The organism is Amycolatopsis nivea, assembly GCF_004522235.1.
Classification (GTDB): Bacteria; Actinomycetota; Actinomycetes; order Mycobacteriales; family Pseudonocardiaceae; genus Amycolatopsis; species Amycolatopsis nivea.
This window is the reverse complement of record NZ_SDLT01000008.1, coordinates 227,945-273,933: the sequence shown is the minus strand read 5'-3', so window position 1 is coordinate 273,933 and position 45,989 is coordinate 227,945. Positions and strand designations below refer to the sequence as shown.

Here is a 45,989-nt window from a genome sequence, read left to right as displayed (position 1 = left end):
CACCACCAAAATCAGCAAAACCTCAACTCGGTGGATCCAGGCCAGATTCCCTCAAGGAGCCCTTCACGGACCTGAACCCGGATCAGACCTTCTTCTGCCATTCGTCCCAGCTGAAGCGCCAGTCGGTCCAGCCGTCGCCCGGTTTGAGGTCCACGCCGGTGTCGGTCACCACCACGACGTCCCCGCGATGGGAGTTCTCGTAGAACCACTTCGCGTTGTCGACGCTGACGTTGAGGCAGCCGTGCGAGGTGTTGGTGCGCCCCTGCTGCCGGACCGACCACGGCGCGGAATGCAGGAACTGTCCCGAGTTGGTGAGCCGCAGCGCGTACTTGACCGTGGTGCGGTAGCCGCCCGGCGAGTCGGTGGGCACGCCGTACGTGCTGGAGTCCATGGTGTACGGCGACTGCACGGTCATGATCAGCATCGTGCCGGAAACGCTGCGCGCGGACGGCTTGCCGAGGCTGACCGGGGACGTCAGGACGAGCTGGCCGTCCTTGTACGTCCGCATCTGCTTTTCCTTGTCCGACACCTTCGAGATGATCGCCGGGCCGGTCTTGAAGCTGATCTTGCGGTCGGCCTTGCCGAACACGCCGTTGCCGAGCGCGCGGCCGGCGATCTTGATGTCGAGGGTGACCGTGGAGTACGCGGGCCAGTATTCCTTGGTGCGGTAGTGCACCTCGTCGTCGCCGAACCAGCGCCACGCCCCGGTGGCGGGCTTGTCGGAGGTGACGGTGAGCATCTTCTCGGCGGCGGCCTTGTCCGCGACCGGCGCGGAGAACTTGATCGTGATCGGCATGCCGACGCCGGTGGTCTCGCCGTCGAGCGGGATCACCGACGGATACGCCTGCGCCTTGGCGGTCGCGGTGGTGAAGGTGCTCGTGCGGGTCACCGGGTTGCCGTCCGCGCCGACGGAGCGCGCGGTGAGCGTGTACTTCGTGCGGTAGTCCAGGGGCTTGCTGCTGGTCCAGCGCTGCTTCGCGGCGTCCATCTCGCCGGGCACCGGAGCGCCGTCCGCCGCCGCGAGGGTGACCTCGCTGAGCGTGGACCCGCCGGCCACCGCGGTGACGGGTTCGCCGGGCGCGACGTCGTTCGAGCCGTCCTTGGGACCGAGGTCGAGGGTCGCGGGCACCGCCGGCGCGGCGCTGGTCTTCTGGTCGTTGCCCGCGGCGGGACCGGGAGCCGGTGCGGACGTGCACGCCGCCGTCAGCGCCAGCCCGGCGAGGATCCCCGCGATGATCTGCGTTTTCCGCCCCAGCACCTGACCAGCCCCCATTCGCGATTACTACCGGACATAGTAGTCATACCGGTCAGGCGCGGAGCAGGGCGGGAGCCGCTGCCCGGCGGTGGTGTCCGGACAGGGAGACCCAGGTCACGAATGCTGCCGCAGCCCGCGCCGCAGCGCCTCCCGCTCGCGCTCGGACGCCGACCGCGCGAAATGCAGCAGCACGCCCTCGGGATCGCCCGCGTCGGCGAGCAGGTTCCGCATCGCGCGGGCGGCTGCTTCCTCTCGCGACGACACCGGCGTGTAGCAGTAGGCGCGGCTGCGTTTCTCGCGTTCCACCCAGCCCTTGCTGTGCAGATGGTCGAGCACGGTGAGCACCGTCGTGTAGGCGAGGTCCCGGTTCAGCTCCTCCAGCACTTCGCGGACCGTGCGCGCGTCTCCCGCCCGCCACAGGACGTCCATAGCCGCCGATTCCAGCTCGCCCAGTCCCTGCACGCCCCGCATCCTAGGGCGCGCCGGTCCGGTGTCAGTACGCGGTGAGCCCGCCGTCGACGACCAGTTCGGTTCCAGTGACGAACGAGGATTCGTCACTGGCCAGGAAGAGCATCGCGTGCGCGACCTCGGCCGGGCTGCCCGCGCGGCGCATCGGCGTGCGGACGATGTCGGGCTGCTGGTCGCCCTGTTCGTCGAGCAGGTCCTGGATCATCGGCGTCGCGATGACCCCCGGGTGCACCGAATTGACCCGGACGCCGCGCGTCGCGTACTCGACCGCGGCGGTCTTGGTCAGCAGCCGCACCGCCCCTTTGGACGCCTGGTACGCGGCGGCCGCGCCGCTGCCGACCAGGCCCAGCACCGAGGAGGTGTTGACCACCGATCCGTTGCCGGAGGCGCGCAGCAGCGGCATCGCGGTCTTCATCCCGAGCCAGGTCCCGGTCTGGTTGACCGCGATCACCCGGTCCCAGGCGTCCGGGGCCGTCTCCTCGATGCCCGGCCAGTCCACGATCCCCGCGACGTTGACCAGCACGTCGAGGCGGCCGAACCGCTGCCGGGTCCGTTCGACGGTTTCGCGCCAGTTTTCCGGCGAGGACACGTCCAGCCGGTCGGCCAGCACGTCGGTCTCCAGCCGTGCCGCGAGTTTCCGCACTGCTTCGTAGTCGACGTCGGTGACGACCAGGCTGGCTCCCTCCCGGGCGAACAGTTCCGCGGTGGCTTGGCCTATGCCGCCGGTCGCTCCGGTGAGCAGCACGACTTTTCCGTTGAGCCGCATAAGATATTTCCTTTCGTCGGAGGGATATCAGGCCGCGGTGTAGCCGCCGTCGGCGGCGACGACCGCGCCGGTGACGAACGCGGACCGCGGCGACGCCAAAAAGCCGATCACCTCAGCGATTTCTTCCGGCTGCGCGACCCGGCCGAGCGGATGGGCAGTGCCGAACGACCGCAGATACGCCCGGCTGTCGGCGCGGAAAGTGTCGAGCAGATCTGTTTCGATCACGCCGGGAGCGACCACGTTCGCGCGAATTCCGTGCGGAGCGCCTTCCAATGCGAGCACCTTTGTCAATTGCGCCAACGCTCCTTTCGACGCGCTGTACGCTGCCGCCTCGGCCAGCCCCACCGTGCTGGCGAACGAGCCGACCGTGACGATCGCTCCCCCGCCGTTGTCGCGCATTACTCGGAATGCCTCTCGCGCCTGCAAAAACGCTCCGCGCGCATTGACGGACATCACCTCGTCCCAGTCCGCCGCGGTCGTCTCGGTGACCGGCTTGTTCACCGAACGCCCCGCATTCGCGACCAGAATGTCGAGCCCGCCGAACTGTTCCACCGCTTTGAGCGCCGACCGCACCGCAACGTCCTCTTCGGACACATCGCCGACCAGCACCGCCACGCCGTCCTTATCGGCGAGCCGTTCCACTTCGGGCCGGATGTCCGTCGCCAGCACTCGTGCCCCGTGCGCACGCAGCCAAGCGACCGTCGCCGCGCCGACCCCGCGCGCGGCCCCCGTGACCAGGGCGATCTTGCCCGCCAGTTCGTTCGTCATGCCGCCCAGTCTCAGCGTCGGCGGACCTCGCTGACAGGACGTGCCACACCCACCCAGCCGCCGCCTACCCTGGTTCGCATGGGCAGTACGGAACTGGGCGAATTCCTGCGAGCACGCCGCGCGCAACGCTCCCCGGAGGACGCCGACGTGCGCTATTCCGGCCGACGCAAGGTCGCGGGCCTGCGCCGCGAGGAAGTCGCCGTGCTCGCCGGGGTGAACGTCGACTACTACGCGCGCTTGGAACAGGGCCGGGAAACCCGCCCGTCACCGCAGGTGCTCGACGCCCTCAGCCGCGCACTGGGCCTGGACCCTGACGCCCGCGACCACCTGTACCGCCTCGCCGGCGCCACCCCGTCCGACCTGCCTTCCCCGGCACCCCAAACCGTAAGCCCGGAACTGCGGCAGCTCATGGACGGCTATCCGCACGCACCCGCGTTCGTGCTCAACCGCGTCCTGGACATTCTCGCGGCGAACACCCTCGCCGACGCCCTGTTCTCCCCCTTCACCGCGGCCGACAACCTGGCCCGCATGACCTTCCTCGACCCAGCGGGTCCACAGTTCTTCGCCCGCTGGGAATGGACGGCCCAAGCGACCGTGGCAAACCTGCGTGCCGCGGCGGGAGACCCGGCCCTGCCGCACTTGGTCGCGGAACTCAGCGAGGGCAGTTCGCGGTTCCGGACGCTGTGGGAAACCCATCAGGTGCGGGGGAAGACCCGAGAGCCCAAGCAACTCGTCCATCCGGCGGTCGGGCCGCTGACGCTGACCTACCAGGCATTCGACGTGCGCGGGGCGGCTGGGCAGCAGTTGATTGTCTATCAGGCTGAGCCGGGCAGTCCCAGTGCTGAGGCGCTGTCGTTGCTGCGGAGCGTTCCATTGCGGGTGCGTCCGGGCGCGGGCATGCCGTGAACGAGATCTAGTAGCCGCGCGTGGAGTTGGCGGCGAACCGGCGGGCGGCCCGGAGGCGCGGGGGCGCCTCGGCTGGTTCGCCTGGGATTGGTCGATCGGCCCGCAGTCGATGGCGTCGGCGGGACCCGCCACGACGCGTTCGCTACTTCTTCCTCGCGTGCGAAGGCATGCAGCACCGGCCGATTCGTGCTCCCGCAGAACACGCGCGACACCCGTGCGCTCGGAAGCCTCACCCTTGAGGCAAGGCGTGCAGCACCGACCAGCCCGTCCTCGCACAGGACACGCGCGATGCCACGCGCTCGAAACCATGGCCGTCCAGCCAAAGCATGCAGCGCCAACCGGCCCGTGCTCCCGTAGAACACGCGCGGTACCCGAGCACACTCGGCGCGCTCGAAAACCTCGCCCTCGATGCAAGGCGTGCGGCGCGAACCGGCCTGTGTTCCCACGAAGCAGGCCCGTTCGCTCCGCACGCCGGCCGCCGGGGCGCGCGTCGGTGCCCGAGCGCACATTCGCGCGCGTGCACCGGCGGCCTCCGGCCGGGGTCGTGCCGCCCGGGGGAAAGCGGCGCGAGCCCGGCCAGGGCCTCGGCGGGTTACTTCGTGACGATCTTCTGGCCGACCAGGATCAGGTTGGCGTTAGGGATGTACTTCGCGTTCAGCTGCTGCAGGTGCTGCCAGCCGCCGTCGACGTTCAGGTTCTTCGCGATGCCGGACAGGGTGTCGCCCGCGGCCACGGTGTAGCTGCCGTCCGGGTTCGAGGACGGGGCGGCGTGCTTCGGCGCGGACTTGACCTTCGCCTCGGCCTTCACCTGGACCTTCGGCTTCGCGGCCACGGCCTCGACCTCGGCCGAGCCGCCGGAGGTGTCGCCGCCGAAGTCGGCGTAGCTCGCCGGGCCGGAGCCGCCGCGGCACTGCCACGGGGCCGAACCCTGCTTCGCGTAGATCCGGTCCGCGACGATCTGCTGCTGCGCGGGCGTCGCCTTGTCGGCGGTCGGGGCGAACTGGCCGCCGCCGTTCGCGAGCCAGGTCTTCGTGACGATCTGGAACAGGCCGGCGGGGCGGCCCGCGCGCTGGCCCGCGGCGGTGTTGTTGACCGCTGTCGGGTTGCCGCTGCTCTCGCACTTGACGATGCCGGCCTGCCCCGGGAAGGCGTTGGCCGTGCCCGCCCCGGCGAGGCCGATGCCGCCGAGGGTGGCGCCCGCGAGAGCCGCGGTCGCGCCGGTGCGCTGGAGGGTCGTTTTCGTCTTGCTGGGTTTGCTGTGCCGTCCCACGGTGGGTGGGCTCCTTCGCTGTCACACCGCATCGCCGTCCTCGCACCTGAGCCAGGCGCGAGCCGCGACGGCGCGCGGCGGCTTCGGGTCGCTGATCCTCGGGGTAGATCGCAGGTCACCGCAAAAGCGCGAGAAGATTACGAAACGGAAACGGCAGGTGTACAGAGTCAGTGGGATCGGCCACAGATCGCCTCGGCGCGTAGCAGTCAGGCGACAGTGCGTCATGCCCATGGCGACCTACTTGGTGAATCAATCACAGCTCAACAGCAAGGTTTTCTAAAGCAGACCTCAACACCAACAAGCAAATTCCTCTTCGCTAGCAACTTTCTAACTATCTATATGGTTAGTGATCTGCCTGCATCGCGAACGTTACGGTCTAGATAAACACAGGTCGCGGATCTCGTTCACCCCGCGCTACGGCACCCGGGCCCGGCCCAGCACGCCCCGCCGGACCAGGCCCGCTCCTCCGGACGCACCCGCGACCGGCACCCGCCGCCGCTGACGCGAGCCACTGGACCACCGGTCCAGACCACTGCCATGGTCTGGACCACTCTGCCCGCCGCCCGCCGAGCCCCGCTGCCGAAACCGCGGTCCGGCACCCTTCCCCGGCGGAAACAGCACCCGCAACCGGACCCGGACGGCGAAAAGACCGGAAACCTCGACATTTCCCGCATCCGACATATCCCGGAATCCCGCTTGCAACCGTCCGGAAAGGCTTCCCACCATGCGGTCGTCGGACTCCGATTCACAGCCCGGAAACGGGGCGTGAATATTCACGTTCCGTTTCGCGCCGTCGCGAACACCGTTGCGCATTCAGTCGTTCAGCCCAGTACGGCGAACTCCGCGAAATCGCCGCGTTCACTCTCCCGGCGCATTGCCTCGCCTCACTCCGGCCGTTTCTTTTCTTTCCGGAGCCGGACGCGGCTCGCCATCGTCCGGAGAGCCGGTGCACCGGAACCGGCTGCGCTACGCTGTGCCCCGCGGTATTCCAGTGAGGTCGACCGGGGAGGGCTGCGCCCAGCGCGGCCCTCCCCCGCCTCTGCTCGCGACAAACCGTTTTCCCCCGCCGCCGGCCGTTTTCCCGCGGTCCGCGAATCCCCGCGAAAAGGAGGAGGAGTGCATGACGGACGCGCGGCGCGGCGCCGGCGGAACACATCCCCGGGCCGGAACCGAAGCATTCCGCCCGGGGCGGCGCGACGCAATACCGCGAGAACGACCGCTCCGTTTACCGGCGAAGCGGGTCCGGCGGCTCTCCCCGAGCATCGAGCGGGAACAGTTCGCCCCGAACGCCCTTTTCGCAGGGAAGACCGCCGCGCACCGGGGCGGGCTCCCGGCGGCCGCCTCCGGCCGCGCCACCACCATTGCCAGGGGAGAACAGCCCAGATGACCATCCTCGACCATCCCGCGCCGCTCACCGGTCCCGCCGTCCACTGCGATCTGCCCGGCCCGCGTTCGGCCGAGTACCTCGAGCGGCAGGACCGCCGGGAACCGAACGCCCGCGGCGGGCCCCGGCGGCTGCCGATCGCGATCACCGAGGGCTCGGGAAGCTTCGTGCGCGACGCCGACGGCAACGTCTTCATCGACTTCCTCGCCGGGGCGGGCGTGCTCTCCCTCGGGCACAACCATCCCGAACTGGTCGCGGCCATGACCGCGCAGCTCAGCAAGCTGACCCACGCGCTCGACTTCGCGACCCCGGTCAAGGACGAGTTCTCCGAGGCCCAGCTCGCGATGCTGCCCGAGGCGCTGCGCCCGCGAATGAAATTGCACTTCTGCGGACCCGCCGGGACCAACGCGGTCGAAGCCGCGCTGAAACTGTGCAAAACCGCGACCGGACGCGGCGGCGTCGTGTCGTACCAGGGCCGGTTCCACGGCAGCGCGCACGCCGCGCTGGGCCTGATCGGGCAGCGGCCGGGCGCGCACCCCCTGTCCGGCACCCAGTACCCGCCGTACTCCTCCTGCCCCCGCTGCCCGGCCGGCCACGATCCGGACACGTGCGCGGCGACCTGCCCGGACCTGCTCGAACGCTCGCTGCACGACCCCGACGGCGGCCTCCCGCTGCCCGCGGCGGTGGTGCTGGAACTGGTGCAGGGCGAGGGCGGCGTGGTCCCGGCGCGGGCGGATTTCGTGCACCGGGTGCGCGAACTGACCCGGGAGCTGGGCATCCCGCTGATCGTCGACGAACTGCAGACCGGCTGCGGCCGCACCGGGACCTGGTTCGCCTTCGAGCGCTACGGCATCGAACCCGACGTGATCGTCGCGTCCAAGGCGCTCAGCGGAATCGGCTCGCCGGTCTCGCTGATCATCTACGACGAGCGCCTCGACCACTGGGCTCCCCGCGCGCACGCGTTCCGCGGCAATCAGCTCGCCTTCGCCGCGGGCGCGCGGGCGATCGAGGTCGTCAACCGCGACAGCGTGCTGGACAACGTCGTCGAGCGCGGCTGCCAGTTCGAGGAGCTGCTCTCCCCGCTGGCCAGCCATCAGTGGGTGACGGACGTGCGCGGCGCCGGGCTGATGTGGGGCATCGAACTGGCCGATCCGCGCACCGGAGCGCCTGCGTCGGAACTCGCGCTGGCCGTGCAGAACCACGCGTTGCGCCGCGGGCTCATCGTCGAATTGGGCGGACGCGGCGACAGCGTGGTCCGGCTGCTGCCGCCGCTCAACGTCACCGCGGACGTCGTGCGCACGGCCGCCGGAATCCTGCTGGCCGCGCTCGATTCGGCTACTCGCGAGGCGCGCTGACCGACGGCCGCGCCACCGCCCGGGGTCTGGCGGTGGCGCGGTTCGGCGTCAGAAGGCAAACCACTGCGACGACACCAGCACCAGCCCCAGCGAGCACACCGCGACCACCACCAGCCCGAGCGCGGCCACCACCAGCGGTCGCAGCCCGCTTCGGGCCATCTGGCGGAGGTCGAAGTTCAGGCCGACCCCGGCGAAGCACAGCAGGAACGCCCACTTCGAGAGGTTCCCGAGACTGGCGACCTCCGCCTTGGTGAACACGTGCGCGGTCGCCAGCGCGGAGACCGCGACGAACCCCAGCACGAACTTCGGGAAGGTGCGCCACACAAAACCCGCGCGGCCCTTGAGCCCGCCGCCGACTGCCTTGCCGCCGCGCGTGGACCAGTACGCCGCGTAGCCGAGGACGACCAGTCCGATCAACGCGTTCCGCGTGCTTTTCACCGCGACGGCGACGTCCTGCGCGTGCGGGGAGTACGCCGCGCCGGTCGCGGTCGTCTCGGCGGTGTTGTCCACCGCGAGTCCCGCCCAGAGGCCGAATTCGGTGTCGGTCAGGTTCAGCGCGTGCCCGATCGCCGGGAAGGCGAACAGCGCGACCGCGCCCAGTGCGAGGATCGCCGCGATGGCGTAGCCGGAGTCCTCGTCGTCGGCGTCGATGGAGCCGCGGCCGGCGATGATGGCCGACACGCCGCAGATCGAGGTGCCGATCGCCAGCAGCGACGACAGCTTCCCGCCGAGACCGAAAGCCTTGCCCACCAGCAGGATCACCGTGGTCGCCACGGCCATGTCGATCAGGATGAGACCGAGGCTGAACCCGCCGAGCTTGGCGAGGTCGCCCAGCACGAACCGGGCGCCGAGCAGGACGATGCCGGTCTTCAGCCAGAACTCGTAGGTCCCGACCCCGGGCCGGAACAGCGCCGGGATGCCGATCGTGTTGCGGATGACCAGTCCGAGGACGATCGCCCACAACACGTATTCGATGTCCGGCAGCGCGGTCCCGGTCGCGTGGCCGAGGCTGCGGATCCCGTTCTGCGCCAATGTGCCGACGATGCCGACCGCCGCGAGCAGCAGAAGCCCCGGCAGATATCTCACGACTGCTGGTACCGCTCGGCGGCCCTCTAGCGCGGCGGTCATGTGACGAGGAACGGGATCGCCGGCAGCACGCCGAACGCGGCCAACGCCACCAATACGGCCGCGACCAGCACCGCGGCCCAGTCGGCGCTGATCCGCGCAGCGCCTCTCGGTTTCGGATCTGAACTCATGACCGCAGGACTGTAGGCGGACCGGCCGCGCTGGTCCTCACCGTCCACCAGCTGGACGCTCCATTGTGGACACCGTGGTACAAGACCGCCCGCATCAGCGGTGCCGCCCTGGATATTCACTGGACAACGCTGCCGGCGGCGCGCAAGATCAAGAGACGTGACCGACCTCGCCGCCTTGCCGCTCGCTGATGCCCAGCTGTCCGAAGCCCAATCCTCCGACGCCGCTGAACTCCTTGTGCTGCAACGATGCTGCTGGGCCCCGCAGGCAATCGTCAACGACACCCTCGACGTCCCCGCCTTGCACGAGGACCTGGACACCGTGCGCGGCTGGGTCGAGACCACTCGCGTGTGGACGGTCCGGATCGACGGGCGGCTCGTCGCTGCCGTGCGCGCTCATCTCGAGGAGGACCGCTGGGAGATCGGCCGTTTGATGGTGGCCCCTGACCTCGCCGGACAGGGCGTCGGCCGGTGGCTGCTGAGCTATGCCGAGCAGCAAGCTCCGCCGGAGGCGACCAGTCTGGTGCTGTACACCGGCTCCGGCAGCGAGCGGAACCTGACGATGTACCGGCGCGCCGGGTACCGAGTGGCCGAACCGCCCGCGAACACGCTCGGGAAACACATCCGCGGGGCGGTTTACCTCACCAAGAGCGTCTAGCGCTTTCCCTTGGCACACCGCCGTTCGCCGCGGAATTCGGGGGCGGTGCCCGGTTCGCCTCGTCACAAGGTGGTGCCAGCGTCACCAGGACAACCGCCGCCTAGCTCCCCGTCCCGGGCCGCCGCACCCTGGCAGCAGGGCCGCACCCCGGCGGCCGGACTGGAGCAACCCCTGTGAAAGCACTGCGCATCACCGCGTTCGGCGCCGAAGCCACGCTCGCCGAGCTTCCCGCGCCGATTCCCGGACCGGGCCAGGTCGTCGTCGATGTCGTGGCAGCGGCGGCGAACCCGCTCGACCTCAAAATCGCCTCCGGAGTCATGACCGACTTCTTCCCGGTCGCCCTCCCCTACGTCCTGGGCACCGACTTCTCCGGGAGGATCGCGACGCCCGGCGCCGGCTGGCAGGTCGGCGACCCGGTGGTCGGCCGCCTCGACCCGGTCGCCGGCGGCGCGTTCGCCGAGCAGGTCGTGCTCGACGCGGCGCACCTGGTCCCGGCACCGTCGCACCTCACCCTGGAAGCCGCGGCAGGCCTCCCGACCGCGGCCGCGACCGCGTGGCAGGCGCTGGTCGAGGTCGCGGACGTCCACTCCGGACAGACAGTTCTCGTGCACGCCGCGGCCGGGGGCGTGGGCAGCTTCGCGGTCCAGATCGCGCGGCAACTCGGTGCCCGGGTGGTCGCGACCGCGTCCGGTTCGGGCGTCGCCATCGCGGAGAAACTCGGCGCCGACGAGGTGCTCGACTACCGGAAGACCGACTTCGCCCGCGAGCTCCGCGGAGTCGACGTCGTGCTCGACACCGTCGGCGGCGAAGTCGGGACCCGGTCGCGGCGAGTCCTGAAACCCGGCGGACTTCTCGTGACCACTCCCGCCCCGGCGGACGGCGCCGCGTTCGTGTTCCACACCTCGGACGCCGCCCGGCTGGCAAAGGTGGCGGACCTGGGCCTCGAAGTGCTCGTCGACCGCACCTGCCCGCTGGCGGACGGCGCACGGGCGCTCGCCAGCCTCGCCGAGGGCCACGCGCGGGGCAAGGTCCTGCTCAACGTCGCCTGAGTGGTGCTGACGACGCCTGGCTGCGCCGATCGCGCGAAGGCATAGTGGCGGCATGGACTTGCGCGAACTAGGCGGGTACCTGAAGTCGCGGCGCGACCGGATCAGCCCGGCGGACGTCGGCCTCTCCGCCGGGCCGCGCCGCCGGGTGGCCGGGCTGCGCCGCGACGAGGTCGCCGCACTGGCGCGTGCCTCGACGGACTACTACGTGCAGCTGGAGCAGGGTCGCGGCACCCAGCCGTCCGAGCAGATGCTCGCCGCGCTGGCCAGGGCGCTGCGGCTGACCAGCGACGAGCGCGACCATCTCTACCACTTGGCGGGCCGTCCGCTGCCGCCCGCGTCAAGCGGGAACGCGCACGTCCACCCGGCCCTGCTCAACCTCCTCGAACAGCTCACCGCGACGCCGGCGCAGGTCATGACCGACCTCAGCGTCCCGCTCGTGCAGAACCGGCTCGCCGAGGCGCTGCTCGGCGCCCCGGCTCCCGGCGACGGCATCCGGGCCAGCTTCGTCTACCAGTGGTTCACCGACCCTGCCGCGCGGCAGCGATACCACCCGGACGAACACGAGCACCAATCGCGCGTCTTCGTCGCCGACCTGCGCGCCGCGCTCGCCAAACGCGGCCGCGACGCCCTGGCCGACGAACTCCTCGCGACGCTCCTCGCCCGCAGCGAGGAATTCGCGCACCTCTGGGAGCAGCGCGAGGTCGCCGTCCGGCGCACCGACCGCAAACGGATCCTGCACCCGGCCCTCGGCGTGCTCGAACTCGACTGCATGAACCTGCTCAGCGAGGACGGCAGCCAGCGCCTCCTCTGGTTCACCGCGCCACCCGGCCGCGACGACCTGGAACTGCTGGCTGCCGTCGGCACCCAAGACCTCGCCCCGCGTCAGTCCGCTATGGACGGACGGCCAGGATGAGCTTCCCCAGCGCCTTCCGGTTTTCGATGGCCTCCAACGCCTGCTGGACGTCCGCCAGCGGATAGCTCCCGCCCAGCGGCGGCACGATCGCGCCCTCGGCCAGCTTCGGCAGCAGCTCCGCCCACTGCCCCTGCAGGTACCCCGGCCGCGGCAGCGCGTACGCGCCCCAGCCGACGCCCACGACGTCCAAGTTGTTGAGCAGCAACCGGTTCACCTTCACCTCGGGGATGGACCCGCCGGTGAACCCGATGACCAGCATCCGCCCGTCCGCGGCGAGGCAGCGCAGCGAATCGGTGAACCGGTCGCCGCCGACGACGTCCGCGATCACGTCGACGCCCCGGCCGCCGGTCGCCGCTTTCACCGCGTCCTTGAAGCCGTCCGCCAGCACGTACTCGTCCGCCCCGGCCGCGACCGCCGTCTCGCCCTTCTCCGGCGTCGACACCACGCCGAGCACCTTGCCCGCGCCGAACGCCTTCGCGACCTGGATGACCGCCGTCCCGACCCCGCCGGCCGCGCCGTGCACCAGCACGGTCTCCCCGGCCGCCATCCGGCCGCGCCGGCACAGCGCGAAATGCGCGGTCAGGTAGTTGAACGGGATCGCCGCCGCCTGGTCGAAGCCGAGGTCGTCCGGGATCGGGAACACCGCGTCGGCCGCGCACGCGACCCGCTCGGCGAACCCGCCCAGGAACGGCAGCGCCGCGACCCGGTCCCCGGCCTTGACCGCCGCGCCTTCCGGAGCCTCCGCCACGACCCCGGCGACCTCCGCGCCCGGGATGAACGGCAGCTCCGGCTTCACCTGGTAGAGCCCACGCGTCTGCAGCAGATCCGGGAACGACACCCCGGCCGCGTGGACGTCGATCAGCACCTGGTCGTCAGCACGCGACGGCGCGTCGGCTTCGACGACCGAAACGGTCGACGGGCCTTCGAGATCCTTGATGTGTACGGCTTTCATGCGTTTCTCCTGGTTCACAGCGCGGAGAGGATGTCGTTGACGCGGTCTTTGGCGTCGCCGAAGAGCATCGCGGAGTTGTCGCGGAAGAACAGCGGGTTCTGCACGCCCGCGTAGCCGGAGGCCATGGAGCGTTTGAACACGATCACGTTCTCCGCTTCCCACACGGTCAGCACCGGCATGCCCGCGATCGGGCTGCCGGGGTCTTCGGCCGCGGCGGGGTTGACGGTGTCGTTCGCGCCGATGACGAGGACGACGTCGGTGTCGGCGAAGTCGTCGTTGATCTCGTCCAACTCCAGCACGATGTCATACGGCACTTTGGCTTCGGCGAGGAGGACGTTCATGTGGCCCGGCAGGCGCCCGGCGACGGGGTGGATCCCGAACCGGACCTCGATGCCCTTGTCCCTAAGTTTCCGGGTCAGTTCCGCGACCCCGTACTGGGCCTGGGCGACTGCCATCCCGTAGCCGGGGGTGATGATCACCCGGGAGGCTCCGGTGAGCAGTTCGGCCGCGCCTTCGGCGGTGATTTCCCGGTGCTCGCCGTAGTCCTTGTCCCCGCTGGGTCCGGCTTCGATGCCGAAGCCTCCGGCGATGACGGAGATGAAGGACCGGTTCATCGCCTTGCACATGATCCAGGACAGGTAGGCACCCGAGGAGCCGACGAGGGCGCCGGTGATGATCAGCAGGTCGTTCTCCAGCAGGAAGCCTGAGGCCGCAGCCGCCCAGCCGCTGTAGCTGTTCAGCATCGACACGACCACCGGCATGTCCCCGCCGCCGATCGACGCGACCAGATGCCAGCCCAATGCGAGGGCGAGGACGGTGACGACGATCAGCAGCCACAGGTGCGGGCTCGCGACGAACCAGGCGGTGAACGCGACGAACAGCACCAGCGCGCCCAGGTTCAGGAAGTTCTTGCCGGGCAGCATCAACGGCGCGGATTTCATCTTCGCCGAGAGTTTCAGGTTCGCGACGATCGATCCGGTGAAGGTCACGGCGCCGATGAACACGCCGATGAACACCTCGGCGTGGTGGATCCCCAACGTCCCCAGGGTTTCGAGGTGGCGGGACTCGCCGCCGGTCGGGTCGCATTCGACCTGGAGATAGCCGTTCCAGCCGACCAGGACGGCGGCGAGGCCGACGAAGGAATGCAGCAGGGCGATCAGCTCGGGCATCCCGGTCATCTCGACCACCGCCGCCCGCCGCAGCCCGATCCCCGCGCCGATGACCATCGCGACGATCATCAACGCGATCGAGGTGCCGGTGATGTCGCCGGTGACCGCTTGGGCGATGGTCGCGATCAGCGCGACGACCATCCCGGCGATGCCGAAATAATTCCCCACCCGGGCGGTTTCGTGCCGGGACAGTCCGGCGAGGGCGAGAATGAACAACAGCCCGGCCACGATGTAGGCGGCCTGGCTCGCAGTGTGCACAGTCATCAGAACAGAACGCCTTCCGGGTCAGCTGCGGGAGAACATCGCGAGCATCCGGCGGGTCACCGCGAACCCGCCGAAAATGTTGATCGTCGCCAGCAGCGTCGCCACCCCAGCCAGCACCACGACCACCGTGTTCCCGCTGACCAGATTCAGCAGCGCGCCCACCACGATGATCCCGGAAATCGCGTTCGTCACCGACATCAACGGCGTATGCAACGCATGATGCACATGCCCGATCACGTAATAGCCGATCACGATCGCCAACGCGAACACCGTCAGATGCGGCAACAACGCCGCCGGAGCCAACGCCGCCAACACCAACACCACCGCCGCCACACCCAACACCACACCGAGCCTGCGACCCGACGACATCGGCTGCTTCTCCGGCTCCTCCTTCTTCACCGGCGCCGCGGGTTTCTGCGGCGCCGCGGAAACCTGCACCGGAGGCGGCGGCCAGGTCAATTCGCCGTTTTTCACGACGGTGATCGACCGGACCACCACATCCTCGAAATCGACGACCAACTGGCCGTCTTTCTCCGGGGTCATCAGCTTCATCAGGTTCACCAGGTTGGTGCCGTACAGCTGCGACGCCTGCGCCGGAAGCCGCCCCGCGAGATCCGTGTAACCGAGGATCGTGACACCGTTGTCGGTCACGACGCTCTCCCCCGCGACGGAGCCCTCGACGTTGCCGCCGTTCGCCGCCGCCATGTCCACAATCACCGAACCGGCCTTCATCGACGCCACCATCTCACCGGTGACGATCCGCGGCGCCGGACGCCCCGGGATCAACGCCGTCGTCACGATGATGTCGACGTCCTTGCACTGCGCCGCATACAGCTCTTTCTCGCGCGCTTTGTAGTCGTCGCCCATTTCTTTGGCGTATCCGGTGGCGGAGACTTCGGCGTTCGGGTCCTCGATGGACAGATACTCCCCGCCGAGGCTTTTGACCTGGTCGGCGACTTCGGGGCGCGGGTCCGTCGCCCGCACGATCGCACCGAGACTTCCCGCAGCGCCGATCGCCGCCAAACCCGCGACACCCGCCCCGACGACCAGGACCTTGGCCGGGTTGACCTTCCCCGCCGCGGTCACCTGGCCGGTGAAGAACCGCCCGAACGTATGCGCCGCCTCCACCACCGCCCGATACCCCGCGATATTCGCCATCGACGACAGCACATCCAACGACTGCGCCCGGGAGATCCGCGGCACCGCGTCCATCGCGAGCGCCGTGATCGGCCGCTTCGCGAGATCCTCCACCAGCTCCGGCTTCAACGCCGGAGCCAGCAGACTCACCACCGTCGCGCCCTGCTTCACCGCATCCAACTGCCCGGACGACGGCGCATTCACCCCGAACACGATGTCCGCCTCGGCGACCGACCCCACGGTCGCACCCGCGTCCGCATACGCCTGGTCGAAAAACCCCGACAACAGACCCGCGCCCGGCTCCACCGCCACCTCATAACCCAGCCCGCGCAGCTTGCCCACCGTTTCCGGAGTCGCCGCGACGCGCGTCTCCCCCGGTTGGGCCTCCTTGAGCACCCCGATCAGCATGCCGTCTCCTTCCCGCTCGTTCGCGGAAGATCCGCCGGCCGGGCCTGACGGCGTTTTGGGTCGCCACCTGGTCCGACTTCGCCCGCTTCAGGTACAGATGCGCTGGATACTCCCATGCCGCCCGGCCTCCGGCAGCCAACCGAAGCCCCTTTTTCGACGGCAAGTCCGACGAGATCACGGTCATAGCGCGAGCAACCGGGCCGACCGGGCCGTTCCCGAGGTCGCGGCGGCGAGCCGGAAACCGCCGACTACCCGGTTGAACCGCCTCGCGGGTCCGGCCCGGGTCCGGTCGCGGGGCACGGTCGCCGGATCGATCACGAGGCCCGCAGTGATGTCCGCCACTTGACAACGGGGCCGCCCAGACTCAGCCGACCGGGCGGCCCAGTCCGCTGCTCCGCTCGGAGCCCGCCGGTCGCGCGGCGGGTCACCATGGCCGTCAGCTCGTCCTCGAATATGGGAGGGCCGAGCGGCTCCGGCCTGGCGATCATCTTGCGCACGAGCAGTTCCACCGTGTTCAGCCAGGTCCACATTGGACACGGCCTGCTCCGGCAACTCCTCGGCAGCGGTGAGCCTTTACTCATCACAGGCCACTGAGCAGGACAAATGCCCGGCTTGAGGGTCGACGGGTGCGTTCACCGCCGCGGATACACGTACACGCCTTCGGATTCCTTGTCGATCACCGCGACGTTCCGGTCGATCGCCACGGGCAGCGAGGTCTCCTCGGCCAGCGGTTTCGCCTCTCCGGTGGACAGGTCGATCCGCACCGGGGCTTCACTGGTCCCGTAGGCGATTCCGTCCGGCCCGACGGATTCCACCTTGACGGCCTTCCGCGTTTCGGTTTCGGCGAAACAGGAGCCCTTCTTCGCTTCCAGATCGAAGACGACCAGCCCGGCGACGAGATACCGGCCGCCCGGGTCCAGGAGCGGCTGCGGCTGCCTCCTGTCCCGGTCGTCCACTGTGGACTGTGCACAGCGGACCGAAGCCAGCACCTGCCCGGTCGCCGCGTCGTGGACCGCCCACATCCGCACGGTCGCGTCGTCGTCGACCGGCCATGCCGCGAGGACGTGCTGCCCGTCCGGAGTGCCGTAGGTGCGCACGTCCGCGCTGCCGACGTTCGCCTTCGCCCCGGGCGGGACCACGTCGCCGCTGAACCAGCCGCCCGGTGTCCAGAACGCCCGGAATCCCTGCACCAGCGGCCCTTTCGCGGTCGCACCGGGGACGGTGAGGTTCAGATTGCAGTCGCCGATGTCGTGCTCGCAGGGTTTCGGAGCCTTCAGCGCCGGGCTTTGCTGCTCGTAGGTGGCGACCTGGCCGGTGGACACATCCGCGACCGCGGTCGCCCGGTCCACCTCGACCAGCGCCGTTCCCCCGTCCTGCACGGCGAACCGGCTCGCCTCGGCCGGGACGACGATCCGCCGCGCCGCCTTCCCGCCGTTCGTGGTCGCGCCGATGTCGAACACGTCGAGATGCGTGACCTTCTTCGCCTTGTTGACCGCGTCGCCGCCCTCCAGGCCGGTGCTGGCCAGAACCGCGTAGTCCTTGCCGTCCTTGGCCGTTTCGAACAATCGCGTGGAGACGTCGTGGTAGTTGGTCTCCTCCTCGGGCAGCTCGACCGGCGCGCTCGCCCAGCGGTCCGCGCCGGTCTTCTCGTCCTTCGCGATGACCCGCACGGTCTTGCCGTCGTTCGACGCTTCCGCGAACAACACCGCACCGGCTCGCGCGGCGAGGACTGGATCGGTGAGTTTGCCGCCGTCAGCCCCGACCGCCGACCAGCCCTTGCCCGCGTCGAACGCATCAGGAATCTTCTGCTGCGCCGCGGCCGGGTCCGGTTGAGGCACGGGAGGCACCGGCGGCGGCGGGACCGGCGAAGAACCGCACGCGGTCAGCACGAGCGCGACGGTGCCGAGCAACACGGCTGCGGCCGGCCGGTTCACTGGCCCGCCCCCTCGCCGAGGAGCCGCAACGCGCTCCCGTAGTACAGGGTGTACTCCTCGGGCTGGACGTCCTTCCGCTTCATTTTGAGCTCATGGTCCGCGGCTTCCTTCAACGGAACGCACTTGCCCGGCGACGGGCAGACTTCGCCCTCGGCGTCGGCCGTGGCCTTCTCGCCGGTGTCGTCCGCCCAGACCACTCGGTAGGACGTGACCGTGACGTGCACGTCCGGATGCTTCGAGAACCAGGTGCGCACGCGGTCCTGGCCTTGTTCGCGCGGGGAAACCCAGGCGTTGACGTCCTCGGCGGTCGGATTCGGGTGCGTCTTGAGCATTTCGAGGTAGCCCGTGACCGCACCAGCGGCCGTACTGCGATCAGCAGGCGGAGGCACCGGCGCGGGAGTCGGCGCAGGGTCCGAACAGGCGGAAAGCACCGCCCCGGTGACGAGGGCGCCGGCGATGACAACGGAATTCCTTAGCCTCGGCATGCGAACTGCGACGGCCGGGCGCGAGCGCGGGTTCCCTGCGTGCGGCAGATATTTCGGATCCGCCAGGCCGCGCACCCGAGGTAAGTGCTTGCACTTCGCTAGCACTCGTGGTCTCCTAGAAGCGCTTGCAAAACACAATCACTCCGAAAGGGAAGCCATGATCCGCCGAGTACTCGCCCAGTGCACCGTCTCCGAGCTCGCGCGCGCCGAGAAGTGGTACACCGCGTTATTCGACCGCGGTCCCGACGCGCGGCCGATGCCTGGCCTGCTGGAATGGCACTTCGACGACGCCTTCGGGCTGCAGGTGTGGTCCGAACCCGACCGCGCCGGGCGGTCGACGGTCGTCTTCGAGGACACGGACCTCGACGCGGTCGCCGCCCAGGCGACGAAGGCCGGTATCGCGCACGACGGGCCGCAACCCGGTGGCGGCGCGCGCATTCTGCCGCTCGCCGACCCGGACGGGAACCGCGTCGTGTTCAGCGGCAAGTGATCCGGCTTGACCGCCCGGCCCGGACCGGCCTAGGGTCGCGACTAGAGAGATCGCTCTAGTCGGGAAACCCGAGGGAGGTCCGATGCCGCGCGTGGAGCTGTCCGCCGGGCCGATCGACTACACCGACACCGGCGGTGCCGGGCCGGTTCTGGTGTTCGGACACGGGTTCCCGATGTCCGGCACGCAATGGCGCAAGGTCGTCCCGCTGCTGGAGGGCTGCCGCTGCGTCCTGCCCACGCTGCCGCTCGGCGCGCACCTCGCCCCGATGCGGCCCGACGCGGACCTGACGCAGTTCGGGGTCGCGCGGCTGCTCGGCGAATTCCTCGCCGCACTCGACCTCCAGGACGCGACAATCGTGCTCAACGACTGGGGCGGCGGCCAATTCCTCGTCGCCGACGGGCTGGCTCCGGCCGAGCACGTCGCCCGGGTCGGCCGGCTCGCGCTCGTCGCGTGCGAGGCGTTCGACAACTTCCCGCCCAAACCCGCGCGACCGGCCGTGAAGCTGCTCCGGCTCCCCGGCGGACCGTGGCTGCACGCCCAGGCCACCCGGACGTCGTTCTACCGCCACGCCAAAGCCGCCTACGGGGGGATGTGCGAAAGCCGGATCCCCGACGACGTTCTCGAGGGCTGGTTCGCGCCGGCGTTGCGGGACAAGGAAATCCGCCGGGACATGGTCAAATTCGCCACCGGGAGCCCGCCGCGGCGAGTGCTGCTCGAATGGACCGAGCGGCTGCGGTCGTTCGACCGGCCGGTCCTGGTCGTGTGGGCGGGCAAGGACCGGATGATGCCCGCCGAGCACGGACGGCGACTCGCCGAGTTGTTCCCGGACGGCCGCCTCGTCGAAATCCCGGACAGCGGCACGCTGATCCCGGAAGACCAACCGGAACGGCTGGCCAAGGAACTGATCGCGTTCCTCGCCGAAACGGGCGCGGAATAACGCGTCAGGCCGACACCGTCAGCGGAAAGCGCACTCCGGTCAGTTCCTCGGAGACAGTCCACAAGCGACGGGCGGTCTCGAGATCACGTGCTTTCGCCGACCGGCCAACGAGTTTCGGCGCGCCGCGGTTCTGCAGGAAACCGCGTGGGCCCGCGTAGCTGTTCCCGGGAATGTCGGCGAGCGCGGCGTAAAGCGTCGGCCGGGCACCTTGTTCGGGGGTTTGCGCGAACACGCGGGTGCCGAATTTCGCGATAGAAGAGAGCACCGGCGTCTCGACTTTCAGCAGATTCGTCGCAGCCACTCCCGGATGCGCGGCAGTCGCGAGCACGGGCGAACCGGCTTCGGTCAACCGGCGCTGGAGTTCGGCGGTGAACAGCAGGTTCGCGAGTTTCGACTGCCCGTAGGCCGCCGTCGCCCGGTACGGCCTGCGCTCCCAGTTCAGGTCGGCGAAATCGATCGAGCCCACGCGGTGGCCGTTCGACGAAACCGTCACCACCCGGCCGCGGATCTGCCGCAGCAGCAGGTTCGTGAGCGCGAAATGGCCGAGATGATTGGTGCCGAACTGGGATTCGAAACCATCGGCGGTGCGCGACAGCGGCGGGATCATGATGCCCGCGTTGTTGATCAGCAGGTCGATCGGCTCGGTGAACTCCGCCGCGAACGCGCGGATCGAAGCCAGGTCGGCGAGGTCGAGCCGGCGGACTTCGGCGTCGCCGGGCAACTGGTCGGCGACCTCGCGGCCGCTGCGCGGATTCCGCACCGCGAGCACGATCCGCATGCCCTTGGCGGCCAGCGCCGCCGCGGTCGCCCGCCCCAATCCGCTGTTCGCACCGGTGATCACGGCGGTGCGGCCGGTCTGGTTTTCCGGAAGAAGGTCCATGCCCCCAAAGTAGGCACCGACAACAATGTTGTCAACGGAAACATACTGCTAGACTGGCCGGGTGCCCGACCAGTCCGAAGACCGCCCCTACCACCACGGCAGCCTCCGCACCGCCTTGCTCGACGCGGCCGAACGCGGGTTGCGCGCGCACGGGGCCGATCAGCTGTCGCTGCGCGACCTGGCCAGGGAGATCGGCGTCAGTCACGCCGCGCCGCGCCGGCACTTCCCGGATCGGCAGGCGTTGCTCGACGCGCTCGCCGAAGCCGGTTTCGCTCGCCTGGACAGCGCGTTGCGCACGGCATTGAAGACCGCCGAAGACTTCCCGGGCCGCGTACGCGCCGCGGCAACGGCGTACACCCGCTTCGCCACCGAGAACTCGGCGCTGCTGGAACTGATGTACACCAGCAAACACCGCCCCGGCGCGTCGCGGATCGTGCAGGCCGCCGAAGCGCCGTTCGCGCTGATGAACGACCTGATCGTCGAAGGCCAGCAGCAGGGCGCGTTGCAGGAAGGGCCGCCGCAGCGGATCGGCGTCGTGCTGTTCGCGACGCTGCAAGGAATCGCGACGCTCGGCAACGGCGCCCTCGTTCCGCCGGAATTGCTCGACGGGCTCGTGGACACCGCCGTCGAACAGTTCCTGCGCGGCGCTCGTCCATACTGTGCCGATGGTTACTGACCCGACCACAGCCACGGCCGAATGACTTCGCCGCAACGGTTGCGTGCCGCTTCGGGGGTCGGCCTACTTTTGGTCGGATCAGTAACGAAACCGGCGGGCCGAGCGAATGGCGCGGACAATTGGATACCGTGGGCGGCATGGCTGACCAACGACCGCTCGGCTTGCGAGAACGCAAGAAGCTCGACACGCGCAAAGCGCTGAGCGACGCCGCCGTGGCGCTGATGTACGAGAGAGGTCCAGACAACGTCGTCCGCGAGGACATCGCCGAGCGGGCCGGGGTGTCGCTCCGGACGTTCAGCAACTACTTCGCCACGAAATACGACGCGGTCGCCTACCGGCAGGAACACCGGATCCGGCTCAGCGCGGAACTGCTGCGCCACCGCCCGGCGGACGAACCGCTGTGGACCGCGCTCGCCGAAGCGCTCATCGAACCGCTGCGCGCCGACGGGGTGCCGTACGGGCAGCCGGCATCCGAGCAGCTCAGCGCGGTGCAAGCGTGGAGCGCGACGCCGGAGATGCGCACCGCACTGGCCCGCGTGCAAACCGGCGACCTGGTCAAGGCGATCGCCGAACGCACCGGCGCCCGGGTCGGCGACCTGTACCCGCAACTGGTGTCCGACGTCGCGATCGCGGCGATGACCACGGTCCTGAACCGGTTCCTGGACGAAAGCCTGGAAAAGACGGTCCCGGCGACGCTGCGCGACGTGTTCGCGCGGATTTCGCGGGGGCTCCCGCCGCAGTGATCAGCCCCGCGACGCCACGGGCAGCGAGTTCTCCCGGCCATGCGCCACAAACTCCGCCCGCAACGCCCGTCGATCCTCCTCGCTGAGCAGCCGATACGGGCTAGTCCGGGTCGGCGCGAACCACACCTCGCCGCCCTCCCAACCCAGCGCACGCAACGGCGCCTTGTCCACCTTGCCGCTGCCCGTCACCGGAGCATCGTCGATGATCCGGACGAACGTAGGCCGCCATTTCGTCCCCAGATCCGGTTGCGCGGCAAGGAATCCATCGAACTCGACCGGATCGAATGCGGCATCCGCAGCGAGGATCACCGACGCCATGAGCAGGTCCCCGGTCCGCGGATCGGGCACGCCGTAGCAGTGCGCCGCCGCGAACGCCGGGTAGCGGCCCAAAATGCGCTCGACCGGGGCGGTGCCGAAGTTCTCGCCGTCCACGCGGAGCCAGTCCGCCGCGCGGCCCGCGAAGTACAGGTAGCCGTCGCGGTCGCGGTAGCCGAGGTCGCCGGTCCAGAAGTCCTCGCCGCCGAATTTCAGCCGTTCGGCCATCGCGGCCGGGTTGCGGTAGTAGCCCTCGAACGTTTTTCCCCGGCCCACCGCGACGATCTCGCCGGTCGCTTCCTCGCCGTTCAGCAGCAGACCGTTCTCGTCGAATTCCGCGAGCGGGCATTCCCGGTTGTCCTGGTCGCGGATTTCCGCGCGCATTCCGGGCGCGGGACGGCCCAGCGCGTTCGGCGGCGCGTCCGGGTCCGGCACGATGCGGATTCCGCCTTCGCTGGACCCGTACCCTTCCCGCACTTCGCAGCCGAACCGACGGCGGAATTCGGCGGATTCGCCCGGCGCGGCTTCGGAACCGAAGGCGACCTCCAGCCGGTTGTCGGCGTCGGTCGGCTGCTCAGGCTGCGCGACGACGTAGCTCAGCACCCGGCCGACGTAGTTGAAGTAGGTAACGCCGTGCGCGCGCAGGTCCGGAATGAACTGCGACGCGGAGAACTTCCGCACCAGTACGATCGTCGCGCCGACCTTCGCCGCGGCGGCGAGGTTCATCATGATCGCGTGGCCGTGGAACATCGGCAGGCACAGGTAGGTGACCGAATCGCGGTGCAGCGAGACGCGTTCGGCCAGCGCGTCGGTCAACCGGCCGAGGCGGCCGTTGCTGCAGATCACCGCTTTGGGCGTGCCGGTCGAGCCGGAGCTGAACAGCAGGAGGAAGATCGCCTCCGGGTCCGGGAGCCACGCGGGCAGGTCCACGCCCGCGTGCGCGGCGAGCAGATCCTGGTACTCCGGCGATTCCACGTCGAGGATCCGGCGGACGGTCGGCAGCTCAAGGCTCGCCACCTCGTCGCGGTAGAGCGGTTCGGTGAGCAGCACGTCGACGTCCGTGTGGCTGATGTCCGCCGCCAGCTCCGCGCCGCGCCGGGTGGAGTTGACGCCGACCAGAACATCCCCGGTCACCGCGGCGGCGAGGAGCCAGAACACGAAGTCCGGCAGGTTCTGCAGCAGCACCCCGACGTGCCGCTGCGTCCGCCCGGGCCCCGGATCGAAGGTGCGAAGCAGCGACGCCCGGACCGCGGCCTCGCCGACCACTTCAGCCCACGTCCAGCCCCGGCCCTCGAACCGCAGCCCCTCGTGCGAATCCTCGTGCCGGGACCGGACGACTTCCGCGAAGGTCTCCATCAGCGGTCCGCCGCGAGCACGATCGCGGAGTGCGGCACCGGAGAACCGCCGGTGACGAGCACGTGTTCCAACGACTTCGCCGGTTGGTTCACCGAACTGCCGCGAATCAGCCGGACGCCCTCGGCGATTCCGTTGACTCCGTGGATGTAGCCCTCCCCCAGCTGGCCGCCGTGCGTGTTGACTGGCAGCCGCCCGTCGAGTTCGAGCGCACCGCTGGCGATGAAGTCCTTCGCTTCGCCGCGACCGCAGAATCCGTATTCTTCCAGTTGCAGCAAGACCATCGGGGTGAAGGCGTCGTAGAGGATCGCGGCGTCGATGCCGTCCGGCCCCACGCCCGCTTGAGCCCACAATTGCTCGGCGACCAGCTGCACCTCGGGCATTTCGTCGATGTCCTCGCGATAATAGCTGCTCATCGAAATCTGTTGCGGCCCAACGCCTTGCGCCGCCCCGGCGATCACCGCGGGCGGATGAGGAAGGTCGCGAGCCCGTTCCGCGCTCACGATCACCAGCGCCTGCCCGCCGTCACTTTCCTGGCAGCAATCGAGCAGCCGCAACGGGTCGGCGATCATCCGCGACGACTGGTGGTCTTCGAGCGTGATCGGCCGTTCGTGGAACCAAGCTTTCGGATTCACCGCCGCGTGTTTGCGGGAAAGCACCGAAACTCGGCCGAAGTCCTCGCTCGTAGCCCCGTATTTGTGCATGTACCGCCGCGCCAGAAATGCTTCCTGCTGCGCGGGCGTGAGCAGGCCGTACGGATTGATCCAGTTCCGATATTCCTGATCAGTGTTCGCGGTGTAGGCGAACGGCGGCGGCCCGGCCCCGAACCGGTGGCCCGAACGTTCGTTGAATGCTCGGTACACCACAACGACATCCGCAACACCAGAGCTAACCGCGAGCGCGGCCTGCTGCACCGGTGCGCACGCCCCGCCACCACCGTGTGGAATGCGGCTGAAGAACTTGAGCTGCGGAATTCCCAGTGCCCTGGCGACCGCGATCTCCGGGTTGGTCTCCATGGTGAACAACGCGAATCCGTCGACTTCCTCGACGGGAATCTGCGCGTCGGCAAGCGCGGCGAGAACGCATTCGCAAGCTAGCTGCCATTCGCTGCGTCCGGAATTCTTGCTGAATTCAGTCGCGCCGATCCCGGCGATCGCGGCCTGCCGCGCGAACCCGCTCATGCCGCCACCGTCACTCGGGCCGACACATGCACGCCGCGTTCGTGACTTCCGGTGACTTTGATCGTCACTGCGTCCTGAGTCGCTTCGATGACTTCGCCGGCGAAAGTGAGCGTGTCCCCGGGAAACAACGGCAGCCCGAGCCGCAACGACACCTTGCGGATCCGCGTCGCCGGGCCGCAGACGTCGGTGACATAGCGGTCGATGAACCCGTTGGTGGCGTTGATGCTGATGAAGATGTCCGGCATCCCGCGTTCCCGCGCTTTGCCCGGGTCGTGGTGCACGTCCTCGAAATCCTGGGACGCGATCGCGGTGGCGACGATCGTGGTGCGGTCGAAGGGAATCGCCAGCTCCGGCAGGCGGTCCCCGAGAGCCAGGGTCATCGGGTGTGCTCCTTCGGGTCGCGCGGCCGCAGCTGCGGGAGGATTTCGCCGTGCGCGTGCTCGCTGAAACCGACCTGGAGCGGCAGACCGACCTCGAGCCGGTCGTGGTCGACCCCGGCGATGTCCGCGACCAGCCGGACGCCCTCCTCCAGATCGGCGAGGCCGACCGCGAGCGGGTAGTCGAACGCGGGATCCTTCGGGTGATACAGCACCGTCCAGCTGTGCAATATCGCGCGGCCGCTGACGACGACCGTGTCCCACGCGAAACTCCGGCACACCGGACACGCCGGGCCGGGCGGATGCCGGAGGGTCCGGCAGCCGGTGCAGCGCTGGATTTCCAGGCGACCTTCGCGGGCGGCGGTGAAGAAGAACTGGTTGTCCTGGGTGATCGTGAGCCGCGGGACCGCGGTGTGCTCCCCCATCACTCGCTCCGTTCGGCCGGGCGGAACCGCAGGATCCGGAAGCGTTCGTCGACCAGCAGCTCGCCCGCTTCGTCCACGTAGTGCTTGCGCAGCGTGACGAAATGCCCGTAGCCGAGCGCGGTGCGTTTGCACCCCGAGACGGCCTCGATGGTGAAATGGCAGGTCACGTGCGTGCCTGGAGATATCTCACGGACGTACTCCTGCTCGACGTCGGTGGCCACCACCGAGGTGTAGCCGGCCGCGTCGAGCACGTTCATCAGCCGCGAATACGCGAAGTCCTCCACTGCGCCCTCGCGGCGCAGCTCCTGGAGCTCGCGGTAGCGCCGGTACCCGGCCATGATCCAGGTCGAGCACATCGCGGGCGGCGCGACGATGCCGGACCGGCCGGCCGCCTTCGCCGCGGCGTCGTCGACGTACACCGGATTGCGGTCGTCGAGCGCCTCGACCCAGTTGCGGATCATCGCCTCGTTCACCGCGTACCGCGCCACCCGCGGCGGCTCGGCCTGCTGGCCGGTGAACTCGGCGAAGTCCGTCCGGAGACCGGTCATCACCCCTCCTTGAGCAAGCGTTTGGCAGGACGGTAAGAGCGCGCGGACGGGCGGGCAAGGGAAAGTCCCGGTGGGCGGACGGCTCCGGTGATCGCGGTTCTTGCCGGGCACTCGCTCGGCCTGACTGCGGCCCGGTGTGGCCTTCTCGCAGCGGTGCGGCGATTCTTCCCGGCGGGCGGCCTTCGTAGGAGCTGCGAAGGGCGGTGAGGGGGACCCTGACGGAATCTGATTCCTGCAGGGGTCCCCTCACGGACAGCTCGGGCCGCGAGGATCACTCCCACCGCACCAGCCGCCGCACCACCTTCCCCGTCGCGTTGCGCGGCAGCGGGTCCCGGGTCAGGAACCAGGCCGTCGGGACCTTGTACCGGGCCAGCCGGTCGGCGAGATAGCCGCGCAGTCCGTCCGCGTCCACTTCGGACTCCGCTCGCAGCACCACCTTCGCCGCGACGATCTGCCCGTAATCCGGATCCGGCAGCCCGGCCACGATGCACTCCGCGACCCCGGGATGCCCGGCGAGCTGTTCCTCCACCTCCGCCGGGTAGATGTTCTCCGCCCCGCGCAGGATCAGGTCGCTGCGCCTGCTCAGCACAAACAACGCGCCGTCGCGCAGCTGGCCGAGGTCGCCGGTCCGGAACCAGCCGTCGGCGGTGAACGCGGCGGCGGTCGCGGCCGGGTCGTTGAAGTAGCCGAGCATCACCTGCGGGCCGCGGAGGTGGATCTCGCCGTCGACACCGTCCGGGACCGGGCGGCCTTCGGGGTCGCGGATCTGCACCTCCATGTTCGGCACCGGCCTGCCCGCGGTGTCCGGGTCGGCGAGGAGTTCGGCGGGGGTCGCGAGGGTCGCCGCGGTGGACGATTCGGTCAGGCCGTAGTTCGTGCTCAGCGAGGCGGCCGCGCCCGGCAAGGCGCCCCGGAGCTGGTCTTTCAGCTCGGCGGTCGACGGCGCGCTGCTCACCGAGACCGTCTTGAGCGTGCTGAGGTCGTACCCGGAGAGATCGGTTTCGACCAGCCGGGACAGCATAGTCGGGACCGCGCCCCAGTTGGTGATCCGCTCGGCCTGCACGAGCTCCAGCACCCGGTGGATGTCGAATTTCCCCTGGTACAGCACGGCGGTGTCGCCCACCGCGAGCCGCACGACGGCGAGGTTGTGCAGGGCGGCGATGTGGAACAACGGGGTGGCCAGCAGGAATCGGCGGTCCCGCGCCGGACGGCCGAATTCCGCCGCCAACGCGTCGTTGAACAGGTGGAACCAGACCGCGGCGAGCACGTTGCGGTGCGAGTGGGTCGCGCCCTTCGGACGGCCGGAAGTGCCGCTCGTGAAGAGGATGACGGCGGGGTCGTCCTCGTCGACCAGCTCCGGCTTCAGCTGCGCGCCTTCGTGCCGTCCGAGGAGTTCCCGGTATTCCGGGCTGCCGAATTCCAGCACCGGGTACCGATCCGCGACCAGCGGTTTCCGGGACGCGTCGGTCAGCACGACCTTCGGCGTGGTCAGGTCGAGGCCGTGCGCGACCTCCGGCGCGGCCCACATCGAGTTCATCCCGACCGCGACCGCGCCGAGCGACACCGCCGCCCAGAATCCGACTATCCACTCCGGACAGTTCGCCGCGCACAACGCGACCCGGTCGCCGCGGCCGACCCCGTATTCGGTCCGCAGCACCGAGGCGAGTGCCGCGACCTGACCGTAGTGCTGGGCAAAGGTGAGCCGACTGTCCACAGTGACCAGATACTCGCGATCGCCGAACTCGCGCGAGGCCTCCAGCAGTTCGGTCAGGCACCGGTGCCGCCGCGCGAACACCCGCGCCGGACGGCCCGCGACCGGCTCCGGCCGGATCTCGAACTCCGCGCCCGGCGCGGTCAGCCGCGCGATGATGTCGTCCCGATCGGTCATCGGTCGCCTCCCGTAGTGATCATCGGATCGTCAGCTGCCCGCCGTCGACGTTCCAGCACTGCCCGGTCACCCAGCCCGCCCCCGCGCTGGCCAGAAAGACCGCGGCGGCCGCGATGTCGAGCGGCTCGCCCACCCGCCGCAAGGGCACCTGCGCGCGAACGTACTCGGCCCACGAAGCCGGATCCACGTCGTCCAAGCGGCTCGTGCCGACCACGCCGGGGCACAGCGCGTTCACCCGGATCCCGTGCTGGCCCAGCTCTTTCGCCGTCGAGGAGGTCAGCGACTGCAGCGCGGCTTTCGACGCGGAATAAGCCGCCGATCCCGCTCCGGACAGCTTCCCGCCGATCGAGGAGATGTTCACGAACACCCCGCCGTCGCCCTGGTCGACCATCCGCCGCCCGAACGCGCGCGTCATCAGGAACGGCCCGCGCAGGTTGACCGCGATGACCCGGTCCCAGGTCTCGACGTCGAGGTCCAGCACCGGCAGCCGATCCGGTCCGCGCGCGGCCGCGGCGTTGTTGACGACGATGTCCACGCGGCCGAACGCGTCGAGAACGGTCGCCAGCAGCCGGTCGATCTGCGCCGGGTCGGCGACGTCGCTCACCACCGGCAAGGCCCGGCCGCCGGACTCGCGGATCTCGTCGGCCACGGACTCGATGTCTCGCCAGCCCGCGGCCTGTTCTTCCGGCGGGAACTGCTCGCGCGGGCGACCGCTGCCGGTCACCGCGACCGCGCACCCGGCCTTCGCCAGCTCGACCGCGATCGCCCGGCCGATCGACCGCATCCGGCCCGCCCCGGTCACCACCGCGACCTTGCCCTCGAACCCGCTCAGCGGATACATCTCAGAGCCGTTCCACGATCGCCGCGGTCGCCTGGGCACCGCCGGCGCAGATCGCCACCAGGCCGAGCGTCTGGTCGCGGCGCTCCAGTTCGTCGACGATCTCCGCGAGCAGCCGGATCCCGGTCGCGCCGACCGGATGGCCGATCGCGATGGCGCCGCCGTTGACGTTGAGCCGGTCCTCGTCGACGCCGAGCGTACGGGCGAACGACAGCGGCACCGACGCGAACGCCTCGTTGACCTCGAACAAATCGATGTCGGCGATCGTCATCCCGGCCCGGCCGAGGACGCGCTCGGCCGCGCGGATGGGCCCGTCCAGCAGGTACTTCGGTTCCGCGCCGACGATGGCCTGCGCGACCAGCCTCGCGCGCGGACGCAGGCCGAAGGTCTGATCGGCGTCGACCAGCAGCGCGGCCGACGCGCCGTCGGAAATCTGCGACGCGGTACCTGCGGTGTGCAGGCCGTCTTCCTTGATCGGGGCTAGTCCGGCGAGGGCTTCGGTGCTGGTGTCGCGCAGGCCTTGGTCGCGGTCGAACAGGCCGCCGTCGAGCGGGACCGGCAGGATCGAACGGCCGAACCGGCCCTCGTCCCAGGCACGGCGGGCGCGGTGCTGCGAGCGGAGGCCGAACGCGTCCAGGTCCGCGCGGGTGAGCCCGCGCCGCGCGGCGATCCGGTCGGCCGCCTCGTACTGCGCGGGCAGGTCGACCTTCCAGGACTCCGGGCGCGGACGGCCCGCGTCGCCGAGGTTGCTCAGCAGCGGCACCCGGCTCATCGACTCGACCCCGCACGCCATCCCGGCTTCCACCAGCCCGGCCGCGATCTGCGCGGCGACCAGGTGCACGGCCTGCTGCGCGGACCCGCATTGCGCGTCGATGGTGGTGGTCGCGGTCTCTTCCGGGAGCCCGGCGTGCAGCCAGGCGAACCGGCCGACGTTGTTCGACTGCTCCCCCGCCTGCGTGACGCATCCCGCGACGACATCGGTGACCAGCGCCGGGTCGAGGCCGGTGCGGTCGAGGATCCCGCGCTGCACGTGGCCGAGCAGTTCGACCGCGTGGATGCCGGACAGCGCACCGCGCCGCTTGCCGAACGGGGTGCGGATCGCATCCACAATGACCGGCGTACCCATCAGGCACCTCCTGGAGTCGTGCGGGCCCAGGCGTCGGTGAAGACCGCCGCGTCGCCGCAGGTCACTTTCAGGCTCAGCTCATTTTCCTGCTGCCACACGGAAATTCTTAACGTCTCGCCCGGGATCACCGGACCCGCGAAGCGCGCACCCAGCTCGCGGAGGCGTGCGGCTTGGCCGTCGAGTAAGTGGTCCACGACGGCTTTGGCGACCAGGCCGTAGGACGCGAGCCCGTGCAGGATCGGCGCGGCGAAGCCCGCTTTCGCCGCGACCTCCGGGTCTGCGTGGAGCGGATTTCGGTCCCCGTTCAGCCGGTACAGCAGCGCTTGCTCCAGCGTGGTGGCGACGTCGAGCACGTGGGTCGGATCGCCTTCCGGCGGCTTCGGTCCGGCTGCGACGCCTGGGTCGCCACCGAAACCTCCCTCGCCGCGCGCCCAGACGGACATCTTCGAGGTCCACAGTGGACCGTCGGCGTCCGCGACCTCGTGGGCGAGCACGATGACCGCGGCTTTGCCCTTGTCCTGCACCTCCGCGATCCGCGTCGTTCGTTCCGCCGAGCCGGACGACGGCAGCCGGTCCCGGTGGAGCGTGACGACCTGTCCGGCGTGCAGCAGCCGGGTCAGCTCGACGTCCACGCCCGGCAGCGTCAGCCCTTCTGCGGGACGGTCTCCGGCGGAAATCCCTTGTCCGGCAACGAGTGCGAAGGTCGGGAGGACCTCCAGATCCCGTTCGTAGCTGTACCGGAGGTCGGTGCCGGAGCCGAGGGAAAGGTGGTACAGCAGCACGTCGCGGGTGGTCCAGGCGATCTGCTGGGTGCGCGGCGGGGCGTTGAGCGCTTTGTCGACGTCGATGGGCACGGGGTCCTCCTAGGCCGGGGCGCCGATCGGGGGTGCGGAGGGCAACCGGTCCCCGAGCTCGGCGGCGAGTGCGTCGGCGGTGCCGAGAGTGAAGGCGACCTGACGGCCCCAGAGGAAGTAGCGATGGATCGGATAGTCGACGTCCGCGCCGATGCCGCCGTGCAGGTGCTGGGTCGCGTGCACGACCCGCAGTCCGCCGCGTGAGGCCCACCATTTGGCTACCACCGCGGCGATCTCCGCTTCCTCCTCGCGGCCCTCGTCAAGCAGCCAGGCGGCGCGTTGCGTGCAAACGCGGATCGCCTCAGTGTCGAGGTAAGCGTCCGCGGCCCGTACGGCGACAGCTTGATTTGTCGACAGTGGACGTCCGAATTGGACTCGTTCCGAGGTGTATTTCGCGGTGGTCGCCAACGCTTCGGCACACACGCCGACGCTGACTGCGGCCAGTGCGACCCGGAGCCTCCGGAGTGTCCATTGCAGAGCGTCGTCGCCGGTAGCCAGGATGTCTTGCGGGGCGACCACTGCTCCGTTGAACGCGATTGATGCGTGGCTTTCGCGGCTGGTGACTTCGACGGGTGTCACGCTGAGGTCGGCTGTGGGCACGAGTACTAAGTGGACCTGGTCGGCTTCCTTGACTGGCACCAGCACCAGGTCGGCCTGCGCGCCTGCGGGAATCGAGACGACTTCGCCGGTGAGTTCAAGGGCATCGCCGCGCCGGGTTGCGGTCACCGAAACCGTGTCGTCGAACGCGCCGACCAGCAGCGTCGAACCGTCCAGCACGCGCGGCAGGATCCGGTTCCGTTGGTCGTCGGAGCCGAACTGCGCGACTGGCAGCAGTCCGCCCGCGATGACATTCCACAATGGAACCGGGGCGACGTGCCGCCCCACTTCCTCGAGCAGCACCGCCAATCCGGACATTCCCAGCCCGGCCCCGCCGTCCCTTTCGGACAGGCAGATCCCGAGGAGGTCCGCCTCCGCGAGCACCCGCCAGAGGTCAGCGTCGAACCCGCCCTGCTTCTCGACGGCTGCTACCCGCTCGACGGTCGCGCGGTCGGCGAAGATCTTCGCGGCCAGCTCGCGGACCGCGCCCAGGTCGTCGTTGAGGTCGAAATCCATGTCAGCTCCTGGCCTTTTCCGGACGGCGGCGCGCGGACAGCGTCATGCCGAGGGTTTTCGCGGCGACAATCTCGCGCAGCACCTCGTTCGTGCCGCCGCCGAAGGTGTTGTTCTGCGCACGACGGGCGAGCGTCTCGACGCGTCCGTTCACCGCCGCGCCGGGCGAATCGGGGCGCAGCAGGCCGCGAGCGCCGAGCACTTCCTGAAGCCTGCTGTACGCGGTCACCACCGCTTCGGTGCCGAACACCTTGGCAGCAGCGGAATCCCCGCCGCCGAGGGTGCCCGCGGCGACGTCCGCGACCAAGCGCAGGTTGATCAGATCCGTGGCGCTGAGCAGCGCATACACCTCGGCGAGGGTGTGCCGGACCCACGGCAGGTCGTACACCGTGCCCGGGCCGAACGGTTCCTCCCGCGCCCACTTGAGGACCGCGTCGTACATCTGGTTCGCGATGCCGCCGCGCGCGGCGAGGGCGACGCGTTCGTGGTTGAGCTGGCTGGTGATGAGCCGCCAGCCGTTGTTCAGCTCGCCGACCACATTGGACAGTGGAATTCGGACGTCCTCATAGTACGTTGCCGAGGTGCTGATCCCGCCTACCGTATGGATTTCAGTAGCGGAGAATCCCGGAGTGTCGGTCGGCACGAGCACCACCGAGATACCGCGATGCGGCGGGGCGTCCGGATCGGTCCGCACGGCGAGCCAGATCCAGTCGGCGAAGATCCCGGCGCTGGTGAAGATTTTGCTGCCGTTGATCACGAGCTGGTCGCCGTCGATCCTCGCCCGCGTCTGCAGCGACGCGAGGTCAGTGCCCGCGCCGGGTTCGGTGTAGCCGATGGCGAACATCAGCTCGCCGCGCAGAATGGGCGGCAGGAAGAACTTCTTCTGTTCCTCGGTGCCGTGGTGCATCAACGCCGGCGCGACCGTGTTGAGCGTGACCAGCGACAGCGGGGCACCGGCGCGCAACACCTCGTCGTAGAACACGAAGAGCGCTTCCGGGTCCTCGCCGCGGCCGCCGTATTCCTCGGGCCAGCCGAGGCCGAGCCAGCCGTCCGCGCCCATCCGGCGGAGGATCCGGTCGAACACCGGACCGCCCTCGGTCTGCTCGACCAGCGCGCGGCGGTCGTCCTCGTCGATGATGCGGGCGAAGTACTCGCGCAGCTCGGCGCGGAGCCTTCGCGAGCGCTCCGACAGCTCCGGATGCATGCGGTTTCTCCTCAGGATCGGGTCAGCGGGGCAAGCCGAGGACGCGGTGGGCGATGACGTTGAGCTGGATTTCCACGGTTCCGCCGCCGAACAGCACGGCGGGCAGCCCGAGGTGGTCGAGGACGTGCCCGCCCTCCGCGCTCGCCGAGCCGGGGCCGAGCAGGGCGATCACCTCGCGCGAGCCCTCCTGCTGGGCGAGCGCGCTGAACACCTTCTGCACGCTGACCTCGGCGCCCAGGTCCGTTCCGGCGAGCCGGGCCAGCACACCGCGGAGGCCGAGCGTCGCGAGCGTGAGTTCCCGCGACGCGCACCGGCCGAGCGCGGCCAGCGCGTCGGGATCGTCCGGACGGTCGCGGAGCAGCTGGCGGATCCGGTCGGAGGAGCCGTGCGCGAGGGTCGCGCCCATGTTGTGCCGCTCGTTGGCGAGCGTGGTGGTCGCGAGCCGCCAGCCGCTGTTCGGTTCGCCGACCAGGTCGCGGTCCGGGACGAACACGTCGTCCAGGAAGACCTCGTTGAACTCCGCGCGTCCGGTGGCCTGCTTGATCGGGCGGACGGTGACGCCTTCCGCGGCCAGATCGACGAGGAAGTACGAAATCCCCCGGTGCCGCGGCGCGTCCGGGTCGGTCCGGGCGAGGCAGACGCCCCAGTGCGCTTCGTGGGCGAGCGACGTCCAGACCTTCTGCCCGGAGATCCGCCAGCCACCGTCCACTTTGGCCGCCCGGGTCGTGAGCGAGGCGAGGTCGGAACCCGCGCCGGGTTCGCTGAACAGCTGACACCAGCGGATTTCCCCGCGCAGCGTCGGCATGACGAACCGCTCGCGCTGTTCCGCAGAGCCGTGGACGAGCAGAGTCGGCAGCACCCATTCGCCGATCACCGTGGTGGGCTGCGGAATGCCGCGGCGCTCGAACTCCTCGGCGATGACGGCTTGTTCGAGCGGTCCGGCGTCCAGGCCGTACGGTTTCGGGTAGTGCGGGGCGGCGAGACCGGCGTCGGCGAGCGCCTGGGCGGACGGCTCGGTCTGGTCGAGAACGGACGCGATTTGGCGGCGCAGTTCGAGGCAGTCGTCGGGGCTGGCGAGGGTCAGGTCGCGGGTCGTGGTCCGGGCGCGTTCGCCGAGGGTGCGGGCGGCTGATCGGCCGAGGGAGCCCGACAGCGCGACGGCGCGTCGCCAGTACAGGTGCGCGTCGTGTTCCCAGGTGAAGCCGATCGCGCCGAGCAGGCGTACGCAGCTGACGGACGCGTCCACTGCGGCTGGGAGCGCGGCGTGCCTAGCCTGCGCGGCGGCAAGTGCTTGCTGCGCAACGGAATGCTGCTCGGCGCGAGCCGCGTCCCAAGCGGCGGCAGTGGCGATCTCGCGGTGCAGGAGGATGCCCGCCGCTTGATGCTGGACCGCTTGGAACGAGCCGATCGGACGACCGAACTGGACGCGGGTGCGGACGTGGTCGACGGCGCAGTCCAAAGTCCAGCCGCACAGTCCGGCTGCCTCCGCCGCCGCGGGGACCGCGAGGGCCAGCTCCGCTCGTTCCGGGTCGATCTCAACGACGTTGTCCTGAGATACCAGGAAGTTCTCCAGCTTGAGCCGAGCAGCGGATCTGGTCAGATCAACGGCCTCGACTGGGATCAGCTGGCCGGGCTCTGGTCGCAGCACGAACCAGATCTCTTGTGCGCGGACGACCGCGAGCTCCGCGTCCGCGAGCCCGAGCGCCGGACAACTCGTGCCGTTGACCTGCCAACCGTCGGCGGTGCTGGTCGCAGTGAGGCCTTCTAGTACGACAGCCCCGGTCGCACCGGCGGCGAACGCGGCCAGCGCTTCCGTCGGTTCGGCAGCGGCGAGGACGGCGCTGGCCATGACGGTCGGCAGGAACGGCCCGGGCACCAGGTGCCGGCCGAACTGCTCGGCGACCACGGCGAGTTCGAGCAGCCCGCCGCCTTGGCCGCCGACGGATTCCGGCAGGTGCAGCGAGTGCCAGCCTTGTCCGGTCAGCGCTTTCCAGAGGTCCGGCCGCCCGGGTTCGGCACGCGTCTCGGCGATCGGCGCGTGCCGGGCGGCCCAGCCGGCGGCGGACGCGGCCAGGTCGCGGTGTTCCTCGGAAAGGGCGATGGGCATAGGTCAGATCCGTTCGACGAGCACGCAGCTGGTGGCGGCCGCGGCGCAGATCGCGATCATCGCGAGACTGGCGTCACGGCGTTCGAGTTCCTCGACGGCCGTCGCGAGCAGGCGGATGCCGGTCGCGCCCGCCGGATGGCCGAGCGCGATCGCGCCGCCGAGCACGTTGAGCTTGTCCTCCGGCACGCCGTGCACCTGCGCGAACGACAGCGGGATGGCCGCGAATGCTTCGTTGACCTCGAAAAGATCGATGTCGCCGATCGTGAGACCGGTGCGGTCGAGAAGCTTCTGCGCGGCGGCGACCGGCCCGTCGAGGAGGTACTCGAGGTCGCCGCCGATGACGCACTGCGCGAGAAGCCGCGCCCGCGGGCGAAGCCCCAGTTCCTCGGCGCGGCTGCGGGACAGGAACAGCGCGGCACTCGCGCCGTCGGAGACCTGGGACGAGGCGCCCGCGGTGTGCAGCCCGTCGGGCACGGTAGTGCGGAGCCCGGCGAGCGCTTCCGCCGAGGTTTCGCGGAGGCCCTGGTCGCGCGTGACCAACTGGCCGTCCGGCATTTCCAACGGAAGCACCTGGCGATCGAAAAGCCCAGCGTCCCAAGCCTTTCGCGCGTTGTGCTGGGAGCGGAGGCCGAACGCGTCGAGGTCCGCCCGGGTCAACCCGCGCTTCCGAGCGATGCGGTCCGCGGCGGTGTACTGGTCAGGAGTTTCCAGGGACCAGTCGGCGGGCCGCGGCGTGCCCGCGCCGGTCCCCTGCTTCGGGGTGAGCGGCACGCGGGACATCAACTCGACGCCGCACGCGACGCCCGCGTCGGCCGTTCCGTTCGCGATCTGGCCGGTGAGCAGGAAGGACGCCTGCATCGACGTGCTGCACTGGGCGTCGATCGTGGTGGCCCCGGTCGCGGCCGGGAGCCCGCCGTACAGCCAGGCAGTGCGGACGACGTGGCCGTACTGCTCGCCCAGCGGCGTCACACACCCGCCGATCACCTGGTCGACCGCACCCGGCTCGAGCCCCACGCGGTCGAGGACGCCGCACTGGACCCGGCTGAGCAACTGGACGGCGTGCAGGGCGGAAACCCAGCCGTCGCGCTTGCCGAACGGCGTGCGCACCGCGTCGACGAGGACTGGCGTGGTGTCTTTCAAGCCCGGATCTCCTTGTCGCGGAAGGCGGGACCGGCCCCGGGAATCGAGCAAGCGTTTGGTTGGAGGTTAGCTCTGGAGCGGTGAGCGGGACAAGCACAGGTACTGGTGAGCGGGAGTGGCCCGGAGGCGGGCGTGCCACCGCATGAGCGGACCCGGCACCCGTTTCTGGGCAGGCCCGACCCGCCCGCGCCACTCCGCTCGCCAGCGGACACGATCTGCCCAGCCTGCGCTGCGGCTCCCCCGTCTCGCTNCAGCGGACACGATCTGCCCAGCCTGCGCTGCGGCTCCCCCGTCTCGCTCCGCCGATGCCACTCACCGGGAGCAGCCACCCGCCAACGGCTCGCGCCCACGGCACCACGTCGGCATCCCCACCCCGCCACTGCCCGCCGCCGAAGCCATTCACCGCGAGCAGTCGCCCGCCCCGAGCCCGCGCCCACGGCACCACGTCGGCATCCCCACCCCGCCATTGCCCGCCGCCGATGCCACTCACCGGGAGCAGCCACCCGCCAACGGCTCGCCCTCGGCACCATGACGGCATCCCTTCCCCGCATTGGAGGCCCCGTGTCCCACCCCAGCACCGCCCTGTCCGGCCGCACCGCCATCGTCACCGGGGCTGGAGCGGGGCTCGGCCGGGCCGAAGCGCTCGCGCTCGCCGCGCAGGGAGCGAACGTCGTCGTCAACGATGTGAGCGCGGGCGGGGACGAGGTCGTCGCCGAGATCGAGGCGCGTGGCGGGCGGGCGTTGGCCGTCCGGGGCGACATCGGTGGCTGGCAGTACGCCGAGGACCTCGTCACCGCGGCGACCGAGCACTTCGGGTCGCTCGACATCGTCGTCAACAACGCAGGCATCACCCGCGACGCGATGCTCTTCAACCTCAGTGAAAAGGACTGGGACGACGTCATCCGCGTCCACCTCAAGGGGCACGCGGCTCTCTCGCGCGCGGCGGCGCGTCATTGGCGACAGGTCAGCAAGACCACCGGCGAGCCCACCTACGCACGGCTGATCAACACGGCGTCGGAGGCGTTCCTGCTCGGCGGCGCGGGGCAGCCGAACTACGCGGCGGCCAAGGCTGGGATCGCGGCGCTGACCTTGTCCTGTGCGCGCGGGTTGAGCCGCTACGGCGTCCGCGCGAATGCGATCTGCCCGCGTGCCCGCACGGCGATGACCGACGGGATCTTCGCCGCCGGGCGCAGTGCGGGCGGGTTGGACATCCTCGCGCCGGAGCGGGTCGCGGCGTTCGTCGCGTACCTTGCGGCCCCGGCGGCGGACGCGGTGAACGGGCAGGTGTTCGTCGTGTACGGGGACATGGTCGCGCTGCTCGCCCCGCCGACCGTCGAGCAGCGGTTCGTGTCCGGGCAGGGGGCGTTCGATCCGGCGGAGCTGGAGCGGACGATCACGCCGTACTTCGCGGAGCGCGACCCGAGGAAAACGTTTGCGGCCAGCGACATCGCGAGGCTCGACGACACGGAGACGACCGGCGTCTCGTGAGCGGCAGTGCCAGTTAGAACCGGCATTGCCACTCACGACGTCACCGCACGGCCGCGGTCATCTCCTCCAGCATCGGCCGGACGTCCCGGCGGCGGTAGCCGAGCAGTTCCGTCTCGCGGGCGTCCGGTTCGTACGCGATCGTCGCGCCGCGGCCGGGCACCAGGACCCGGTCGGGCAGGAACGGGTGCTCCTCGTCGCGTTCCTCCAGGGTCCGTCCCGAGCCGGAGACGTCGAAGATCAGCTGGAAGTAGTCCCGGAAGCTGAGGTTTTCGTCGCCCACCAGGTACGCCGCACCGGATTCCCCGCGCAGCAGCGCGCCCTCGACCGCTTCGGCCAGGCTCCGCACGGACAGGTAGTTCGTCCCGCCGACCGGCGCGAAGTCCGGCACCTTCCCGGCCAGCTCACCGTCGGCCCAGGCCAGCATTTTCGCGAACTGCCGCGTCGACCGGCCGGGCGCCATGCCGACGATCGACGGCGGGTTCAGCGTGCACACCGCGAACCCGTCCCCGGCCAGGGCGCGCGCTCCTTCGTCGGCGAGGCGGCGCGCGTCGACGTACGGGTTCGTTTCCGCGAGATCCGGCCGGACCTGGTGGTAGTAGCTGCCGATCTGGACGAAACGTCCGACGCCGGCCCGCTTCGCGCGCTCCGCGATCGCGGTGACGCCGTCGATTTGGTACGTCCGCCAAAACTCCTCGTCGCCCCAGCCGGTGACGTGCCGGATGTCCTGTCCGGCGGCGAAAACGACGGCGTCGAACGGAGCCAGCGCGGCCTCGTCGAAACCGTCGTGGGCGTAGTCGCCGAGCAGCACCGGCAGGCCCGCCACCAGCGAATCGGCGTCGGGTTCGTGGCGTCCGGCGACCGTGACGGCGTGCCCGGCACCGTTCAAGTGCACGGCGGTGTTCGCGCCGATCATGCCAGTGCCGCCGATGACCAAGACCTTCATGCGCATTCCTCTATCCGAAGTGGACCCGTCCGCCGTCGACCACCGGACCGCGTTCCGACGTGATCCGAAGCCCGCCGTCGGACCAGCCTTCGACCTGCAATTCGTCGCCGGGGAACACCGGCGCGGCGAATCGGCCTTCCAGTAACGTCAGGTCCGCCGGATGCGCGCCGACCTGCCGGGCGGCGACCAGCGCGCCCGCGCCGAGGGTGGCCAAACCGTGCAGGATCGGGCGGGGCTGGCCGATTCCGGCCGCTGCCGCGGGGTCGACGTGGATGTGGTGCCGGTCCCCGAGCAAGCGGTAGAGCAGGGCTTGATTGTCCGCAGTGGACAGTGGCGCGGTCCAATCCGGACTGTCCAAAGCGGGCGGACGACCGCGTCCGCGTTCGCCGCCGAACCCGCCGATACCGGGGCAGAACAACGACCATGTGGCGACGAAGTAGTCCGATTCGACGGCCACTTCATAGACCGCCGCGCTGCCTTTGTCCCACACCTCCGGGACCCGGGCTCGCAGGGAAATCTCGCCCGCAGGCGGCAATGGCTTCAAGACCTGGAGCCGTTGCGAACCGTGCACCGCGTTGCCGACCTCGAACGCGCCGGCCGAGCCGAGGACGTCCGGGGCCCATTGGGCGAGCGTCAGCGCGAACGGCGGCAGCACCCGCAACCGGTCCTCGAACACCAAGTCGAGTTCGTCCGGCCGGGCACCGATGGCGAGCGCGTAGAGGATCGGGTCGCGGTCGGTGTACGCGACGGTGCGTTCGCCGAGGACCCGGCCCTTCCACTCCGCGGGGCTGTTCACTGCGCCCCGTAAACCGGTTCGGGCGCGGGCGCTTCCTTCAGCAGTTCGCGCAGGGCCGGGCCGACCTCGTCGGCGGTCCAGCGGCGGTCCAACTCGCGGGACGGACCGTGGCTCCAGCCGTTCTCCACGCAGATCCGGCCGCCCTCGACCTCGATCACGCGCCCGGTCACGTCCGCGGCCTCCTCGCTGGCGAGCCACGCGACGATCGGCGACACGTTGCCCGGGTGCATCGCGTCGAAGCCGTCGTCCGGCGCGGCCATCTGCGCCGCGAACGGACCCTCGGTCATCCGGGTGCGCGCGGCCGGGGCCAAAGCATTCACCGTAATGCCGTACCGGCCGAGTTCCGCCGCCCCGACCAGCGTCAACGCGGCGATCCCGGCCTTGGCGGCGCTGTAGCTGCCCTGGCCGACGCTGCCCTGCAGACCCGCGCCGGAGGTGGTGTTGATGATCCGCGCCGCCCGCGTACGCCCGGCTTTCGCCTCCGCGCGCCAGTAACCCGCGGCGTGGTGCATCAACGCGAAGTGCCCCTTGAGGTGCACCGCGACGACCGCGTCCCACTCCTGCTCACTGGTGGTCACGATCATCCGGTCGCGCACGAAGCCCGCGTTGTTCACCACGATGTCCAGCCCGCCGAACGCGTCGACCGCCTGCTGCACCAACGCTTCCGTCGCCGCGAAGTTCGCGACGTCGGCACCGTTGGCCACCGCTTCGCCGCCCAGCGCGCGGATCGCCTCGACCACTTCGCCGGCCGGACCGTCGGACGCGCCTTCACCCGCGCCCGAAGTGCCGAGGTCGTTGACCACGACGCTCGCGCCCTGGCGGGCGAGCTCCAGCGCGTGCTCGCGCCCGAGCCCGCGGCCCGCCCCGGTCACGATCGCGACCCGGCCTTGCAACATCCCGCTCACATCATCTCCGTTTCGTCGGCCGGCAGGCGAGGCGGTTCCCCGTAAACCAAGCAAGTGTTAGGCTACCAAGCAATCGCTAGGTTAGGAACGCACGTGACGATTTCCACGCAGCTCCACGACAACGGCACCTTCGTGGTCACCATGGACTACCCGCCGGTGAACGCCCTGCCGGTCGCCGGATGGTTCCGCCTCGCCGAAACGGTCCGGGAGGCGGGCGAGGACCCGGCGGTGCACGTCGTCCTGCTCAGGGCCGAGGGACGCGGCTTCAACGCGGGCGTCGACATCAAGGAAATGCAGCGCACCACCGGGTTCGACGCCCTCGTCGGCGCGAACCGCGGCTGTTACCTGGCATTCAAGGCGATCTACGAATGCGCCGTCCCGGTGGTCGCCGCGGTGAACGGCTTCTGCCTCGGCGGCGGCGTCGGACTGGTCGGCAACTGCGACACGATCATCGCCGCCGACGACGCGTACTTCGGCGTCCCCGAGGTCGACCGAGGCGCACTGGGCGCGGCGACGCACCTCGCCCGCCTGGTCCCCCAGCACCTGATGCGCACGCTGTACTTCACCAGCCGCACCATCGCGGCGAAAGACCTGGTCCAGCACGGCTCGGTACTGGAAACCGTGCCCGCCGCCGATCTGCACGACGCCGCGCTCGCGCTGGCCGGCGAGGTCGCCGCGAAGGACCCGCGCGTCATCCGGGCCGCGAAAGCCGCGCTGAACGGCATCGACCCGATCGACGTCAACCGCAGCTACCGTTACGAACAGGGCTACACCTTCGAACTCAACCTCATCGGAGCCGCCGACGAACACCGCGACGCCTTCGTCGCCACCGGCCGCCCGATGAACGACTGACCTCTCGAGGAGACCCGTGCCTCTCCGCACCCCGCTCACCGAGCTCACCGGCGTGACCCACCCGATCGTGCAAACCGGCATGGGCTGGGTAGCCGGCCCGCGCCTGGTCTCCGCGACAGCCAACGCCGGCGCACTGGGCATCCTCGCCTCCGCGACGATGACCTACGACGAGCTCGACCACGCCATCAAGGAAGTCAAGCAACGCACGGACAAGCCCTTCGGCGTGAACCTCCGCGCCGACGCGGGCGACGCCGCCGACCGCGCCGAGTTGCTGATACAGCACGGCGTCAAGGTGGCATCTTTCGCCCTGGCGCCCAAAAAAGACCTGATCGCCCGGCTGAAGGACCACGGCCTGGTCGTCATGCCCACCGTCGGCGCCGCCCGGCATGCCGAAAAGGTCGCCTCGTGGGGCGCCGACCTGGTGATGATGCAAGGCGGCGAAGGCGGCGGCCACACCGGCCCGACGGCCACCACCCTGCTGCTGCCATCCGTACTGGACGCAGTTGATATCCCAGTAGTCGCCGCCGGAGGCTTCTTCGACGGCCGCGGCCTCGCCGCCGCTTTGTCTTACGGCGCAGCAGGAATCGGCATGGGCACGCGATTTCTGCTCACCAGCGACAGCGCAGTGCCGGACGAAATCAAACGCACTTACCTGGGATTCGGCCTGGACGGCACCGTCGTCACCACCAAGGCCGACGGCATGCCGCACCGTCTGTTGCGCACCCCGTTCATCGAGGGCCTCACGAAGGAAGGCTTCGTGCAACGCATGGCGCGAACCCTGCGCCGTACCAAGGATTTCAAACGCCTGAGCGGACAATCCTGGCCTTCCCTGATCAGCGACGGCCTCCGCATGAAACGCGGCAGCGACCGCTCGTGGACGCAAACGATGCTGGCCGCCAACACCCCCATGCTGCTCAAAGCAGGCCTGGTGGAAGGCGATACCAAGGCCGGGATGCTGGCGGCCGGGCAGGTAGTCGGAGTGATCGAGGATCTGCCGAGCTGCGCGGAACTGGTGACTCGAATCGTCGACACCGCACAGGAACGGTTGAAAGCCACCGCTGCGCTGGCGGACTAGACCGGAACCGGCTGTCTTGTCCCCGGATCTGCTCCAGGTTTAGGTTCGGGGCCATGACGGAGACTCCCAGGCTGCCCGGCTTGACCTTGGCGGACGCCGACCGGCTGGTGGCGTCCGCGCTCGAGGTCGCGGCCGAACGCGGCTTCCCGCCGCTGGCGGTGGCGGTCCTCGACGTGGGCGGGTCGGTGATCTCGCTGCGCCGGGCCGACGGCGCGATGCCGATGACCAGCCGGATCGCGGTGGCGAAGGCGCGCACCGCGTTGCTGACGCTGCGGCCCTCGGGCAAGCTCGAGCTGCCGGGCGCGATCGTCGACAGCATCCAGCATCTTCACGGCGGCGACTACGTTCCGTTCGCCGGAGGCATCCTGATCACCGCCGACGGTGTGGTTCTCGGCGCGGCCGGAGCTTCCGGCGGACATGCGAAAGAGGACGAAGAGGCCGTCCAAACCGCTGCGGACCGGTGGCTCATGAGCGGCAATCCCGGTTAGCACCGGCATCGCCGCTCACGACACCCAGCTCACAACCGCTCAAGCACGGTCACGTTCGCCTGCCCGCCGCCCTCGCACATCACCTGTAGGCCGTACCGCCCGCCACTCCGCTCCAGTTCGTGCAGCAACGTGGTCATCAACCGCGCCCCGGTCGCCCCGATCGGGTGTCCCAGCGCGATCCCGCCGCCGTTCACGTTGACCTTCTCGTGCGGCACACCGATCTCCTGCATCCAAGCCAAAACCACCGGCGCGAACGCTTCGTTGCACTCGAACAGATCGATGTCCCCCACCGACAGCCCGGTCTTCTCCAACGCCCGCTGAGTAGCCGGAATCGGCGCGGTCAACATCCACACCGGATCCGCCCCGTACACGCTGATGTGATGCACCCGAGCCCGCGGCGTCAACCCGTGCTCCTCGACCGCCCGCTCGGAAGCGATCAGCAACGCTCCGGCCCCGTCACTGATCTGCGACGCCACCGCAGCCGTGATCGGACTGCCTTCCTCCAACGGCTTGAGACCGGCCATTTTCTCCAGCGTCGTATCCCGCCGAGGCCCTTCATCCACCGAAAACTCGCCGACCGGCGCGATCTCCCGCGAGAACCGGCCGGAATCGATAGCGGCCGAAGCCCGGCGATGGCTCTCCAAAGCGAACTCCTCCAGCGACCGCCGGGAAAGCCCCCACTTCTCCGCGATCATCCGCGCCGAGCGGAACTGCGACACTTCCTGATCACCGTACCGAGCCACCCACCCAGGCGACTCCGCAAAAGGCGTGCTGAACCCGAACTGCTGCCCCACCACCATCGCCGAAGAAATCGGAATCGCAGACATATTCTGCACTCCCCCGGCAACGATCAGATCCGCAGTCCCCGACATCACCCCCTGCGCCGCGAAATGCACCGCCTGCTGGCTGGACCCGCACTGCCGATCGATAGTCACCCCAGGCACGTGCTCCGGCAGCCCCGCCACCAGCCAAGCGGTCCGAGCCACATCCCCAGCCTGCGACCCGACCGTGTCGCAACAGCCGAACACGACATCGTCCACCGCACCGGGGTCGATCCCGGTCCGCTCCACCAGCGCACGGATCGCGTGCGCCCCCAAATCCGCGGAATGCGTCCCCGCGAGCGAACCGCCGCGCCGCCCGACCGGAGTGCGAACCGCGTCCACCACATATGCCTCAGGCACGAATCCTCCAGAATCAGGGATGCTGACTGCTCACCGAGACGACTTCACCGGTGAGATAAGACGAATAAGCACTAGCGAGGAACACCATCACATTGGCGACTTCCCAAGGTTCCGCCGCCCGCCCGAACGCCTCGCGCCCCTTCAGTTCGGTCAGCAATTCAGCAGTGGTGACCTTCTCCAGGAACGGATGCATCGCCAGACTGGGCGACACCGCGTTGACCCGAATCCCCGACGAAGCCAGATCCATCGCCGCCGATCGCGTCAACGCCATCACCCCGGCCTTGGCCGCCGCGTAATGCGCCTGCCCTTCCTGCGCCCGCCAGCCGATCACCGACGCGTTGTTCACGATCACCCCGCGGCAACCGCGAGCGATCATCCGCCGGGAAGCCGCCCGGATACACCGGAAAGTCCCGGTAAGCGTCACGTCGAGCACCAACGACCACTGCTCGTCCGTCATCTCGGTGATCGAAGCCGTACCGCCGAGACCGGCGTTGTTCACCATGACCTCGACCCCGCCGAACGGCTCGGCCGCGTCCAGCAAAGCGGCGACCTGCTCCTCCTTGGTCACGTCGCACACCACCGACGCGACCCGCTCGGCGCCGAACTCCGCCCCCAGCTTGGCAGCCGCCTCAGCGAGCCGCCGCTCGTGCGTATCCCCGATCACGACCGCCCGGGCGCCTTCCTCCAGGCACCGCCGGGCAACCGCCGCCCCGATGCCCGCGCCCGCCGCGGCAGTCACGACGACCACGCGCTCGGCAAGCAACCCGTGCCCCGGCACGTAATCAGGCGCGGGCTGTTCCGGTTTAACGCTCACGGTCGCGGCTCCCTAGGCAGGCCGAGCACCCGCTCGGCAATGATATTGCGCTGGATTTCGTCCGAACCGCCGTAAATGGTGTCGGCCCGGCTGAACAAGAAAAGCGTCTGCTGAGCATCAAGCTCGTAAGCACCGGCGGCAGTCAACGCGGAACCCCCGCGGACCTCCATCGCCAGTTCGCCCAGCTCCCGATGCCACCGAGCCCACAACAGCTTCGACACCGAAGCCTCCGGCCCCTGGGATCCAGCCTCGTACGCACTCAACGTCCGCAACGCATGCACCCGCAGCACCTCGAGGCCGACCTCGGCCCGCGCCAGCCGGTCCCGCACCACCGGATCGTCATAACGCCCGTTCGCCCGCGCGGCAGCCACAACGCCAGCCAATTCCCGGGCGAACCCGACCTGCTGCCCGATCGTCGACACCCCGCGCTCGAACCCGAGCGTCGCCATCGCGACCCGCCACCCGTCCCCGGGCGCGCCCACCACGAGGGACTCCGAAGTCCGGGCCCCGTCGAAGAAGACCTCGTTGAACTCGCTGGTCCCGGTCAGCTGCCGGATCGGCCGGACCTCGACCCCGGGCTGGTCCATCGGCACCAGCAAGTACGACAGCCCGGCGTGCCGCCGAGAACCCGGCTCGGTCCGCACCACCGCGAAGCACCACTGCGCGTGCTGAGCGAGCGACGTCCAGATCTTCTGCCCGTCGATCACCCACTCGCCGCCCTCCAGCCGGGCCCGCGTCCGCACCCCGGCCAGATCCGACCCGGCGCCCGGCTCGGAATAGCCCTGGCACCACAGCTCGGTGACCCCGGCGATCCCCGGCAGGAACCGCCGCCGCTGCTCGTCCGTGCCGTGCGCGATCAAC

At 69.7% G+C, this 45,989-nt stretch carries 46 protein-coding genes (1 of these 46 cut by a window edge); 13 read left to right on the top strand and 33 right to left on the bottom strand.

Annotated features, from left to right (window positions below; translation table 11 throughout):
* Positions 1-82 precede the first annotated feature (82 nt).
* The 4 genes from EIZ44_RS12830 to EIZ44_RS12815 form a co-directional block, all read right to left on the bottom strand.
* Positions 83-1,273 (bottom strand): L,D-transpeptidase, encoded by a 1,191-nt coding sequence (locus EIZ44_RS12830; protein ID WP_134728703.1) that lies wholly within the window; start codon positions 1,271-1,273, stop codon positions 83-85.
* 96 nt (positions 1,274-1,369) lie between these two features.
* Positions 1,370-1,717, bottom strand: coding sequence for a BlaI/MecI/CopY family transcriptional regulator (locus EIZ44_RS12825; RefSeq protein ID WP_167754101.1), 348 nt, complete (start codon positions 1,715-1,717; stop codon positions 1,370-1,372).
* Between the two features lie 31 nt (positions 1,718-1,748).
* Positions 1,749-2,489, bottom strand: a complete 741-nt coding sequence (locus EIZ44_RS12820; RefSeq protein ID WP_134728701.1) for an SDR family NAD(P)-dependent oxidoreductase — start codon at positions 2,487-2,489, stop codon at positions 1,749-1,751.
* 27 nt (positions 2,490-2,516) lie between these two features.
* The gene (locus EIZ44_RS12815) at positions 2,517-3,257 is read right to left on the bottom strand and encodes an SDR family NAD(P)-dependent oxidoreductase (RefSeq protein ID WP_134667796.1); all 741 of its coding nucleotides are present in this window, start codon (positions 3,255-3,257) and stop codon (positions 2,517-2,519) included.
* Positions 3,258-3,335: 78 nt separating this feature from the next.
* On the opposite strand from EIZ44_RS12815, the gene EIZ44_RS12810 reads away from it, so the two are divergent.
* Positions 3,336-4,163, top strand: a complete 828-nt coding sequence (locus tag EIZ44_RS12810) for a helix-turn-helix transcriptional regulator (RefSeq protein ID WP_134728699.1) — start codon at positions 3,336-3,338, stop codon at positions 4,161-4,163.
* 592 nt (positions 4,164-4,755) lie between these two features.
* Here the strand turns inward: EIZ44_RS12810 and EIZ44_RS12805 are convergent.
* Positions 4,756-5,433: a LysM peptidoglycan-binding domain-containing protein gene (locus tag EIZ44_RS12805; protein ID WP_134728697.1), complete on the bottom strand. Its 678-nt coding sequence runs from the start codon at positions 5,431-5,433 to the stop codon at positions 4,756-4,758.
* A gap of 1,383 nt (positions 5,434-6,816) precedes the next feature.
* Between EIZ44_RS12805 and EIZ44_RS12800 the strand changes: the two genes are divergently transcribed.
* The gene (locus EIZ44_RS12800) at positions 6,817-8,172 is read left to right on the top strand and encodes an aspartate aminotransferase family protein (RefSeq protein WP_134667794.1); all 1,356 of its coding nucleotides are present in this window, start codon (positions 6,817-6,819) and stop codon (positions 8,170-8,172) included.
* 48 nt (positions 8,173-8,220) lie between these two features.
* Here the strand turns inward: EIZ44_RS12800 and EIZ44_RS12795 are convergent, their stop codons facing one another.
* Positions 8,221-9,258, bottom strand: coding sequence for a YeiH family protein (locus tag EIZ44_RS12795; protein WP_205673119.1), 1,038 nt, complete (start codon positions 9,256-9,258; stop codon positions 8,221-8,223).
* A 38-nt stretch (positions 9,259-9,296) separates the two neighbouring features.
* A complete protein-coding gene (locus tag EIZ44_RS45905) occupies positions 9,297-9,428 on the bottom strand; it encodes a hypothetical protein (RefSeq protein WP_275294888.1) in 132 nt (43 codons plus the stop codon).
* A gap of 157 nt (positions 9,429-9,585) precedes the next feature.
* Between EIZ44_RS45905 and EIZ44_RS12790 the strand changes: the two genes are divergently transcribed.
* The 3 genes from EIZ44_RS12790 (at position 9,586) to EIZ44_RS12780 (ending at position 12,045) form a co-directional block, all read left to right on the top strand.
* Positions 9,586-10,083 (top strand): GNAT family N-acetyltransferase, encoded by a 498-nt coding sequence (locus EIZ44_RS12790; RefSeq protein WP_134728693.1) that lies wholly within the window; start codon positions 9,586-9,588, stop codon positions 10,081-10,083.
* 173 nt (positions 10,084-10,256) lie between these two features.
* A complete protein-coding gene (locus EIZ44_RS12785; protein ID WP_037810654.1) occupies positions 10,257-11,132 on the top strand; it encodes an NADP-dependent oxidoreductase in 876 nt (291 codons plus the stop codon).
* A 52-nt stretch (positions 11,133-11,184) separates the two neighbouring features.
* Entirely contained in the window at positions 11,185-12,045 is an 861-nt protein-coding gene (locus EIZ44_RS12780) for an MmyB family transcriptional regulator (protein WP_037810653.1), read from the top strand.
* Here the strand turns inward: EIZ44_RS12780 and EIZ44_RS12775 are convergent.
* The 6 genes from EIZ44_RS12775 to EIZ44_RS12755 all read right to left on the bottom strand — a co-directional run bounded on the left by EIZ44_RS12775 (position 12,023) and on the right by EIZ44_RS12755 (position 18,298).
* Positions 12,023-12,997 (bottom strand): NADPH:quinone oxidoreductase family protein, encoded by a 975-nt coding sequence (locus EIZ44_RS12775; RefSeq protein ID WP_134728691.1) that lies wholly within the window; start codon positions 12,995-12,997, stop codon positions 12,023-12,025. The two genes, EIZ44_RS12780 and EIZ44_RS12775, sit on opposite strands and share 23 nt — an antisense overlap.
* A 14-nt stretch (positions 12,998-13,011) precedes the next feature.
* A complete protein-coding gene (gene pntB, locus EIZ44_RS12770) occupies positions 13,012-14,430 on the bottom strand; it encodes a Re/Si-specific NAD(P)(+) transhydrogenase subunit beta (RefSeq protein WP_205673118.1) in 1,419 nt (472 codons plus the stop codon).
* Between the two features lie 21 nt (positions 14,431-14,451).
* A complete protein-coding gene (locus EIZ44_RS12765; protein ID WP_134728687.1) occupies positions 14,452-15,975 on the bottom strand; it encodes a Re/Si-specific NAD(P)(+) transhydrogenase subunit alpha in 1,524 nt (507 codons plus the stop codon).
* A gap of 180 nt (positions 15,976-16,155) precedes the next feature.
* A complete protein-coding gene (locus EIZ44_RS44660) occupies positions 16,156-16,317 on the bottom strand; it encodes a hypothetical protein (RefSeq protein WP_167754100.1) in 162 nt (53 codons plus the stop codon).
* Positions 16,318-16,607: 290 nt separating this feature from the next.
* Complete coding sequence (locus EIZ44_RS12760) at positions 16,608-17,909, bottom strand: hypothetical protein (protein ID WP_134728685.1); 1,302 nt, start codon at positions 17,907-17,909, stop codon at positions 16,608-16,610.
* Entirely contained in the window at positions 17,906-18,298 is a 393-nt protein-coding gene (locus EIZ44_RS12755; protein ID WP_134728683.1) for a hypothetical protein, read from the bottom strand. Before EIZ44_RS12755 ends, EIZ44_RS12760 begins: the two co-directional genes overlap by 4 nt.
* A gap of 253 nt (positions 18,299-18,551) precedes the next feature.
* On the opposite strand from EIZ44_RS12755, the gene EIZ44_RS12750 reads away from it, so the two are divergent.
* Both EIZ44_RS12750 and EIZ44_RS12745 read left to right on the top strand, forming a co-directional pair.
* Positions 18,552-18,884 (top strand): VOC family protein, encoded by a 333-nt coding sequence (locus tag EIZ44_RS12750; RefSeq protein WP_134728681.1) that lies wholly within the window; start codon positions 18,552-18,554, stop codon positions 18,882-18,884.
* Between the two features lie 82 nt (positions 18,885-18,966).
* A complete protein-coding gene (locus EIZ44_RS12745; RefSeq protein WP_134728679.1) occupies positions 18,967-19,821 on the top strand; it encodes an alpha/beta fold hydrolase in 855 nt (284 codons plus the stop codon).
* A gap of 4 nt (positions 19,822-19,825) precedes the next feature.
* On the opposite strand, the gene EIZ44_RS12740 is transcribed toward EIZ44_RS12745, so the two are convergent.
* A complete protein-coding gene (locus tag EIZ44_RS12740) occupies positions 19,826-20,701 on the bottom strand; it encodes an oxidoreductase (RefSeq protein ID WP_134728677.1) in 876 nt (291 codons plus the stop codon).
* Positions 20,702-20,762: 61 nt separating this feature from the next.
* Between EIZ44_RS12740 and EIZ44_RS12735 the strand changes: the two genes are divergently transcribed.
* Positions 20,763-21,377 carry a TetR/AcrR family transcriptional regulator gene (locus EIZ44_RS12735; protein WP_134728676.1) on the top strand — a complete coding sequence of 205 codons (615 nt, stop codon included), beginning with the start codon at positions 20,763-20,765 and terminating at the stop codon, positions 21,375-21,377.
* 137 nt (positions 21,378-21,514) lie between these two features.
* Positions 21,515-22,120, top strand: a complete 606-nt coding sequence (locus EIZ44_RS12730) for a TetR/AcrR family transcriptional regulator (RefSeq protein ID WP_167754099.1) — start codon at positions 21,515-21,517, stop codon at positions 22,118-22,120.
* On the opposite strand, the gene EIZ44_RS12725 is transcribed toward EIZ44_RS12730, so the two are convergent.
* From EIZ44_RS12725 to EIZ44_RS12665, 13 genes are all read right to left on the bottom strand, one after another.
* Entirely contained in the window at positions 22,121-23,791 is a 1,671-nt protein-coding gene (locus EIZ44_RS12725; protein WP_134728674.1) for an AMP-binding protein, read from the bottom strand.
* A complete protein-coding gene (locus tag EIZ44_RS12720) occupies positions 23,791-24,969 on the bottom strand; it encodes a lipid-transfer protein (RefSeq protein ID WP_134728673.1) in 1,179 nt (392 codons plus the stop codon). The genes EIZ44_RS12725 and EIZ44_RS12720 overlap by 1 nt, the downstream gene beginning before the upstream one ends.
* Positions 24,966-25,349 carry a hotdog family protein gene (locus tag EIZ44_RS12715; protein ID WP_134728671.1) on the bottom strand — a complete coding sequence of 128 codons (384 nt, stop codon included), beginning with the start codon at positions 25,347-25,349 and terminating at the stop codon, positions 24,966-24,968. The genes EIZ44_RS12720 and EIZ44_RS12715 overlap by 4 nt, the downstream gene beginning before the upstream one ends.
* Positions 25,346-25,771 (bottom strand): Zn-ribbon domain-containing OB-fold protein, encoded by a 426-nt coding sequence (locus EIZ44_RS12710; RefSeq protein ID WP_134728669.1) that lies wholly within the window; start codon positions 25,769-25,771, stop codon positions 25,346-25,348. The genes EIZ44_RS12715 and EIZ44_RS12710 overlap by 4 nt, the downstream gene beginning before the upstream one ends.
* The gene (locus EIZ44_RS12705; RefSeq protein WP_134728667.1) at positions 25,771-26,319 is read right to left on the bottom strand and encodes an FAS1-like dehydratase domain-containing protein; all 549 of its coding nucleotides are present in this window, start codon (positions 26,317-26,319) and stop codon (positions 25,771-25,773) included. The genes EIZ44_RS12710 and EIZ44_RS12705 overlap by 1 nt, the downstream gene beginning before the upstream one ends.
* A gap of 271 nt (positions 26,320-26,590) precedes the next feature.
* Positions 26,591-28,207 carry a steroid-24-oyl-CoA synthetase gene (gene casG / locus EIZ44_RS12700; protein WP_134728665.1) on the bottom strand — a complete coding sequence of 539 codons (1,617 nt, stop codon included), beginning with the start codon at positions 28,205-28,207 and terminating at the stop codon, positions 26,591-26,593.
* Between the two features lie 19 nt (positions 28,208-28,226).
* Positions 28,227-29,048 carry an SDR family NAD(P)-dependent oxidoreductase gene (locus EIZ44_RS12695; RefSeq protein ID WP_134728664.1) on the bottom strand — a complete coding sequence of 274 codons (822 nt, stop codon included), beginning with the start codon at positions 29,046-29,048 and terminating at the stop codon, positions 28,227-28,229.
* Between the two features lies 1 nt (position 29,049).
* Positions 29,050-30,171, bottom strand: coding sequence for a steroid 3-ketoacyl-CoA thiolase (locus tag EIZ44_RS12690; RefSeq protein ID WP_037812209.1), 1,122 nt, complete (start codon positions 30,169-30,171; stop codon positions 29,050-29,052).
* Complete coding sequence (locus tag EIZ44_RS12685; RefSeq protein WP_134728663.1) at positions 30,171-31,025, bottom strand: MaoC family dehydratase; 855 nt, start codon at positions 31,023-31,025, stop codon at positions 30,171-30,173. Before EIZ44_RS12685 ends, EIZ44_RS12690 begins: the two co-directional genes overlap by 1 nt.
* 9 nt (positions 31,026-31,034) lie before the next feature.
* On the bottom strand, positions 31,035-32,138 hold the full coding sequence (locus EIZ44_RS12680) for an acyl-CoA dehydrogenase family protein (protein ID WP_134728662.1): 1,104 nt from the start codon (positions 32,136-32,138) through the stop codon (positions 31,035-31,037).
* A 1-nt stretch (position 32,139) separates the two neighbouring features.
* On the bottom strand, positions 32,140-33,339 hold the full coding sequence (locus EIZ44_RS12675; protein ID WP_037812215.1) for an acyl-CoA dehydrogenase family protein: 1,200 nt from the start codon (positions 33,337-33,339) through the stop codon (positions 32,140-32,142).
* Positions 33,340-33,361: 22 nt separating this feature from the next.
* Positions 33,362-35,446 carry an acyl-CoA dehydrogenase family protein gene (locus EIZ44_RS12670; RefSeq protein ID WP_134728661.1) on the bottom strand — a complete coding sequence of 695 codons (2,085 nt, stop codon included), beginning with the start codon at positions 35,444-35,446 and terminating at the stop codon, positions 33,362-33,364.
* A 3-nt stretch (positions 35,447-35,449) separates the two neighbouring features.
* Positions 35,450-36,586 carry a steroid 3-ketoacyl-CoA thiolase gene (locus EIZ44_RS12665; protein ID WP_134728660.1) on the bottom strand — a complete coding sequence of 379 codons (1,137 nt, stop codon included), beginning with the start codon at positions 36,584-36,586 and terminating at the stop codon, positions 35,450-35,452.
* Positions 36,587-37,147: 561 nt separating this feature from the next.
* Here EIZ44_RS12665 and EIZ44_RS12660 point away from each other — a divergent pair.
* Positions 37,148-38,074 carry a 3-oxoacyl-ACP reductase gene (locus tag EIZ44_RS12660; RefSeq protein ID WP_240691277.1) on the top strand — a complete coding sequence of 309 codons (927 nt, stop codon included), beginning with the start codon at positions 37,148-37,150 and terminating at the stop codon, positions 38,072-38,074.
* A gap of 40 nt (positions 38,075-38,114) precedes the next feature.
* Here EIZ44_RS12660 and EIZ44_RS12655 read toward each other — a convergent pair whose 3' ends face one another.
* The 3 genes from EIZ44_RS12655 to EIZ44_RS12645 are packed head-to-tail and all read right to left on the bottom strand — an operon-like array spanning position 38,115 to position 40,718.
* On the bottom strand, positions 38,115-39,017 hold the full coding sequence (locus EIZ44_RS12655) for an NAD-dependent epimerase/dehydratase family protein (RefSeq protein WP_134728658.1): 903 nt from the start codon (positions 39,015-39,017) through the stop codon (positions 38,115-38,117).
* A 10-nt stretch (positions 39,018-39,027) separates the two neighbouring features.
* Complete coding sequence (locus EIZ44_RS12650; protein WP_134728657.1) at positions 39,028-39,813, bottom strand: MaoC/PaaZ C-terminal domain-containing protein; 786 nt, start codon at positions 39,811-39,813, stop codon at positions 39,028-39,030.
* Positions 39,810-40,718, bottom strand: a complete 909-nt coding sequence (locus EIZ44_RS12645; protein ID WP_134728656.1) for an SDR family oxidoreductase — start codon at positions 40,716-40,718, stop codon at positions 39,810-39,812. The genes EIZ44_RS12650 and EIZ44_RS12645 overlap by 4 nt, the downstream gene beginning before the upstream one ends.
* A 93-nt stretch (positions 40,719-40,811) precedes the next feature.
* Between EIZ44_RS12645 and EIZ44_RS12640 the strand changes: the two genes are divergently transcribed.
* From EIZ44_RS12640 to EIZ44_RS12630, 3 genes are read left to right on the top strand one after another with little or no spacing between them, the layout of a single operon-like run.
* Positions 40,812-41,570 (top strand): enoyl-CoA hydratase family protein, encoded by a 759-nt coding sequence (locus EIZ44_RS12640; RefSeq protein WP_134728655.1) that lies wholly within the window; start codon positions 40,812-40,814, stop codon positions 41,568-41,570.
* Between the two features lie 16 nt (positions 41,571-41,586).
* A complete protein-coding gene (locus EIZ44_RS12635; protein WP_134728654.1) occupies positions 41,587-42,645 on the top strand; it encodes an NAD(P)H-dependent flavin oxidoreductase in 1,059 nt (352 codons plus the stop codon).
* Between the two features lie 53 nt (positions 42,646-42,698).
* Positions 42,699-43,133, top strand: coding sequence for a GlcG/HbpS family heme-binding protein (locus tag EIZ44_RS12630; RefSeq protein WP_240691276.1), 435 nt, complete (start codon positions 42,699-42,701; stop codon positions 43,131-43,133).
* A gap of 29 nt (positions 43,134-43,162) precedes the next feature.
* Here EIZ44_RS12630 and EIZ44_RS12625 read toward each other — a convergent pair whose 3' ends face one another.
* The 3 genes in view from EIZ44_RS12625 to EIZ44_RS12615 are tightly spaced (at most 13 nt apart) and all read right to left on the bottom strand, a layout consistent with a single transcriptional unit that may run on beyond the window.
* Complete coding sequence (locus tag EIZ44_RS12625) at positions 43,163-44,314, bottom strand: acetyl-CoA C-acetyltransferase (RefSeq protein WP_134728653.1); 1,152 nt, start codon at positions 44,312-44,314, stop codon at positions 43,163-43,165.
* Between the two features lie 13 nt (positions 44,315-44,327).
* Positions 44,328-45,128 carry an SDR family oxidoreductase gene (locus tag EIZ44_RS12620; protein WP_134728652.1) on the bottom strand — a complete coding sequence of 267 codons (801 nt, stop codon included), beginning with the start codon at positions 45,126-45,128 and terminating at the stop codon, positions 44,328-44,330.
* Positions 45,125-45,989 carry the 3' portion of an acyl-CoA dehydrogenase family protein gene (locus tag EIZ44_RS12615; protein WP_134728651.1) on the bottom strand. It continues 314 nt past the right edge of the window, so 865 of the gene's 1,179 nt are visible here — the last part of the coding sequence; the start codon falls outside the window, past its right edge — the gene reads right to left on this strand; its stop codon occupies positions 45,125-45,127. Before EIZ44_RS12615 ends, EIZ44_RS12620 begins: the two co-directional genes overlap by 4 nt.

Bases quoted from the DNA above. Each gene is read 5' to 3' on its own strand.
- EIZ44_RS12780 (WP_037810653.1), top strand. From the start codon at position 11,185: ATGGACTTGCGCGAACTAGGCGGGTACCTGAAGTCGCGGCGCGACCGG.
- EIZ44_RS12810 (WP_134728699.1), top strand. From the start codon at position 3,336: ATGGGCAGTACGGAACTGGGCGAATTCCTGCGAGCACGCCGCGCGCAA.
- EIZ44_RS45905 (WP_275294888.1), bottom strand. From the start codon at position 9,428: ATGAGTTCAGATCCGAAACCGAGAGGCGCTGCGCGGATCAGCGCCGAC.
- EIZ44_RS12675 (WP_037812215.1), bottom strand. From the start codon at position 33,339: ATGCATCCGGAGCTGTCGGAGCGCTCGCGAAGGCTCCGCGCCGAGCTG.
- EIZ44_RS12775 (WP_134728691.1), bottom strand. From the start codon at position 12,997: ATGAAAGCCGTACACATCAAGGATCTCGAAGGCCCGTCGACCGTTTCG.
- EIZ44_RS12710 (WP_134728669.1), bottom strand. From the start codon at position 25,771: ATGGGGGAGCACACCGCGGTCCCGCGGCTCACGATCACCCAGGACAAC.
- pntB (WP_205673118.1), bottom strand. From the start codon at position 14,430: ATGACTGTGCACACTGCGAGCCAGGCCGCCTACATCGTGGCCGGGCTG.
- EIZ44_RS12740 (WP_134728677.1), bottom strand. From the start codon at position 20,701: ATGGACCTTCTTCCGGAAAACCAGACCGGCCGCACCGCCGTGATCACC.
- EIZ44_RS12750 (WP_134728681.1), top strand. From the start codon at position 18,552: ATGATCCGCCGAGTACTCGCCCAGTGCACCGTCTCCGAGCTCGCGCGC.
- EIZ44_RS12800 (WP_134667794.1), top strand. From the start codon at position 6,817: ATGACCATCCTCGACCATCCCGCGCCGCTCACCGGTCCCGCCGTCCAC.
- EIZ44_RS12725 (WP_134728674.1), bottom strand. From the start codon at position 23,791: ATGGAGACCTTCGCGGAAGTCGTCCGGTCCCGGCACGAGGATTCGCAC.
- EIZ44_RS12745 (WP_134728679.1), top strand. From the start codon at position 18,967: ATGCCGCGCGTGGAGCTGTCCGCCGGGCCGATCGACTACACCGACACC.
- EIZ44_RS12715 (WP_134728671.1), bottom strand. From the start codon at position 25,349: ATGACCCTGGCTCTCGGGGACCGCCTGCCGGAGCTGGCGATTCCCTTC.
- EIZ44_RS12690 (WP_037812209.1), bottom strand. From the start codon at position 30,171: ATGGGTACGCCGGTCATTGTGGATGCGATCCGCACCCCGTTCGGCAAG.
- EIZ44_RS12720 (WP_134728673.1), bottom strand. From the start codon at position 24,969: ATGAGCGGGTTCGCGCGGCAGGCCGCGATCGCCGGGATCGGCGCGACT.
- EIZ44_RS12830 (WP_134728703.1), bottom strand. From the start codon at position 1,273: ATGGGGGCTGGTCAGGTGCTGGGGCGGAAAACGCAGATCATCGCGGGG.
- EIZ44_RS12695 (WP_134728664.1), bottom strand. From the start codon at position 29,048: ATGTATCCGCTGAGCGGGTTCGAGGGCAAGGTCGCGGTGGTGACCGGG.
- EIZ44_RS12630 (WP_240691276.1), top strand. From the start codon at position 42,699: ATGACGGAGACTCCCAGGCTGCCCGGCTTGACCTTGGCGGACGCCGAC.
- EIZ44_RS12730 (WP_167754099.1), top strand. From the start codon at position 21,515: ATGGCTGACCAACGACCGCTCGGCTTGCGAGAACGCAAGAAGCTCGAC.
- casG (WP_134728665.1), bottom strand. From the start codon at position 28,207: ATGACCGATCGGGACGACATCATCGCGCGGCTGACCGCGCCGGGCGCG.
- EIZ44_RS12820 (WP_134728701.1), bottom strand. From the start codon at position 2,489: ATGCGGCTCAACGGAAAAGTCGTGCTGCTCACCGGAGCGACCGGCGGC.
- EIZ44_RS12765 (WP_134728687.1), bottom strand. From the start codon at position 15,975: ATGCTGATCGGGGTGCTCAAGGAGGCCCAACCGGGGGAGACGCGCGTC.
- EIZ44_RS12670 (WP_134728661.1), bottom strand. From the start codon at position 35,446: ATGCCCATCGCCCTTTCCGAGGAACACCGCGACCTGGCCGCGTCCGCC.
- EIZ44_RS12655 (WP_134728658.1), bottom strand. From the start codon at position 39,017: ATGAAGGTCTTGGTCATCGGCGGCACTGGCATGATCGGCGCGAACACC.
- EIZ44_RS12705 (WP_134728667.1), bottom strand. From the start codon at position 26,319: ATGACCGGTCTCCGGACGGACTTCGCCGAGTTCACCGGCCAGCAGGCC.
- EIZ44_RS12680 (WP_134728662.1), bottom strand. From the start codon at position 32,138: ATGGATTTCGACCTCAACGACGACCTGGGCGCGGTCCGCGAGCTGGCC.
- EIZ44_RS12815 (WP_134667796.1), bottom strand. From the start codon at position 3,257: ATGACGAACGAACTGGCGGGCAAGATCGCCCTGGTCACGGGGGCCGCG.